Below are 57671 nucleotides of genomic sequence, written 5' to 3' on the forward strand. Positions count from 1 at the left end.
AAAAAGAACGTGAGGATTGGCGCTCATTATTGGATAGTTTGCCCTCATGTCAAGAAGCAATAATCGCGTAGGAAGGTAAAATCAAAAATGATTATACTTTTTTTACGGAGATACCTAAGTATTTTGATACTGCTTTGTTTTTCTGTTTTTTCTCACACAGTCATCGCTGAACCTACAACGCACTTTTCTGAAAATGCAAAAATTGTTTCTATTGGTGGTTCTCTTACAGAAATCGTTTACGCGTTGGGAGCTCAAAATCAACTTGTGGCTCGTGATAGTACAAGCGTTTATCCGCAAGAAGCACTTAAACTTCCTGTCCTTGGATATATGCGTGCTTTATCACCTGAAGGCGTTCTCTCTCTTGCTCCAGAAGGCATATTGCTTATTGAAGGAAGCGGTCCTGCTTCAACAATTGATATTCTTAAAAAAACTTCTATCCCTATAGTGATTGTACCAGAAAACTATTCTCGTGAAAGTGTGATAGAAAAGGTTCGCATCGTTGGCAAAGCCATTCATCGTGAAAAACAAGCTGCTGCATTAATTGAAAAAATAAGCCGTGATTTTGTAGATAACGATACACTTTTAGCAAAAGTAACAAAACCAAAGCGTGTCCTTTTTGTTCTATCTGTACAAAATGACCGCGTGATGGCATCTGGGATAGATACAGCTGCCGATGGTATGATAAAGCTTTCAGGTGGTATCAATGCTATTACCGATTATAAAGGATATAAGCTGCTCAATGGTGAAGCATTATTAAAAGCAAACCCTGATGTTATCATACTTGTAAAGCATGGTGGAAAATCGACTAACATTGAAAAGATTTTAGCTATACCAGCAGTTCAAGCAACGACTGCCGCGAAAAATCATGCAATCGCACAGATGGATCTTATGTATCTTTTAGGATTTGGTCCGCGGACTGCAGAGGCATCAAGAGAACTTATTAATATACTCTATGATGTAAAACAAAATGGTAAGAGCTGATGGAAACGTTAGAGAATACATCCATAATGTATGCACCTGAGACAAAAGAAAGCAAAAAAATCAACCATACAAATTTGAGAAAGATTGTTTTACTAGGTCTTATTATATTCCTTCTCTTAAGTATTTTGGGTGGACTTTTGAATGGAGCTTCAAAGGTTTCTCTTTTTAATTTCCTTGATATTATGCTTACACAAGACTTTTCAGTAAGCAGTAAAACGCGTGATTATCTCATATTTGTTGATATTAGACTTCCCCGTGTTATCTTAGGGTTATTGATTGGAGCATCTTTAGCTGTTTCTGGTGTTCTCATGCAGGGACTCTTCCGTAACCCTCTTGCAGATCCTGGAATTGTAGGTGTATCAGCAGGTGCGGGTCTTGGTGCTGTTTTGGCAATTGTTATCGGTCTTGCCTTCCCTGTTTCATTGGCACCTTTTTTAGAGCCTTATAAAGTTATCATAGGTGCCTTTTGTGGCGGACTTCTCTCAACAATTGTTCTTTATACAATAGCAACGCATCATAGTTGTACCTCTATTGCAACCATGCTTCTTGCCGGTATCGCTCTTGGTGCTTTAAGCGGTGCTGTTGTTGGGACATTGCTCTTTATCGCAAATGACCAACAATTACGTGATATTACCTTTTGGAATCTTGGTTCTCTTGCGGGTGCAACATGGCTAAAAGTTTGGCTTGTTCTTCCTTTTATCTGTGTTGGTCTGCTGTTTGCTCCCCTTTTATCACGCGCACTTAATGCTCTTGCACTTGGAGAAGCCGTTGCTGGTCATATTGGTTTCCATATCCAGCGCGTTAAAAATATTGCTATTTTCCTTGTTGCTCTCATGTGTGGCAGTGCTGTTGCTGTCAGTGGTGGTATTGGTTTTATTGGTATTGTTGTTCCACATATTTTACGTCAACTCATTGGTCCAGATCACCGCTACCTCATTCCTTGTTCTGCCCTTTTGGGGGCAGCATTGCTTATTTTTGCTGATACCTTTGCGCGTTTAATTGTTGCTCCAGCAGAATTGCCCATTGGAATCGTGACAGCACTTGTTGGTGCTCCTTTTTTCCTGTGGATCCTTATACGCAAACGAGGAGCAAATTTTTCATGATTGAAGCAACACATATTTGCGTTCAACGCGGAAAAAAACAGATTCTCAACCACATCAATTTGCAAGCCCAAAATGGTGCTCTCACTGTTATTATCGGTCCCAATGGATCTGGGAAGAGTACTTTTATTAAGGCATTGAGTGGAGAAATTCCCTACAGTGGAAAAATGACTTTAAATGGTCATGATGTTCGCCAAACAAAAACGTCTGAAATGGCAAGAATGCGTGCAGTGTTACCACAATCAACAGTGCTCGTCTTTCCATTCTTAGTTCATGAAGTGGTTGCACTTGGTCTCTCTGTAAACCAATGTACTCTTTCCAAAACCGAATTGCAAAGTCTTACCCAAAAAGCTTTAGACCGTGTTGGTCTTGCTGACTATAGTACACGATATTATCATCAATTATCGGGAGGGGAGCAGGCTAGAGTGCAACTGGCGCGTGTCCTTTGTCAAGTATGGGAACCCGTTTCTTGTGGGATTCCTCGTTGGATGATCTTAGATGAACCTATTGCAAGCCTCGATATTCAACATCAAATTGTCGTTATGGATATTGCCAAGAATTTTGCCCGTTGTGGTGGTGGCGTTCTTGCTGTCCTGCACGATCTCAATCTTGCCGCGCATTATGCAGATAAAATGGTATTGCTAAAGCAAGGAGAAATTCATTGCGAAGGAAGTGTCTCTACTGTTTTGACAACACAACATCTGCGTGATGTTTATCACTGTGCTTTAAACGTTTCTGAATTGCCTAAAGCAGATGTGCCGTTCATACTCCCTCAAACTGCATCCTGTCTATAAAGGGATTTCATAAAAAATCTTTTTAAATCAAAAAATAATTTGCACAGCAAAGCGAAATGGAGAGAAACATTCAAGAATTGTAGTGAACTCTTTTCTCTATGGATCGCTATATTGTTTTTGAAAGAGAACTGCACCTTTAAAGACTTCTCGAAAAAGAAATCTGCATACTGAAAAAATTTTCAAAATCTTATTCGATAAAATATTTCAGAGTTTGCTATACTTTCTTTTCATAAAGATGTCAGAATTATCTCTCTATTCTTACAATACTGGTCTTTATAAAACAATATAAGAGATATACGAAAATGTCTCTTGAATCATAAAAAGGTACAAAGAAAGATTTGTTATTACTATTCTTCTTCTCAAGATTTGATAGAAATTTCGTCTCTCTCTTTTTAGTCCATAGCCAATTTATGTGTAACTTTATGGCGTTATTTTTTTCCATAAAACAGCGTAATTTACCTATTATTTTCAATATCTTATAACTTATCAGCTTCTCTATGGAATGAGAATAATAAGTATAATCTGATATTTTCTTTTTTTCATGATGAAAAAAATGCTTATCGATACATCACAGAAAGAATTAAAGTGAGATTAAACCCATTTGAAAATGGATTTAATAATTATCTCTTGTAAGCGACCATAATACAAGAACAGTTATAGAATAGGGCTAAGAAAGTAGATAATACCACTGCTCTGTTATTTCATAAGCACAAGAGTTCTCCTCAATCGATTTTACGCTATATGCTTGATAAATTAAGAGAGAAATTGAAAGCATAGTCAGAAATTTCTTTATAACCGAGAATTCGCTGCACAGTATCGTATTGTTTTCAACAATATATTACAAATAGGCTACTCTTTTACCTCACACTCATTTGCGCCATACGTTCATACATTCTTCAAAGTATATTGTAAAAAGATCTGTCTCCAGACCGCTTAATGATCAAATTTAAAATTGATCTTTATGTATTTCTTCTAACAAATTAAACAGTTATAAAGAAAAATCATTAAAAATATATCTTTGCGATTGACAACACAAACAATTAAGCCAACCATATTCTTGCGAATAGGAATTTTTTAAATTGTGGGGGTAAAAATGTTCTCATTGTAATCCATTTCTTCAATCAAGTTTCCTCATTTTTATTTAAAGCATCTCGGTATAAAGCAGTATTATATATCCCCTTCATTCCAATGTGCGTGATTGATGATTTCAAGAGATCTCCCCTAACATCGCAACTTATTTTTGAACTCTGTCCTTATAAGGAAAAAATTTATGCAGAAAAAGATTCCATCAATCAGTTGCAGCCCCTTTCCTGCCTCACGTAAAATTTATCAACAAAGCTCTCTTTTTTCTGATGTGCGTGTTCCATTACGACAGATTTCCCTGACCGATGACAGCGGTGAGAAACCTTTCAATATCTACGATACTTCCGGGCCATACACCGATCAAAATATGATCATTGATATTACAAAAGGCTTGCCCGCAATTGGCTCATCTTGGCTTGCTAAACGCGCTGATACTGAATCTTATCCTGCACGATCCATTAAACCTGAAGATAATGGATTCATCTATGATACGCCTTCCATACCAAGCTTTGAAAAAAAACGTCCTATTTTGCGAGCCCAAAATGGCAAAGCAATTACACAAATGGCATATGCACGTGCTGGTATTATTACCGAAGAAATGGAATATGTCACTATACGAGAAAATGAAGGAAGCATAATAAAAGATCAGAAAAACATGCTCTCAAATGAAAAATTTAATGGATCAATACCCCAATTTTATACTGCCGAATTTATTCGCAATGAAATTGCCCATGGACGTGCTATTATACCTAAAAACATTAATCATCCAGAGTGCGAACCAATGATTATTGGACGCAATTTCCGTGTTAAAATTAATGCCAATATTGGTAATTCAGCTGTAACATCCTCTATGGCAGAAGAAGTTGATAAAATGGTTTGGGCCACTCGTTGGGGAGCTGATACAGTTATGGATCTCTCAACAGGGCGAAATATTCACAATATTCGTGAGTGGATTATTAGAAACTCACCGGTTCCAATTGGGACGGTTCCTCTTTATCAAGCACTCGAAAAAATACAAGGTATTGCTGAAAATTTAACATGGGATATTTTCCGTGATACCCTTATCGAGCAAGCAGAACAGGGTGTTGATTATTTTACTATTCATGCAGGCTTAAGGTTAGCATTTATTCCCCTCACCATTGACCGCGTAACAGGTATCGTTTCACGGGGTGGTTCTATTATGGCAAAATGGTGTCTCCATCATCACAAAGAAAATTTTCTCTATGAACATTTTGATGAGATTTGTGATATTGCACGCACCTATGATATCTCTCTTTCCTTAGGAGACGGATTGCGCCCTGGCTCTATAGCCGATGCCAATGATGAAGCTCAATTTGCTGAACTGAAGACTTTGGGAGAATTGACAAAAATTGCTTGGGCAAAAGACGTGCAGGTTATGATTGAAGGACCTGGACATGTTCCCATGCATAAAATTAAAGAAAATATGGAACAACAATTAGAGCTCTGTCATGAAGCACCTTTTTATACTTTAGGCCCCCTTACCACTGATATTGCTCCTGGTTATGATCATATTACATCAGCAATTGGAGCTGCTATGATTGGATGGTTTGGAACAGCTATGCTCTGTTATGTAACGCCTAAAGAACATCTCGGACTGCCCGATAAAAATGACGTTAAAACTGGCGTGATCACTTATAAAATTGCTGCACATGCCGCAGATCTTGCCAAAGGTCTGCCCAAAGCACAATTGCGCGATAATGCTCTTTCACGAGCACGATTTGACTTTAGATGGCATGATCAATTTAACCTTTCTCTTGATCCAGATACAGCCTGTGCCTTTCATGATGAAACCATGCCTAAAGAAGCGCATAAATTGGTGCATTTTTGTTCCATGTGTGGGCCAAAGTTCTGTTCTATGCGTATTTCCCATGATATTCGTGATACAGTCGTGCAAAAAACAAAAGATGAAGGTATGGTTGCTATGGCAGAGAAATATCAAAAGGATGGTGATCTTTATATGGAAGTCATGCCTCTGCAAAAAAGAGAGTAAACAGTTGAAAAACATTCTTATCAAAGGTGCAGGTGTAGGGGGATTAACAGCTGCCTGTATGTTACAACAAAGAGGGGTTGCTGTTACTCTAGCAGCTCCCGCTGATTCTCCTATAGGGACTGCCAGTTGGTATGCGGGAGGAATGCTCGCACCTTACTGTGAAAGAGAAAATGCTGCACAAATTGTTGAAGATCTTGGCATACAAGCCATAGAATGGTGGCATAAAACGCTTCCTCATCTTGTTATACAAAAGGGTACTTTAGTGGTTGCACCAGCACGAGATAAGGGAGAACTTGAACGATTTTCAGCGCGTACACATTGCCATAAAATTCTAAATGGTGAAGAAATAGCACATCTTGAGCCAGATCTTGCAGAACGTTTTAATAACGCACTTTTTTATGAAAATGAAGCACATCTTGATCCCCGTAAAGCACTTATCACGTTAAAAGAAGATCTTGTAAAAAATGGCACATGTTTTGTTGATGTAAAAACATCTGAAACAGATTTTGATCTTATCATTGATGCAACTGGAATAGCACGTTTAGGAAAAGACAAAAAGTTACGCGGCGTACGTGGTGAAATGCTTCTCGTACGTAGCAGAGATATTAAAATTTCTCGTCCAATTCGTCTCCTTCATCCACGGTTTCCTCTCTATATTGTGCCGCGGCAAGATAATATTTTTATGATTGGTGCAACAATGATTGAGAGTGACTTTGATGGTGCCATTTCGGTAAGATCAATGATGGAATTGCTCAATGCAGCTTATACCTTGCATCCTGCTTTTGCTGAAGCCGAAATTATTGAAACTGGTGTTGGTGTACGACCATGTTATCCTGATAACTTCCCTTCTGTATGCAAACATGGTAATCGTATTTTTATTAATGGATTTTATAGACACGGTTTTCTTTTGTCTCCAGAAATGGCAAAACGCACGGTGAAATTGGCATTGGAATAAAACATGCAAATATTTGTCAATGGTGAAACAGTTCAAACAGAAGTTACCACTCTCAATCTTTTACTTGAAGAATTGGGTTATGAAGGGAATTGGCTTGCTACGGCTGTTAATGCAGAAGTTGTTCCCGTGAGTGAGCGAAGCAAATTTCTCTTGCATGAAGGTGATAAAATTGAAATTTTAAGCCCAATGCAAGGAGGCTAAAACGATGCTGAATCTTTATGGACGTCAATTCTCTTCTCGTCTTATGTTAGGTACAGCACAATATCCCTCACCCGCAATCCTTCGTGATGCTATTTGTAAATCGGGTACAGAAATTGTAACAGTTTCATTGCGCCGAGAAACAGCCGGTGGCAAACAAGGGGGACAATTTTGGCAATTTCTGATAGAACTGGATATAACAGTGCTTCCTAATACTGCTGGTTGTTACACTGTTAAAGAAGCTGTTACAACGGCAAAACTTGCACGAGATCTCTTTAAAACCTCTTGGATTAAACTCGAAATTATCGGCAATCCCGATACTTTACAGCCAAATGTCTTTTCCCTCATCGAAGCAGCGCAAATTTTAAACAGTGAAGGTTTTAAAGTTTTTGCCTATACAACCGATGATCTTATTGTTGCTGAAAAACTTCTCGACATTGGATGCCAAGTTATTATGCCTTGGTGTGCTCCTATTGGATCTGCCAAAGGTCCTCAAAATACTGATGGACTACGTTCTATTCGTGCCTACCTTCCTGATGTTACACTTGTTATTGATGCCGGCATTGGGCGCCCATCACATGCTAGTGTTGCTATGGAACTTGGATATGATGCAGTGCTTCTTAACACCGCGGTTGCTAAAGCAGGTGATCCTGTCTTAATGGCTGAAGCATTTTCTAAAGCAGTTCAGGCAGGACGTCAGGGATATAAAGCCGGACTTCTCGAAGCACGCAATGTCGCAGTTCCTTCAACACCCGTTATTGGAAAAGCCGTCTTTTCATGAAACTGGATCCATTTTATCTCATTGTTGACAATGCGAATTGGGTTGAGCGTTTGGTTCCCCTTGGCATCAAACTCATACAGTTGCGTATGAAAAATGAAAATCTTGAGACAATCATTCAACATATTAGGCGTGCAAAAAACATATGTGATAAATGGGGAGCACAACTCATTATTAATGATTATTGGACAATAGCTATTGATGAAAAATGCCATTTTATTCATCTTGGGCAAGAAGACTTAAGCAATGCTGACCTTGCCGCAATTCGTAAAAATGGTATAAAGTTTGGTCTTAGTACCCATGATAACCGAGAATTGGACATCGCACTTTCTGTTCATCCTGATTATATCGCTCTTGGTCCTATTTACCCAACAATTTTAAAAGAAATGAAATGGAAGCCTCAAGGATTAGAAAAAATCAAACAATGGAAACAGCGGATTGGTACTTTACCTTTAGTGGGCATTGGCGGATTAACACCAGAACGCGCGGTTGGTGTTTTGAAAGCAGGGGCCAATAGTGCTGCTGTTGTCACCGATATTATCCTCCATAAAAAACCTGAACAGCGTGTAAAGCAATGGATAAAGGTGACACAAGCATGGCGTTAAAGCCTTCTATTCTTATTGTGGCAGGCACCGATCCAACGGGAGGGGCTGGCATTGTCCGTGATATAGAAACAGCAACACATTTTCACGTAAAAGCCAATTTAGCCATTACCTGTGTTAACGTCCAAGATGATAATCACGTTGCTGAAATTGTTCCAATGAGTGAAAGACTTATTGCCGCACAAATGCGCCGTGCTCTAGAAGCCCATCCAATCCGTGCAATAAAAATCGGCATGACAGGAACAAAAGCAATTATAGCGGCAATCTGTAACGTCCTCGAAGACTATCCCCATATTCCTGTTATTTTTGATCCTGTACTTGTTGCCTCATCAGGAGGACAATTAACAACGGAAAAAATTATAGACGTTATGATCAATAGACTTCTCCCTCACGTTGATCTTTTAACACCTAATAGAGAAGAACTTGCTCTTCTTAGCCAAAGCCCATTGGCATCTCATGATCAGCAAGCAATACACCAAGCAAAAAAAATTCTGTCGTTTGGACCATGCTCTCTTTTGATAAAAGGTGGACATGCCAATGGTCCCCTTGCAACGGATAGCTTCATTGATAAAAATGCTATCATCAATATTTCTACCCCGCGCCTAACAGGCACAATGCGTGGAACAGGTTGTATCCTTTCAAGTGCTATTGCGGCACAATTGGCATTAAATGAATCTATGACTCAAGCCATAAAAAATGCAAAAGCATATATTCACACATTACTGTTAAATCATCATCAGAAATATTCTTAAAATTTAGTATGTTGTCATAATCTATTGCTCACTTTTACATTTTATATAGATTGTTTTTTATAAATATATCCGTAGAGATACTGAATTATTTCTGTTAAGAAAAAAGCATAATTTATTTTTGATTAAAGTCTAAGAATAACAATGTAAGAATTCTTTTATGAGCTTACAAAGCTATATTGCTACGGTCTGAATTTATACCCCTTGCATTCAGTAAAGAAATAGTACAAAGTATTCTAGTTGTCTTAACTGATAAGATAACCCATTAAAAATGCACAAAACTGCGAGCTTCCCTATTTTAGAGTTTTTCTTTTTTGTCAAAAAAAGGCTAGCATTGTTTCAGATGTAAATTTACGAAAGAGCACATCAAAAGCTTGAAGAATAAGGTCGTCTGGTCTCTTGTTGATGGATCATTAGAAGTGGTAAAATGCTAAATCAAACATCGTATTCAATCTCATATGAAGAGCTTTTAAGCTTTTATAAAGAAAGTGGCGCGGATGCTGTTTTAACAGATTCACCTATTGATCGCTTTCATCAATCTGCCTGCTTAGAAAAAAAAGCGACACAAGCAGTAAATGTTTCTCATAATCAACAAACATCACCAACGATTACGTTAGAAAAACAGCCACTGCTTCACCCCAGTATTCTGCAAGGTAAACTTTCCGCTATAGAAAGTGCAAAAAGTGCAAACACACTTGACGAACTAAAATCCGCTCTCCTCGCATTTAATGGCTGCTCATTAAAATTAACAGCAAAAAATACCTGTTTTTCAGATGGAACAGCAGGGAGCCCGCTTATGCTCATAGGAGAAGCACCAGGACGAGAGGAAGATATACAAGGACTTCCTTTTGTCGGAAAAGCCGGAATGTTACTCAATAAAATCCTCGCATCAATTGGCTTAACAAGAAATGATGTTTACATAGCCAACACTCTTCCCTGGCGTCCACCAGGAAATCGCACACCAACACCAAGAGAAGTCACGTTATGCCGCCCTTTTATTGAACGACAAATTCATTTAGCTAAACCTCGTATTCTTGTCGCACTTGGAGGCGTTGCCACACAATTTTTAACAGGCGCGCAAAATGGAATTGTTCGTACTCGAGGCAAATGGCACAGCTATGAGAGCGAAGACAACATAAAAATCCCTGTTATGCCAACCTTTCATCCTGCTTATCTTCTCCGAACCCCTAGTCAAAAAAAACTTACATGGATAGACTTTTTAGAAGTAAAAAATCGCTTAGATAGCCTTTTGTAACCCCTTAAGCTTTACCTTGTCTTAAAACATCAACATTTTTTCAGTTCTTTCACTTTAAAAATACAGTCAGGAAAAATTATGCCAAAATCAGCCGTCCCCATTTATCGTTTAGAAGATTATCAACCAACCCCTTATGCTATTCCCAAAACACAATTGCATTTCCGTTTGGCACCAACAAAAACTTCTGTTACAGCAACATTATTTATTGAACCTCGTCAATATACAAAAGAATTCACACCTCTTATCCTTTCTGGTGATGATCTTACCTTAATTTCTGTCGCTCTTAATGGGGAGGAATTATCTGAAAGTGCTTATAAAGCTACTCCTTCACGTTTGGAAATTACCACCCCACCAGCTGCTCCTTTTACATTGCAATTGGTCACCGAACTGAATCCTGAAAGCAATCGCCAACTGATGGGGCTTTATCTTTCAAATGGTGTTTATTGTACACAATGTGAAGCCGAAGGTTTTCGTCGCATTACCTACTTTTATGATCGCCCAGATATTCTTTCTACCTACAGGGTAAAAATTGAAGCGGATTCTCAGACCATCCCTATTTTACTTTCTAATGGAAATCTCGTCGAAACAGGTACTCTTGAAGATAATTATCATTTTGCCATTTGGGAAGATCCTTATCCAAAACCATCTTATCTCTTTGCTCTTGTTGGTGGTAATCTTGATAAGTTAGAAGACCATTTTATCACTGTATCTGGTCGACGTATCGAACTTGGTATCTATGTTGAAAAAGGAAAAACCAAACGTGCAGCCTATGCAATGGATGCTCTTAAACGTTCCATGCGTTGGGATGAACAACGTTTCGGGCGCGAATATGACCTCGATGTTTTCAATATTGTTGCTGTTTCCGACTTTAACATGGGTGCAATGGAAAACAAAGGGCTTAACATCTTTAATGACAAATATGTTCTGGCTGATCCTGAAACAGCAACCGATCAGGATTATAGAAATGTTGAACGCGTTATTGCACATGAATATTTCCATAATTGGACTGGTAATCGTATTACGTGCCGTGATTGGTTTCAGCTCTGTTTAAAAGAAGGCTTAACAGTCTATCGTGATCAAGAATTTTCTTCAGACCAAAATGTTCGTAGCTTACAGCGCATTGAAAATATAAAAACATTGAAAGCTATGCAGTTTACTGAAGATTCTGGTCCTCTTGCCCATCCTGTACGTCCTCGTCAATACAGCCAAATCAATAATTTTTATACCACAACCGTTTATGAAAAAGGTGCAGAAGTTGTTCGCATGGTGCATACTCTTTTAGGCCCTACTCTCTTTCGTAAAGGAATGGATCTCTATTTTCAACGTCATGATGGGCACGCTTGTACAATTGAAGATTTTATTGCCTGTTTTGCTGAAGTCTCTCAACAAGACTTCTCACAATTTATGTTGTGGTATGAACAGGCGGGAACACCCCATGTAGAAATTGATCACCATTATGATGATGGCATTTTAACAATTCATGCAAAACAGCATATTCCAGCCACACCACAACAAAACACAAAAAAGCCAATGCTTATCCCTATTGCATTTGGTTTGTTAGGGCATCATGGACAATCTCTCAGCTATGAAGCTGATGCGGATATTCAATCAGGTGTTATGCTTCTCTCCCAAGAAAAGCAAACCTTTACATTCAAGGGACTGCGCGAAAAACCCATTTTATCACTGCTGAGAGATTTTTCTGCACCTATCAATTTACTAACTCCATTCAATGAAAACGAACTTATTTTTCTTGCACAAAAAGATGATAATCAGCTGAATCGTTGGCAATCGCTAAACCATTTGATGACGAAAGCCCTGACTCAAGCTCTTCAAGATAAAACACAAGCAATAGTAGACATGCCCTCTGCTTTGCTAAAATTGATGGGAAACATCCTTACAGATGAAAGTCTTGAACCAGAGTTTCGTGCATTTTGCTTAAGTTTACCAAGTGAAGTTGAGCTTGCCCATATAATTGGTAAAAATGTTGATCCAGAGCGTATTCACCACGTGCGCAATCAGTTTTTAGCTTCCCTTGCACATACACATCAAGAACTCTTCACAAAAGTTTATACACAAATGGAGAGCAATGAGCCCTATTCACCCAATAGTGTACAAGTTGGAAAACGGGCATTACGGAATATAATACTCGACTATCTTTCCATAGCAGAAGCCAAGCCACACCGTGCTGCCACACAATATGCAACAGCTGATAATATGACTGACCGCATGGCTAGTATAACCATTTTAGTGCGGCGTTTTAATGAAAGTGAGCATGCGCAAAGTGCCTTAAATGATTTTGAAATCCGCTATCAGCATGACCCTTTGGTTATGGATAAATGGTTTTCTATTCAAGCAATGGTTGCAGGAGCATCAACACTTGACCATGTTCAAAAACTCATGCAGCATCCGCTTTTTTCACAAGATAATCCCAATCGGGTACGCGCCTTGATTGGTGTCTTTGCTTCTTACAATCTCACAGGTTTTCATAGAGTTGATGGTGCCTCCTATCGTTTTCTTTGCCAAATCATTTTGGAAATTGACAGAAAAAATCCACAGCTTGCTTCGCGATTACTCACCATGATGCGTTCTTGGCGACAATTAGAACCCATTCGGCAACAAAAATTTGAGGCCGCATTAAAAACAATTGCAGAAGCCCCCCAATTGTCAAGCGATGTGGCTGAAATCATCTCTCGCCTGCTCGCTTAAAGTATACAAAATTTTATAATCAGTATGTTATAATATCATTGATAAAATAATATCAACGCGTTATGCGAAAATAATTAACCTATAAACAAGCTACTCTCACCTGTTTATAGGTTATTTTAAAGTTCTTTTTTTCATAATCCACACTCCATCAAAGTAAAATAGCTTTTTTTAAAAAAAAGACTGGACAGAGGACTCCTGTTTTGATTCATTGCACCCTATGGGGTTTTACTATGAATATTGAAACAGTTTTTAAAACATATTATTCCATAATTAAAGGAACGAGCAATGGCTGAACTGGATGCATATAATGCACCAACGCAGGTGTGTGCTGATTCAAAGTCAGGTGCTCAAAATCATAAAACACGGGCAAAGCGTATCCCTCTACTTTTGAGTTTAGCCTATCAAAAACTGCTCTTGATTGAACCGTGGCTGCGACGTTCAGTTTTCTTTGTTATTATGGCATTTCTTGTCGTGCTGGCAACAATTCGTTTTGTATCAATCTATGATTGGCGTCATACTCTTGAGAAAAACACACGCTCTACCCTGACTCTGTTAGCTTCTCATATCAGCAATACAATTGATCGTGACTTGCTTGCAATTCTTGAGAAAGGAAAAAACGCTTCTCTTTCTCACAATCATTTGCAAAATATCCTTACCCATTTTCACAATCAAGGTCTTATTAGTCCCAATATTATTACTGCTATAATTGATCAGAAAGGCACTGTTTTAGCTTCGTCCAGTTCAGAGATCATTGTAGGAAAACCCTTACAGGATTTTACCTCTGAAAGTATTGCTTTACAATCTCTTGGACAACATACTGGAATTATGGAAATTACTATAGGAAAAGATGTTCCTGCCCTTGCTTCATTTCATCAAACAAAAAATGGACAATATGGTGTCTTCATCAGCGAAAAAACGCAACATATCTACTTGGAATGGCGCAAAGTTTTCTCTTTAAATCTAACTCTGCTCATAGGAACTAGCAGTGTTATTCTAGCGCTCCTCTATGCTTATTACAATCAAACTGTGCGAGCACGCAATATGGATTTCATTTCAGAAAAAGCTCAAAACCGCATTGATATGGCAATGATGCGTGGACGCTGTGGACTGTGGGATTGGAATATGGCAAATGGTCGTGTTTACTGGTCACGGGCAATGTATGAAATGCTGGGCTATGTGCCTCAAGATGCATTACTGTCAATTTCGCAAATTACCGCCATTATCAACCCAAATGATGCTAATTTTTTTGATCTTGCGCAAGAATTAATGAGTGGTCAAAAAAAGCATATCGATATTCATGTCCCCATGCGACATGCTGATGGTCATTATGTCTGGATGCGTATTCGTGCTGAAGTAACAGATGAAGAAGAACCCCATTTGGTTGGTATTGCTTTTGATATTAGTGAACAGCGTCAACTGGCAGAAGAAACAGCGCAAGCTGATCTCCGTATCCGTGATGCTATTGAAAATATTTCAGAATCCTTTGTATTATGGGATGCAGAAGGACGTTTGGTTATGTCCAATAGCAAATTTTGCGAATATGCTGCTATCCCGAAACAGGTACTACAATCAGGAATCCAACGTGCAACCGTTGAAGCCATGGCGCGCCCAGCAATCAATGAATATCCTCTCAAAGATGATGGTACTGGGAATCTAACCAGTATTCGCCAAACCGCAGATGGTTGTTGGCTTAAAATTAATGAACGGCGAACCCAAGATGGAGGACTGGTTTGCATTGGTACAGATATTTCTGAACTTAAACAACAACAGGAAAAATTTGAAGACAGTGAAAGACGGCTTTTTTCTTTCATTCAAGAACTCAAACGTGCTCGAGGAAGTGCACAACAACGTGCAACAGAAGTGGAAAAACTGAATAAAAGTCTGAAAGCAGAAAAAGAGCGCGCTGAAAGTGCTAATAAAGCTAAATCAGAATTTTTAGCAAATATGTCCCATGAATTGCGCACTCCACTTAATGCCATTCTCGGCTTTTCAGATATTATGTTGCAATCCACCTTTGGTCCTCTTGGCTCACAACGCTATAAAGAATATATGCATGATATTTACAATTCAGGAGCCCATCTTCTAACCCTTATCAATGATATCCTGGATATGTCCAAAATTGAAGCTGGAAGATTTACCCTTGATTGTAAAAATAGTGATCTAGAGCCAATTATTAGCGAAGCGACACGAACACTTGCACCACAAGCTCAAGAAAAAAATATTTCTATCACAACCAATATTGCCCCAGCACTCCATGCAGAAGTTGATGGCCGTGCCATGAAACAGATCTTCCTCAACCTTATCTCTAATGCGGTTAAATTCACACCTGCTGGTGGACGTATTGATGTATGTGCTTTCAAGAAAAAAAATAATCTTATCTTTAAGATTAAAGATACAGGTGTTGGCATTCCTCAATCAGCAATTAAAAAACTTGGGCAACCTTTTGAACAAGTTGAAAATCAACTCACAAAAACCCATACTGGATCAGGTCTTGGGTTAGCCATTTCACGCTCCTTGCTAGAGCTACATAAAGGGAGACTTGAAATTATCTCTAAAGAAATGAAAGGTACAACTGTCATCATTACAATGCCAATTCAACAAAGTTAAATGTGTTTTAAAGACCTTCACCTTTTTCTCGTTGTAGCAAAATCTTCTTCCGCCCAATACCCCAGCGGTATCCAGAAATAAACCCATTCTTACACACCACACGATGGCAAGGAATGATTAATGCTAATTCGTTAGCGGCACATGCATTCGCGACTGCACGAAAAGCATTTGGCATACCAATGCGTTGCGCTAATGCTTTATATGAAATTGTTTCACCACAAGATACTTCACATATGAGCTTCCATACTTTCTTTTGAAAAACTGTCCCTTTTATATCTAAAGAAAAAACTGGCTTCTTTGCTAACTTCGGTGTTTCTATCATTGCGACAATATGTGCAACTTCCCTCTCAAATGTACTATCATCGTCCATTTGTTGGACTTCAGAAAAACGTGCCGTAAATTCTCGTAATAATTGTTCTCTATTCTCTCCTAATGCTATATTACAAATTCCTTTATGAGACTTTGCTACCAAAAGCTCTCCTATTGATGTGCTTTTCAGACAAAATATTCTCTGTTTTAGAATTTCTAGCATTTCACCTTTTTGATCTTTTTCAAAATATTTGAATAGCATCAATGAAATAAAAAGACAATTTTCTTATCACACTCTTTACACGATAAAAGAGAAGACACCTGAAATTCATCTCCTCAATTATTCACTTCCACTTATACTTTAAGAATTTGAAAAATGGAGTCAATAAAATAAAACAATGAAAAACTGGACCTCTTTATGGCTTTGTCCTTATAACTGTAAGAAATCAAATAATTATTATCTTAAAGCGTGCAATTTTAGCATCTGAGAAGCAATTCCGTAGATCTTTTTATTTAAAGCGAAAAAATTGTTTATCTTTGGGCAAAACATTATTCCACTGACATGAGAGTATAAAAAAATCTCTTAAAAAAAGAATAGATGAAACTTTCATGAGACGGTTATTTATTATACACTGCCTACGCGCTTTAAAAGAATTTGAAAATATTAAAAAGGCGATCTTAATAACTCTATCGAAAACGAAAGAAAACTATCATATAAACGTCATTGCTGCGTTTATGATAATATCCGTGTGTTTTTAAATGCACACGTGCATGGAAAAATAAAAAGCTTTTTTGTTGATATCTATGATAATGTACATGTTAGCAATGCTGTGGTTATTGGAAATTATGCACAAATTTGTGATTAACACCTATCGAATGGGTGTGCTTATATCACTCATAATGCCGTTATTTGTGATGATGTTCCTATCAATGACAGTGCAAACATAAGTGGTGCACTTCGCATCCGTAATGAATCTTTTGTGTATTTCACGATGCCGCTATTTATTGCTACCTTATCCTAGCTATTCTTATGCTTATAGTGCTCTTTCTTTAGCAGCTGATAATAATATTTGAGATAAAACCTTTTCCAAATTTTGTAGTGAAGCTCTTTTCTGTTCTACATCTTCAAACATTCAAACATCAGATATTCTATAACATTTTAAAATACATGATATAATTTTTTTTCTACTTATCTTTACAAACTCTATTTAACTTCCTGTTTATTGGGCTTGCTCTTGCAAAATGCTCTCTATTTGTGTCCTATTTTGTTATCTCAATAAAATATTTATCACTACAAAAGAGAAAAGACTATTATTCAAGATACTCCAAATAAGATGACATGTTTCTTTTTAGAAATATTCTCCAGCACATATCTGAAAAATAAAAGCCCCATTCGAAAATGGGACTTTAAAATCATTTCATTGTAAAACAGTTTAAAATTTATATGCTACGCCAACACGGAAATCATTCGTTTTATAGCGCATTTCAACTCTATCATGTACAAACTTCTTTTTGCCGAAATCTGAATAGCGGTATTCCGCACGCATAACAATATTATCGGTCATTGCAAAATCAACACCGCCTCCAAGAGTATAACCAATCATGGTCTTTTTTTCATCTTCCAACCAGTCAGAAAGGTCCACTGCTTTCTTTTCTATATCAGAATCCTTGGAAAAAATACTACGAAGCTGCGTATAAGCAATACCTCCGGCCACATAAGGCATAAAACGATCAATAGAAAAACCAACTCTCGCCCGTGTAGCACCAGCCCATTTTTGTTTTAGAGTATGATAAATAATTTCAGAAGATGTCTCTGGAGAAGGAGGATCATCTCGAGAAGCTTTCGCTCTCATTGATTTTCCTGAAGATTGTGCTGCTTCCTCAGTTTGACTCCCTTTTGGTACACCGACCTCCTTTGTATCCTTTTTATTCACCCACATGATATCCGTATCAATACCTACAATAAAACCATTGTTGATATCAATATTGGAACCTGCATAAATACCACCTATAAAACCAGAAAGTTTAGGTAAATATTCCTTGTTAACCGGAAACCATTGCCCTGTCTCCTCATCTCTTAAATAATTTGCACGGGGTTTACTTGAAAAATTACCTATTTGACCTCCAAGGTAAAATCCTGTCCAAGAAAAAGATGGAGCTGCAATAATAGGTACAACAGGTGCCGGCTGTTCTGGTATCCTAACATCCGCTGCCTGTACTGCAGAAATTAAAGTTAAAGAAAAAAGAGAAGTTGTGATTAAATATTTTGTAGTCATAATTGCTCCCCTAAAAGCTAATGTGACATGTAATAATGAAATAGTTTCATATTTTTTTCAAAAAATCTGTAGTAAAAATGATACAGTCATAGAAAAATTAGATCTCTTTTGAAAACGACAAGCATTTTTTAGAAAACTATGTTGTAATAGTTTTTTTAAACTACATATTCTTCCTGAATATAACTCAGACTTTCGTTTGTCTATATTTTACTACATTATATAAGAGGTTGTATATAAGAGGTTGTCGTTTCAATTTTTGAAATTTGAAAAGAAGTTGGCGAGATAATTCATCAAGCTTTATGCTTTACTTTTTCGCATTAGAGTTTCGTTATCAGTGAGATAGAAAACAATCGTTATAACCTCGTGATATTTTATCTCAATTTATGCCGTAAAGACACTTACTCAATCTCTTTTGAAAAAGCTTCGTAGTCTTCTTTAAATTCATGAAATGTATTTGATTTGATATGCGCTCTAGGTGAATAGGCACGATCGTGCCATAATACGCATTCAATGGAAAAGCTAATAAATAATATCATTCACCCTAAATTTTAAAGAGTGCATTTCACCTTTCTCAATAAATAATAAAACATAGAATGAATTTACCATAGAAACTTTTCAGTATTGTCATGGTACCGTTTAACATTCGAATACCCATCAAAAAACGTTGCTCATCAGCAAAAACTCTTAAGTGGTCGAGAATTTCTTCATACGAAAAAATACCTTCAAGAAAACATTCACGTTTTTTCTAAGTACATTTTTATTGGCAATTCTGAAAAAATAATTGGATCTAACATTCCATCAAAAACATGGGGTGTACATATAATAATTTCCGCAGGGCGTAGAAAATCTCCCATGATAACGACCAACATATCTAAAAGAGAGGGATTAGACTACAAAAGACTCAAAAGCTAAATTTTGAAGACAATTCTTGTAAAAAATTGTCGAACCATAACATCACTCATTGTTTCGTCTTGTCACTCCAAAAGCTTTTCAAAATGGAGATGTGAATTCTGTTAATCTCTCACGCGTTTGCGCCAATTGCATTGCCATATAACACCTCAAACGGCGTTTACCCATAATACGACAAATATCACTCGCTCTTCCAAAACTTAAACGGCTTATGGTGATTAATCTCTTTGGATCATCTTCTTCACCGATAAAAACTACATTGCTCATTTTAAAACCAAGTTCTTGCTCGTTCTCAAACAACGCTGCGTCATGTTTTTCAACAACCTAAAGCATTTTAAATAAATCGCCAATAAAACTATTTCTCTCTTGTTTCCCTCTTCAATAGGCAACATTGGTAAATTGAGAAATATCCTTGGAGAGAAGAGGCTTTTGTTGATCCGTAAGTCTCTCAATACGGTGTTCCACATTTCATGAAAAACTATAATTTTTATAAGGCTACCTCTCGTTTTATCCCTGTTCCAATCAAACATGCAAACTTCTGTTAACATTGAAACTGTTTGACGTTCACCTCATTGAGGAAAATGCTTACTTGCTATGAAAAAAACTTTTTGATAAATTAAAGTTTGCCTTTTTATCACACGCAACCAAACGTGGCTCATGGTAGCTGTACGCTACCAACTTTGTCCAACATTCCTCGTAATAACGCAATGCAGGCCTTACTAATAGCTAAAGGCGTTGAATTTAGATCTGATCGAAGGTAGAAAATCAAGACGAACAACATATCTCTCCGCAGAACGTTCTTGAATGATACGGATTAATAGACGTACCATTTTAGAGAAAAATCTATGCTCTCAGAAAAATTATCAATATGTCGTGACATTTTCTCAATGAAAACAATACGACCAATATCAAAAGAATTTTTCAATTTTTCTGCCTCGAATTTTCTCTTCCTAAAACGATGAAGCCACAATCTTTTTTTAATCTTTACGCCACGCTACATTTATCTTAACATGATCATGTACTTCTCTTAAGAGAAAAGGTAGAATCACACTTCATGTAGCTTCTTTCAACCTCTCAACCAAACGCACAAAACTTCTTAAAGTAAAAACACCATTCAAATCCGCTAAGCAATGAGAACATTGTGCTGCCTATTTTTTGCGCCTTCAAGCAGCCATTCGTAACGCTTCGTATGTAGTTTCACTCTTATCAATAAACACAATGTCATCTATAATTTCGTTTAGTCTGTTTCTCTATCAATAAGAACCTCAGATCGAGTGGATTAGCTATTAAAACCTCACGTAACAAAGATGATAAGGTCACCACAGCCCTTATAAATTTAATCTGATTTTCCTTATCTGCAATCAAGGAAACAAGTGACTCTCAATTTTATTTTCTTGCTTGTTCTTCAATTTCTTTCAGCCATCGCGAACCCCTTTTATCAAGAGTCTATAAGGGGAGACGCTGTGTTTTTAAAAAAGCATTTTCGCTTCTTTCTTTTGCTTTATACTCTAAGGGAAAAAATAGTCATCGATATATCAAACTATGAAACAGAAATATTTTTTAAGGAAATAATAAAACAGCCCTCAACCCTGGATTTGCATTTTCAAGTAACAATTCACCTCCGTGAAGTTTCATAACAGCTTTTGCGATACTTAAACCAATACCAAAACCAGGCTGTGTACGACTTTCTTCAAGGCGAACAAAGCGTTCTGTTACTTTTTCACGTTTATCCGCTGCAATTCCTGGACCATTATCGCTCACAACAACCAACAAATGCTCCCCACGATATTCCATCGATAAGCAAACTTTTGCTTCCCTTCCATCTTTAGGAGCATATTTAATCGCATTATCAATGAGATTAAAAATCGATTGTGCAATAAGCTCACGATTTAATTTCAGCTCTTTATCAAATGTATCCCCTAACCGAAGTAAAACACCTGATTCTTCAGCAAAAGGTTCATAAAGTTCAACGGCATCTTCAAGGATCAGCTTCATATTCATAACCTCAAGATGCTCAATTGCACTGCTGGCTTCAATACGCGAAATCATCAAAATCGCATTAAAAGTACGAATAAGTTGATCTGATTCAGCAATAACAATATCCAGTGCTTGACGATATTCAAGCTTTGTCTTTTGCCCAGAAAGCGCTTCTTCCGCGCGATTTCTAAGGCGTGTTAGCGGTGTTTTTAAATCATGAGCAATATTATCAGATACTTGACGCAAACCAATATTTAATTCTTCAATACGGTCTAACATAATATTAAGGTTAGCAGATAATCGATCAAACTCATCCCCTACCCCAGAAACCGGTAAACGCCCACTGAAATCTCCCTCCATTAAACGCTGTGAGGCCGCTGTGACATGATCTATCCTTTGTAATGCTCGTCTCCCAACAAAAAACCATATGAGTAAAGCCCCTCCAACCATTGCGATAAGAGCAATCATAACTGCTTTACGAATAACCGCCGCAAAACGTTCTGGCTCGTCTAAATCTCGTCCTATCAGAACCTTCATACCATTGGGTAAATCAAAAACAATTGCCAAAGCGCGATGTTCACTTGTTTTGCCATGTTCTCCAAAACGTGAATATAAAAAGGAATTGGCAATCAAGCCATTATGACTCAAAAGGCCTAATTCAATACGTGCAACATTGCCTGCTAAAATACGCCCCATAGGATCAGCAACAAGATAAAGAAAAGCTCCTGGTCGACGTGAACGATAATCAATCGTGCGAATTAATAAAGGAAGTCCACCATAATTATAAGAATCTTCAATATATCTTAATTCTTCATGTAAAGCTTGCTCCGTTTGCTCTGTTAGCAATGAAGCGGAAAAATCTGTCATATAAAGAGAAAGCCCTGTTGCAACCAACCCGAACAATAAAATATAAAGTGCTGAAAGCCTTAGCGCTGTTGTGCGCATAATATTGAGCAAACGATTCATATTTTTTTATCTGGTGCTTTCAACATATAACCAGCTCCCCGCACAGTATGGAGAAGGGGGACATCAAATTCTTTTTCAATTTTTGCTCTCAAACGAGAGATATGAACATCAATGACATTTGTCTGGGGATCAAAATGATAATCCCAGACATTTTCCAAAAGCATAGTACGTGTCACAACTTGACCAGCATATCGCATCAAATATTCAAGGAGACGAAACTCTCGTGGTTGCAAGAGGATATTTCTGTCACCCCGTTTTACTGTATGTGTTAACCGATCAAGCTCAAGATTGCCTACACAATAAACTGTTTCTGCTTCTTTAGGATTTTTCCGACGCTGCAACACTTCAACACGAGCAAGAAGTTCAGAAAAAGCATAAGGCTTTGTCAAATAATCATCCCCTCCTGCACGCAAACCCGCCACACGATCATCCACTTGCCCTAAGGCCGAAAGGATGAGCACTGGTGTTTCATTGCCTTTCGCACGCAATTCAGAAATAATAGAAAGACCATCACGATGTAAAAGCATTCGATCAACAACCATGACATCGTAGTTTTCCGTTTCAGCTAAGGCGTATCCAGTATCCCCATCATAGGCAACATCAACCGAATGCCCCGCTTCCAAAAAAGCTTTTTCGAGATAACGCCCCGTCTCACGATCATCTTCGATAACGAGTATCTTCATAAAACGTATCTCCGTTATTTTTATAAAATCGCCTGATAGGACAGAAGTCTACAAAACCTCTGCCCTATTAATAACAAAGGGTTATTTTTTGAAAATTGGAAGAGCAACAAAACGATTTTGTTCATTTGTTCGTACTTGTAGCAGTATAGCTTTTCGTCCTAACTTTTGAGCATTCTTAATTGCATCAGTAATATCAGAAACCTTTTTAATAGATTTATTATTAACTGTTACAATCACATCACCAGGACGTATTCCCTTATCTGCCGCATCTGAATCCGAATCCACATCTGTTACAACCAACCCTAAACCATCATCAGAAGGAGCAACAATCAAACCATAATCTTCCAACGTCTCATCTGGATCACTATCACCGCGCTCATTTGAATATTTTGCACTCTCTTTTTTGTCTTCATCTTCAGGCATCGAAGCGAGTTTAACCTTGATATTGTCTTCTTTACCAGATCTCCAGACTCCCAAAGTTATGGTTTCTCCAGGTTTAATATTTGCAATACGCTTCGCTAGATCACGAGAATCATTAATTTTTTCACCATTCACGGAAAGAATGACATCACCTGCCTTGATGCCAGCCTTTGCTGCTGGTCCTTTTAAAGGATCAGTAACCAAAGCACCCTTCGCTTCCTTCAAACCTATCGAATCGGAAATTTCCTTCGTCACAGGCTGAATCTGAACCCCAAGCCAACCACGCTGAACGGAACCTTTTTCGATCAGTTGTTGTACAACTTGTTTTGCTGTTGTTGCCGGAATAGCAAAAGCAATCCCAACATTTCCTCCAGAAGGAGAGAAAATCGCGGTATTAACTCCCACAACCTTACCATTAAGATCAAAAGTTGGACCGCCAGAATTTCCTCTATTAACAGCAGCATCAATCTGAAGAAAATCATCATAAGCACTCGTGCCAATATCACGTCCACGTGAGGAAACAATACCTGCTGTCACAGTTCCACCAAGACCAAATGGATTACCAATGGCAATAACCCAGTCACCAACGCGAAGTTTTGAATCATCACCAAAATCAACATAGGCAAATTTTCTTGTATCATTTACTTTCAAAACTGCAAGATCAGTTCGCGGATCTTTCCCAACGAGTTTTGCAGTTAATTCTGTACCATCATCAAGAATAACAGAATAACTTGTACCTTCAGAAATCACATGATCATTGGTTACAATATAACCATCAGAAGAGATAAAAAAACCCGATCCAAAAGCTATAGGACGCAGTCTATTTGAACGTTGTGAAAACTTATTTTTAGGTTTATCGTTATCAAAAAATTCTTTAAAAAACCTCTTCAAAGGATGTTGATCTGGTAATTGGTTAAAACCTGGACCACTAAAAAAATTATTAAAGAACCATTCTTCTTTCTTTTTATTGCTCTTTACTTGCACTGCTACAACCGCAGGTTTTACTTGAGCAACAATATCGGCAAACCCCTGCTGTTGTATTAATGAACTAAAGACAGAATTTGCATGAGCCGTCGTCGTCCACAAACTTGATCCACAACCACTAAAAAACAGTGCACTTTCCAACGCAACAGAAAAACTTACTGCGGCTAATGTTTTGAAGAAAGTTTTTTTAACCATTTGGTATATGCTCCTATTCAATCATATTTTCATCCCAATGCCGCTCTCTTATAAAACAGAAGACCTTACCGTTTTCTGTCTAAATTGTTAAAGTTTTGTAAGGTTTCAGTATATAATGACATATTCTTATCAATAAGGATAAAAAAACAATTGAAACGACTTAAATTTCTCTGCATCAGTCCTTAAGATCATTATTTTTTGCTTTATATCGTCTTGTCCGAAAAAAGAGAGCACTTGCAATGGTGATGATCATGATCAAAGGAAACAGCCATAAAAACCAAGTTGTTTTATTAAATGGTGGTTTCAAGAGAATAAATGCACCATATCGCTCAACAAGAAAATCAATCACTTGTTGATTCGTATCCCCCATTTTTAATCTTTCTCGAATCAAAAGTCGTAAATCACGTGCTAGGGGAGCATCTGAATCATCAATTGATTGATTTTGACAAACCGGACAGCGCAAATGTGATGAAATATCTCGTGCACGTGCTTCAAGTACTGTATCCTGCAAAATTTCATCAGGTTCCACTGCTACGACTAACCGTAAAGAGAAAATCACGATTAAAAAAACGAAAATCCATAGTAATCTATTGTTCATCTTAATGTCTTTTCAGAACATTGACCGTAAGTTTCCTATTATGCACCCTCATGCGGAACCAATAACCCAAAAAAGAAAGGCTTCCACCTATAGCCATCATCAATCCCCCTAACCAAACACATATTATGTAAGACTTCCACCATATATGCACAACGACTTCCCGCCCCTCTATACGTCCTGGCACAATATAGAGCTGAGATAAGCCATAACTTTGAATACCAACTTCGGTGGTCGATGTATTTTGACTTGAATAAAACCGCTTTGAAGCTGTTAGATTACGCACAGCATTGTTCTTTTCATATATTGTAAAATAAAATTCCATTGCTGAGTAATTCGGACCAACGCCATCGCGCACTTCATCTAAATGAAGCGTTTTACCCGCTATCGTTACCATATCTCCTATCTGCATGGTTAGAATACGCTCTTGCCCAAAAGTTGATACACAGACAATACCAAACAATGTAACACCTAACCCCATATGCGCCATTGCTGCACCAAATACCGACCATGGTAATCCAATAAATCTCTTAACCCGCACCTTCAAAGCAATCTTGTGATGTCCACTCTTTTCCCAAAGATCTGCTAAACTGCCTAAGAAAACAAAAGCTGAAAGCCCAATTCCTAAAATGACAAAAATATCGCGCAAAGAAACTGCGTAAAATGCGATAAAACAAGCTATACACACTAATGCAAAAACAAACCAAAGCCGCTCAAGAACTGCGAAAAAATCACCCCGTTTCCACGACATCATGGATCCAAATGGAACCAATAATAACAATAACATCATTAAAGGCCCACAGGTAAGATTGAAAAAAGCAGCTCCTACAGAAATTCTTTGTCCCGTTAATGCTTCAATCAAATAAGGGTAAAGTGTACCAATCAATATTGTCGCTGTTATCGTTGTGAGCAACAAATTATTTAAAACAATAAAACCTTCACGTGAAATTGGTTGGAAGAATCTTCCTGCTGTCAAAACAGGTACGCGCAAAGCAAAAAGAAATAAAGCACCTCCCGTGAAGAAGAATAAAAGTGCAAGAATTGCTCGTCCTCGTGCTGGATCGACAGCAAAACTATGAATAGAGGTTAAAAGACCAGAGCGAACAAGAAAAATTCCTATAAGAGAAAGGGAAAAAGTAATAATAGCCAAAAATAAAGTCCAACTTTTCAATGTTTCCCGTTTTTCAAGAACAAGAGCAGAATGTAAAAGGGCTGTTCCTGCAAGCCAAGGCATAAATGAAACATTTTCAACGGGATCCCAAAACCAATAACCACCCCATCCTAACTCATAATATGCCCAATAGGACCCAACCATAATACCCAATGTCAAAAAACACCAAGAAAGTAAAAGCCAAGGACGAAGCCAACGCGCCCAAAGCCTATCGACATATCCTATCATCAATGCAGCGACTGCAAAAGAAAAACAAAGTGAAAAACCAACATACCCTAAATAAAGAAGTGGTGGATGAATTGCTAAGGCAATATCTTGTAAAAGAGGATTGAGATCCTTTCCCTGTAATGCCGGTGGATCAACACGTAAAAAGGGGTTGGACATAAAAAGAATAAATAAAAGAAAAGCGCTTGTAATCCAACTTTGACATATGAGAATAAGCGCCTTAAAATGCTCAGGTAAATGTTGGCTAAACAATGCCACCAATGTACTGAAAAAAGAGAGACTTAAAACCCATAGCAACATGGATCCTTCATGGTTTCCCCAAACACCAGCAATTTTATAAAGTATTGTTTTTTCTGAATGAGAATTCTCCACCACATTCAAAACAGAAAAATCAGAAACAATGTAGGCATGAACAATAATCAAAAAAGATAAGAATAATAATGTAAAAGTGATATATGTTAGAGGAAAAGCGGCTTGTATGAGTGAACGCTCCCTCCACAAAAAACCTAAAGCAGGTAAAAAAGCCCCTAATAAACTTACGGCAAAGGCAGCAGATAAAAAAAGATGACCTAGTTCAACAAGCACAATCGAATTACTTCTCCACACTGTGATGCTTGTTCAAGCGATCAGCTGTTTCTTTTGACATATAAGTCTCATCATGTTTTGCTAAAACACGCCTACCTATAAAAACACCCTGTTTATCAAAATATCCTTCTACAATAATTCCCTGCCCCTCACGAAAAAGATCTGGCAAGATACCATTAAAAATCACTTTTTCATGTTTTGTGTTATCCGTTACAAAAAAAACAACGCCCAGCTCTCCAACATATTGAACAGTTCCCTTTTCAACAAAACCGCCTAAACGCAAAGGGTGTCCCGATAGAATATCTTCTCTTGTAATTTCAGAGGGTGTTCTAAAAAAGCTTACCGTATGACGCATTGCATAAATAATAAGACTTATTGCAATTGTTATCACCAAACAACATGATAAAATGATTAGCAATCGATTTTTTTTACGCTGCTTTAAAATAGCTCTCAATGAAGGAGAAGTATGAAACGAGGGATTGTTCATAAACTGTCTACGGAAATTCTTTTATAAATACGGTGTATAAACATTGATTATTAAGAGGTCTTATCTTTCAAGATAAGCTTGGCATATCTTGTAGAGAGGCGCAACTTTTTATCCAATATCTTTACTACTTTCAAATATCCCCTCTGATTGAATCCTCTAAACTATCTCAAATTACTTTTCTTAAGATTCTAATTGGGTGCATTCCCTAATTGCATCATCATGGCTTCAATACGTGATCGTCCTGTAAAATCTTTAGGCATTGTATCAAGAAAATTTTGTAAAGATTGCACTGCCTGTACAGACTTACCTGCCTGATAAAGCGCTTCCGCGATTAATAAACGAGGATAAAAATCTTTTGGCGCTAAATCTGCTGCTTTTTGAAAAGCATTTTGTGCTTCTTGGGTAATCATTCCCCCCTCATAACCAATCAAAGCCAAACCATACCCAACTAGTCTTGGAGCTGTTTCTCCATTCAAGTGCAGCGCATCTAAATAAGCATTCACAGCATCCTGAAATTGACCTTCCTCAAGATACCCTACTGCTAATGCATCTGCTAACTTACCATCATGAGGTGTACGAAAAAAAAGGGTTTGTAGGCGAATAAGTTGTTCACGCTTGCTAAGTGTTTTGGGATCCTTATCCATGAGTTCGCTAAAAAAATAACTCTTAACTTCTGGATTACCTGTAAGACCATAAATGCTCCAAGTGATAAGAAGGACAAATAAAATACTCAAGGCCTTAATATGTTTACTCTTATAATAAGCGAAAGCTTTATCAGACTTAACCGAATACATACGGTTTCTTTCACTCTCAATGCCTTGAACGCTTAACCCTTTTTTTGCACCAGAGGAAGGAAGCGAAAGAACAAGAATACTCGTTAAAAAAATGAAAAAAAATGCTATCAAAATGAAGAAGAGCATATCATTGTGCACCCAAGACAAAAATTAAAAAAACGAGCCAATTTACTTTCCCCTTTTATTCACAGAGACATAGATATAAAATAATAAAAGCTCATTTTCCTATGAACTGTATTGTCAAGTTTATCATTCATTTTTCTCATAGAGATCAATAACATAAAAAAATTTATTTTTGCTTTTCTATTATAAACAGGTATACCCTTTAAAACTCTGAAAAGACTGTTTGTTTTTATATAAAAACACTGCTGTGCACTTATAAACTTCAATATACATGCCTCTTAAGCAAAAAATATTTATCTCCGTCTTGGTAATACAACTTTCGCACACAATCCTCCCAAGGTAGAACGCAATAAAAAAAGCTTTCCACCATATTCATTGACCATATCTGAAACAATTGCTAACCCTAACCCTGTTCCTGGCTTACTTTCATCAAACCGGTGCCCTCTTTTTAAAGCATCACCAATTTTATCTTCTGTTAAACCAGAGCCATCATCTTCTATGAGGATATTAAAATATTCTGTTTTTTCAAGATCTTCTTCTAAACCACAAGAAACCAGAACTTTTGTACGAGACCACTGCGCAGCATTTTCAATCAAGTTCCCTACAATTTCCTCTAAATCTTCCCTTTCACCAGAAAAAATAATATCAGCAACATCCATGATAAATTGAAACTGTTTTTCAGGGTTAAGCTTTTCCATCACCCGTACCAAACGATCAACCACTCTACGAACAGAGGTATGATAAATGATACTATCGCGTTGTGCTGCAATCCGCGCACGCTGAAGATAATGACTTATTTGGGCCTGCATAATTTGCGTTTGTTCCCTCAATAAAAGAGCCTGTTCTCCACACATCTTATCAACTTCATTCATCATCACTGAGAGAGGTGTTTTTAATGAATGTGCAAGATTTCCAACCTGTGTGCGAAACCGTTCAATAATACGTTGATTATTATTGATGAGGGCATTCATCTCTTGTGCTAGCGGCATCACTTCACTGACTAAATCTGTATTTACATAATGAACCCTACCTTGGCGAATATCATTCAATGCGCGTCGAATAAGCTTCAAAGGTTGAAAACTAAAGAAAATAAGAGCAATATTGATAAGAACACTTCCTATACCAAAGCTCCAAAGAAAAATTTGTAAAGTCCGTTTAAATTCTCGTACTTGTGCATGTGCTTCATCGATATTCCCTACAAGACGAAAACGCGCAATATGATTTTGATTATCAAGAACAACATCACTTTCAATGACTTGTAGATTCTGACCATTCTCTCCCTTTATCCGATAAGAGCGAAAGAATTTATTGTCAAAAGGTATTTCAATATCGCTTGGTGAAAATATACTCCCTGTTCCTAAGGATGGTGATGTCAATCTTCCTTTTAGATTATGGGATATCGCCACAACTTCCCAATACCATCCTGTTGTTGGATCGAAATAACGAATATCATCAATTCCAACACTGCCTCTCAAATTTCCCTCGGGTGAAACCGTTACCGTTGCAATGAGGCTATAAAGCTGAGTAGAAAGAATACGCTCTAGATTTTGTTCACTTGAACGCTGATAAAATAAAATACTCACTGCAGAAATGGATGAAAGTGAAATAACAACCCATAATGTTGATAAAACCATAACGCGTAAACTGAGAGATCTACTAATGAAAAAAAAGAGCCTTTTCAACCGGTTGTTCTTTTTAAAAAACATTCATTGATCACCTTGCGTTCTCACGCGATAGCCCATTCCTCGAATAGTCTCAATCAAATCTACTCCAAGCTTCTTACGTAAGCGACCTACAAAAACTTCAATCGTATTTGAATCCTTATCAAAATCCTGATCATAAAGATGTTCGATAAGCTCGGTTCTTGAAACCACCCTATCACCATGATGCATGAGATATGAAAGAAGTCTGAATTCATAGGATGTTAATTTCATCAACTGACCATCAACAAAAACACGAGAAGTCTTGGTATCTAACAAAACACTCCCACAGCATAACGTGCTTGTTGCATGTCCTGTTGCACGACGAATTAACGCCCGTAGCCGCGCCATAACTTCTTCCAAATGAAATGGCTTCACAACATAATCATCAGCGCCTGCATCAATGCCACGTACCTTATCAGACCAACGATCTCGCGCTGTTAGTATTAAGATAGGCATGGTGTATCCCTCGTGACGCCACTTTTCAACAACACGAATTCCATCTATATGGGGCAATCCTATATCAAGTATCACAGCATCATAAGACTCTGTGCTTCCTAAAAAATAAGCCTCTTCACCATCAAAAGCACTATCTGAAACATATCCCGCATTTTTCACCGCTTCTGCTAATTGATGGTTGAGATTTTTATCATCTTCGGCAATTAAAATACGCATGTAATATCTACAAAAAACTATTCGGCAGGAACAGAAACTTCAACACGGCGCAACTTTTCACCATTACGAGCAGGTACAACAACCACAATGTCACACATATCTTTTCCATCCTGAACAACCGGTTTTGAACGGACTAATACCCCTTTTTCTTGGGCGGACACCTTTTTGCCTACCTCAGCACAATTAGACGCCAAAACAGAATATGCCCCCCCAAAAATTGCTATGATCATGAATAAGAAAAGTTTTTTCATCATACGCATTTCATAATCTATTTTAGATGAATATAGGGTGAATAACCGCTTTTGTGTATTCAAAAAATTACACTGGAGTCATGATTGATCCTCTGTATAACAGAATAATAGCATAATGCTATCTAAAATTAAAAAGATTTCAAACTAAAATCTTTTTAATAATGGTAAAATAGTGAACAGAAAAAAGTTTTAAACAAATCATCAAATCTAATACATTCTCTACAAGAGAATAAATAATCACCATTCTAAAATAAATACTTTCCTAATTAGCGCTATAGCAAAAAATGAATTTTGCTCCATATAATTATTATTCAATTTATTTTGTTGCATTGCTTTGCCATAGGCTCTTTTTCAATGTTTTATTTTTTTAAAAAAAAGAAAAAAAAACATCATAAACCATTTCATAGTCCTGCGCTCATTGAATTAGATGCACTCTTTGATACAACACTTTATCGACTCTGCTCTGCCAATCGTTTTTTCTGGAATAGGGCAAAAATCATCTCACAATCTCTGCATATGCGTGGATGGAAACGCTTTATAGTCGAAATTCTTAATGAAGCACTCACATTGGGATTGATCGGTTTTACTCTTTTTACTGCTGTTGGTCTTTCCGTTTTTGAACTAACAAAAAAAGATTGGTCTTTGCCAAAAAATTTTTCCATTCTTTTTCTAGATCGCTATGGAAATCCCATTGGTCACCGTGGTGCCTTACCAACTGTATCTGTCCCCGTTGAAGAAATGCCTGATTATGTTCTTAAAGCTGTTCTCGCGACTGAAGACCGTCATTTTTTTGATCACTGGGGTATTGACTTGCAAGGATTGACGCGAGCAATTTCCCAAAACTTGCAAGCTAAAAGCGTGGTTCAGGGGGGGTCAACCCTTACACAACAACTGGCTAAAAATCTGTTCTTAACAAATGAGCGAACCATAACACGCAAAATCAGAGAAGCCTATCTTGCTCTTTGGCTAGAAGCAAACTTGAGCAAAAAACAGATTTTGCAACTTTATCTTGATCGCGCCTATATGGGAGGAAATAATTTTGGTATTGCAGCAGCTGCAAAATTTTATTTTGGAAAAAACATCAGCAATATATCTCTTAGCGAATCCGCTATGTTAGCAGGGCTCTTTAAAGCCCCAACAAAATATGCTCCTCATCGTCACCTTTTTGCTGCCCAAACACGTGCTAATGTGGTACTTGCTAATCTTGTCAATAGCGGTTTTATGACTGAGAGCCAAATTATCAACGCCCATCGTTATCCTGCTAGGGCACTTCCAAAAGTAAAAAATACTCAACCTGATTATTTTCTTGATTGGGTCTTTGGTGAAATCCAAAAAATGCGTGATCAACTGCCAAGTCACAATTTAATTATTCAAACCACCCTTGATCCGACTATTCAAAAAGCAGCAGAGGAATCAATTGCGTATCATTTACAGCAATATGGTCAACAATATCGTGTCACACAAGCCGCCACCGTCATACTCGACAATAATGGCGCTGTACGTGCAATGGTTGGAGGAGTAGATTATAATAAAAGCCAATTTAACAGAGCAACACAAGGCGGCAGACAACCTGGCTCTTCATTCAAACCTTATATTTATGCACTCGCAATGGAACATGGCCTGTCTCCCTCAACAATTGTCTTAGATGCTCCTATCAATTGGGGGGGCTGGTCACCTAAAAATAACTCTGGTCGTTATCTTGGTAAAATTGATTTGGCAACGGCTTTAGCCTTTTCCATCAATACAGTTCCTGTCTATCTTACCTATCAATATCTTAACCGCGATACAAAACCCATCATAGATCTTATCAAAAATATGGGAATTGAGGCACATATTTTATCCCATAAAACGATGATTTTGGGGACATCCAATATGACGCCCATGGATCAAGCCACCGGTTTTAATGTCTTTGCTAATGGGGGAATGGCTGGAAATCGCCATGGTTTCACAGAAATTAAAACAATAGATGGACATGTGGTATGGGACTTTGAGCATAACGGCAATAAACTACATCGAGTTCTCACTAGCCAATCAGCAGCTTATATGAACCAAATGATGGTTGGTGTGACCACACGAGGATCAGGTAAACGCGCTGCCCTTCCCATGACGCTTGTAGCTGGAAAAACTGGGACATCACAATCCTATCGCGATGCGTGGTTTGTTGGCTTTACCGGTAATTATACTGGAGCTGTATGGATGGGCAATGATGACTTTTCACCAATGAATCGCGCTTTTGGTGGCGGTGTTCCTGCCATGATATGGCACCGTATTATGCTTTCTGCACACCAAAATATCATGCTCAAACAGCTCTATGGTGTTGAACATTCTCTCCTGCCTTATCAACCACCAATACATCCTTCTAATAATGATCCTGAACTTGTCCCCCCAACACCCTATACACTCTCCTCTGAAACATTGGATATTTTGCGTCTGATTAACGATGCTCTGAAAAAGCCACCTACCATCTCTTTGAAAAGGGAAATGATCGGAGCAGCAAAACTTTGAATTCGAGATATCCTATTATGTTTGTTAAGATTATCATTCCCTGTTTCATCTTTGCTTTTGCCCTTTTATGTGGAACACTGAGTGTCGATTATATACTCAATTCCTTTCCTTATTTCGGACGCTTCACAATTGGAGAATGGAGCGCTTACCCTGACATGGGAACCTCCAACACTGATCCCTATGCGCGCGCGCGCGCTGCCAAACGAGGTGATATTTCAATGGGACACACAGAAGGACTTGTGTTTCAAATTTGGAAAGACAACTCTGGGCGCCCATTACACCCTTACTGCCATTACTTACTTAAAGGCGATATCCCTGACGCTCGCCTCTTTACACTTTATACTGCTGACAAATCACTCAAACCATATACTTCATCCAAGAATATCCCTTTCAAACTTTATACTAACAATATTATCTATGAAAGTGATGGCTCATTCAGCATCTATATCTCACCAACACCCCAAACCGGCAATTGGCTTGCAACGGTTGGTCAAAAAGAATTTGGGCTTATTCTCACCTTATACGATACCCCAATCATCTCCGCAACACCCTTGCAAAAGCTCACAATGCCCTCTGTAGAACAAATTCCATCAGGACAAATGAACTGTGATTAGATTCCTTCACACCGCATTTCTTGTAATTATTGGTGCTCTTATCGTCCATATTTGCATTCTCTTTCTGATCCCTTATTGGGCAGAAAATAATATATGGACAGAACTTCAAAAATCAGGCGATCCTTATCAATTTGTTGACCTAGATTCGCATAATCCTCTGCAAAAGACTGTTGATCCATTCTTTCTTCTTAAAGTCTGCAGATTTGATCTCGAAAATGGCCCTGTTCATTTAAAGGCTTTGAAGACAACACAATTTTGGTCACTCGCGGCTTATACACAAGATGGAACTATTTTTTACAGCCTAAATGACCGAACAGCCCCTGATGCTACACTTGATCTTATCATTGGAAAACTAATACACATTATAGAGCTTAAAAAGTCAAAGCCTAAAAATAATATAAATTCAGTTCTGGTTGCTAAAAAATTGAATAAAGGTTTTGCACTCTTACGCATCTTTGTACCTTCCCTACTTACAAAGAAAGAAAGTGAAGCTTTCTTCTCATCGGCGACTTGTCACAGGTTGAATGAATAAAAGCACAACAATCTCTGACTGTTTCTTTCTATAAAAGTAAATAAAAATATCTATAGCATTATTCAATTATAAAGATTAGTGATTGCCTCATGCCTTTATGTTTCACGTTCTTTAATATAGAGGCACAGCTCCTACAAAAAATGGAACGCTATTGTGTTGCATATTTACGGGCTTGTTTTATAAAAACATCTCTCAATGCACCCAAAGCGATTTCACAACAACGTCCATAAATGGGATATTAAAATCTATTGTGCACCATCATCTTTACGCTTATGAGCTTCATCATATTCTTTACTAGTCCCTATGTTATGATAGCCTTTGTATTTGAGAGTGTTCATCAGAGACATTTTCTTGCTTTCTTCAAATTTTTTTATCCACGCGCCAATTCCATTTGTAATATGCAAAGGAATGATTTTGATTGTTCCAACATAAGAGAATTTAAAATGAAAGAACTTACGATATTGAACTCTCTCATTTAATATGAAAAACGATAACTTATATTTATAAATCAATATATTATAAAATTATATCAAAATGGTTGTTTCCAACCTTCATTAATCTCATATAAGAATGAGAAGGCTATTCTCATTCCAACTTTTTAAAAACTAAACTTTTTATTGAAATAAAAAATCATCATAATGATTGCCATAACAATCTTCTCTTAAAACATAAATCTGCTATATTACAGTGCATAGAAAACAGCACATTGTTTCAATATAATATAACCTCTGTTGCAGAGAAGCACCCTATTTGATAGGAAAGTATTTTTTTGAACTAAAAGTCATCAAAATAGCTAAAAATTCTAGACAAACAGACTTGTCGCAACAATATAACTTGTTCTCTGAATTTATGTCTATGTGATAATAAACTATTCTTATAAAACTGGACCGGTACCATAATAAACTCTAGAAATAATAATTGCTTTCAATGAATACTTCAGAAGCATTACTGGAAATTGATGGGCATCACACATCCTTGATCTTAAAAGTAAGTGCTTTACTTTTGTTGTATGGTCAGAAGCTTTTTGTGAGATATAAAATCTGAAAAAATTTTGCTTCTAATCCATGGTCGAGGGGAAGAAAGCTTCATGCAAAAAACATATGTTCAGTTAATCTCAAGAGCAGCAGTATGGTCACCCCGTTTTGGAGGGCTCGCGTTTTTTATTTTATTATTTTCAATAATTTTACAGCGTTTTTCTGTGATTGATGTCGTTGTTTTTATCATTTTGATCATCATCTCTTCTTGCTGTGTTGTTGTTTCTCTTTTCCTTGCATTCAAAGCCCTATACAGTTTGTGGGTGTATGGTGCTCTAGGGGGAATGAAAGCTTTAAAAGGAATTATTTATTCACTAATTACTAGCATACCATTAATGCTGTTTTGGGAACTTTGGTTTACTTTACCAGCTCTTCATGATATTTCTACGGATACACAAAGACCGCCAGTTTTTTTTCGCACAGCACGCCCCAGTAATGCTTTGCCGCTTAAGAGTGTTTTGATCAAACAAACGGCATTACAAATGTCACAATGGCCGGAAATATCAGGGCGTCGCTATGACGGACCTCCTGATCGTATTAGCGATTGCGTTCTTAATGTATTAGCTGCTTACGATTGGCCTATTATCGCTCAACGAGAACTTAAAAGTGAAGAACATGAGATTTATATCGAAACGATGGCAAAAACTTTTTACCTTGGTTTTGTTTCAGATATCGTCATACGTTTAACCGATGAAGGCGATACAACTTTTGTTGATATGCGTTCTGCTTCTCGTTATTTGCCAAGAGATTTAGGATCCAATGCTGCTTTTATTATCGATTTCATGAATGCACTGGATACAGAAATCGCTTCACTCCCTCTCTCACAAAATGGTGGATAACAACCAAAAGATAATAATCTAAATACGACATACTCTTAAAGTATAAAAAAAGCTTTTAAAAAAGCACTCCTAACGATAATTGCTAATATTTAAAGACACTATCCAAATGCCATCAGTAAACATTTTTTTTAAGATCAGTCATATATAAAAAATAATAATTAGTTTTTATAATAACATGTAAAAATAACAAATAATTTTTTATTATTTATTTAAGTTATTAAATAAATTAATTTTATAATATATATTGATAGAATGTATGTAATTCCATATAGAAACAATTTTATAAATAAATAATCATTGTTCATATAAATAACGTATACAAATAAAAAATGTTATAGACAATAATATAACGAATATAATGAACCAAAATATGCTTAACAAAATTTTTTCCAAATTTCTTTTTTACTATAACCTTTAGATTTATACTGTAAAAACGCTGCATAGAAAAATATAAATAAAGCAGATGTAGAAGATAATAATTCTACAATAATACGAATAAGATCACTCATAAAAAAATCCAAATTAAATATATAATTTTGTAAAATTATGCACCTAAACCTTCCTGTCAAGTTTGTAGACACATAATTATGCCTACAAGCTTGTTCATTTTAGAAATATCTGCTGATTTTTATATTAGCGATAACATGCATAGTCTTTATATCCCAGACCTGTAGCAAATCCTACTCCAGAGCCGCTCTTCCTCCTAATAATAGGACCTTCTCCACACCGCCTAGTGGTCCTCCAACTGCCCCCTATAAGTCCACCATTACCACTCCCATATTATGTCCCGTATATCCCATAGAAAATCCTGCAGAGAGATAATCTCCAACAGTAGACCTAGGTTGTGATTCACTACTTGAAAAATTCATTGATGAAATATTTGACCAAAAATAGCAAATGACGGTTAAGGGTGTTAATCTACTCTCAAGCTAAACTTTGATTCATTGATTTCATTAAAGTATGGCTGGGGTACCTGGATTCGAACCATAAAATTATATGCTATAATACATTGATTTTATTTATATTTTTTAATGGTTAGGGAATGTATAATTAGGTTAGGGAATAGGATTTTCAAACCTATCCCTAAAAAGCACTTTCTTTTTTGTCGACTTTTTCCAATAATTTTTTAAATTCTGTCAAATCCTGTTGTGAAAAATTTTCTAAAGTTCTAACAAACATGCCAACAACTTCACGCCCAAATGAATCAGAAGGTTTTATTGTAAAACTCTTACGGCAAGAGTCAGCCTCTTTTCTTAAAAGAAAAGCTATATCTTGATTTAAAGCGTAGAGCTTGATGATCTTTTCTTCCATACCAACCGGTACAGATTTTTTGCCAATTTCAACTGAAGATAAAAATGCTACAGATATATCTAATTTTTCAGCCATATCTAAAAGGCGTTCAGAGTGATCAATACGAAGTTTGCGTAAAATTTTGCCAAATGATGTAACCAATATAAAAAGTCCTATTCGAGAAGAAATATTTCTTCTGATTCTAACAAACTTTTTCCAGACTTGCTTTAATTATTGCGAATAAGACTTCTTTTCGAGGTGTTTTTGGTGACTGTTTTTAAGGAGAAATTTGATGCATCTAATTCTTTGACAACCACTGTTTTAAATGTGCAATGACATTATCTATCGCATCCATAAGACGGGCAAAATCAAGGATAAGCAAAAAAAGAAAAAAGACTATCCATTTCATGAGACGCGACATCACTTTCACACTTTGGTAGGTAATAATCATTTCTTGAAGCATTTCTTTTTCCGCTTCTGTAAGCTCTGTGTGTTTTTCACCCTTTTTTCTTACCATGTTCCCACCCACACAAGCGTTCGCCTTGCTTATTATGTTTTAAGATCTCTCTTGCTAAGTTTGAACTGATGACCTCAACATCTCTCTTGTCTAAATAAATGGGCAACCAACCAAGACAAGAAGAAGCATATTTATGGGTCACGCAACCAGTCAGAGAGAGCAGCACGCACATCAGCATCAGTTTTTTTGTTAACTTCATCTTCCACCTCAAGCCGTGTTGTTGCTGCCTTTAAAGAATTTTCTGTTTGCTTTTGCACTTCAGCCTTTTTGCCAAGAGTGAAAGCTTTTACTAAAGCTATAAAAAAAGCGGCGAAAGCCGCACCTGTGAGCATGAGATTTTTTTTCATCCATAAGATCATAAACTCTGCTCCTGAAAACGTTTAGCAACAAAGAAAAAACCAGCAGCTGCAGCTAAAACCATAACAGCAGCGAATGCCCATTGCACTGGACCATTGCCCGCTAAAAAACCTCCAAGACCTGAGAAAGACCCAATAATGGGTGCCAATGCTTCTGCTTTGAAAAGCCCTGTTGGTGCTTGCGTTTCTACGGTTTGATAGTTTGAGGAAACAAAAGCGCCTTTTGCCCATAATCCTGCTTCTGCTGCACGCCGGTGGACAAGACCTTGTAAACGTTTTCCTCCCGCTTTGGTCCACTTTTGTAATTCAGCAGGTATTGCTTCATAATCGCCTTTGTTTAGTTTTTTCAGTAACGTAGAATTTTGGAAAGCTGGAATGCCTACATTATAGCAAAAGGAAACAAGAGCACCAAACTGCTCGTCACTTAAATTCACACCAACTGCTTTTTCTACCGCTTGTTCATATTGGCGCAAATCTGCGAGAAGCATGGTTTCAGCTTTTTTTTCTGTAATCACCATCCCCTCAATAACTGTTGGTTTGCCAGCTTTTCCCGTATGTCCGTAGCCAATCGTCCAAACACCCGAGACATCTTGATAAGCCTGCAAGCGCAAACCTTCCCACTTTTTCAAACAATATAAACAATCCTCGCTTATTTTCCGTGCCATCGTTCCAATTCCATTCTATAGATATACCTTTATAAGTACTGCTCCGTCACCACCATCGCCACTTGATGAGTCTGTTGCATCTTTTCCGGGGAAATAACCACCACCACCACCACCATAAAGTTCCTTACTCCCTTTAGGACTTAAAGCGCCTTTACCACCATGACCGCCCCACATGCTATGTCCACCATGACCGACTTGACCATTAGAATAACTACCGCCACCGCCACCACCACCACCATAAACACTACTTCCACCATCACCACCTTTACCGCTCATGCCGTCAGGTCTGCCAGTATCACCTTCCCCACCTTTACCGCCAGTGCTACCACCGCCACCACCGCCATAAACACTACTTCCACCATCACCACCATTACCGCCTCTACCGCCTCTATCGCCCATGGTGCTAGTACCACCATCACCACCTCTACCGCCTTTACCGCCTAAACCATAAACACTACTCCCACCATTACCACCTCTACCGCCTTCACCGCCCTGAAAAACACCACCATTACCACCCCAACCGCCCCAACCACCATCAGATAAAAAATTATCGCCACCACGACCGCCACTGCCACCATTGCCAAGACCTTTGTCATAACCACCATAACCGCCTTGACCACCATGACCGCCAAGAAAACCATCTCCACCATCACCGCTATCTTTGTCTTTAGCATCCTCACCTTTAAACACGCCTTTTTGATAAGGTTTAATGGAGCCTTCTCCACCAAAAGCTGTAATAAATTGACCAACTACTGTGGGACAGCCTGCAGGATTCTCAGGAGATTTTCCGCCTTTTCCAATACACACCGAATTATTCCCAAGAAATTTCTTCTTTGTTCTTACATACGTACAACAACCACCAAAACCACCTTCGCCGCCTTGTATATAATGAAGACTATCTTTCCCAGCATCGCCGCCACCCCAAGCCCATATTTCAAGTTCCGTTTCATCAGTCGTTCCTTCTGGCCAAAGAATATCGCCACTTTCTGTCATGAGAATTTCAACAGGTTTTTTATAGCCATTCTTATCGCTGTTGTTGCAATTTGCTTTCATTGAAGCCATGAGGTCGGCTGGTGAGATAAGGGCGTCTATTGTTTTTGTACCATCAATCCAGTCTTGTTGTGCAAGAGGTTGAATGAGATCAACTTTTTTCTGTACACTGCGGGCTGTATCTTGGGCTTTATCGGCTGTCGTTTTTGCTTCACTTGCAACATGAAGCCCTTGTTGTACAGCGTCTTCAACTTTATCAATTTTTGTAATCTGTGTACGTTCTTGGGGCGTTAAGATAAGATGCTCATTTCCCTCTTTCATATTCTCCATATCAAACGCATCTTTTTCTATTTTATCTGGATCATAAACTGATTTTGACATACCAAAAGACTTTGATGCTACGAAATAGCTAATGGTATTTTTGAGATCTGCTGGAGATATGGGATAATAAACGCCTTCAATTCCCTTCTGCCATTTTTCTATTGTTGGTTGGCTAGGGCTTAACCACTGTAGCTTTGATCTTTCCTCTGTTGTTAAAATCTTTTTGGTAGGACCCTCACTCATATTTTCCATAGAAAATGCATTTGCCCTCACATTATTGGGGTCATATGTCGCCATACTCATATCGCCAATTCCTAACGGCGATATTTTTATCCAACCATCCCCTGATAAAATCGTATTTTCACTAGCCTCCCCTCTTGCCCTAATATCGTTAACAGTAATCTTATCTTTATAAGCAAGGGCTCCACTATCTCTCTTTGCAAGCGCTTCATCAGCTTTCTTTCCTTGAGCTGCACTCGCAAAATATCCAACATCATAAGCTGCTGCACTGCCCACAGAACTTGGAGCAAGAGCCTTACTCTCTAAAACTCCCTCTTTGACTTCTTCCTTCGTTGCTGGTTCAAGCTTAAAGATATGCGTATGATAGGGTAATGGCATGGTCTTTCATTCCTTAGTAAATCTGTTTTTGGGGTTTTGGGAGATGTGAGACTGTAATTCATTAATAAGTTTTTGCATGGTCTCTATACGTTTATCCGTCACTTCTTTATATTCTGCAAAAGCGCTTAAAAGATCATGCTGTATGTCGCTTTTGACAAGATCAAGCACCTTATTTAAGGGCGCATGGACTATGCGATTGCTTGCATAAAAAAGGACGCGGATTTGCTCCGCGTCCGCAATATCATCAATAGCAGACGGATTATTAATCATCTGAAAAACTCACGACTTTATGGCATAAACAACCGTCGTATTCACAGGACGCGTTTCTGTCTCACCTGTGGAAGATATGGTTACCTTATGCGTGTGTGCCCCAGCAGGCTCTGTTACTCCTGTGGTGGATACAGGATCATAAAATGGATTCCTTCGACCAACTCTATTGGCTGGCCATCCAAATGTTTGATAGCGAAAACTGTGGGTATGCTCCCCTGCCTTTTCAATGGTGGCGGCGTGTGTATGTGCTTTAAGAGTATCATACTGTGTCTTGGCAAATTGTCTACTTCTGTCTAAGCCGCGACCATTATCAAAGCCCCGTAAAAACATTCCTCTAAAATCTGGAACTTTAAAAGTTGTATCGCTGTCTTTTCCCCATTTATCACCTATTGCCTTGAATAATTGCGGATACTCTTTGCGTTGATACGTTGCTCCATCACATAAAAGCCAACCACTTGGCAGTTCTTGCATAGCAAAGGTGGCAATAAACCCGCAAGGGAAGGTTTCAACCTTTGGAGGTGGAATGGGGGTAGGATTTAAAAGATACCAGCCATCAAGATCTTTTGTTGATGAGCCATCATTATAGACGATTTCATAAATACCACCCGTTTGTAACTCACCACCCTCTAATGGCACTATCCCCCTATTGCTCATTTTATAGAGTGGCTTTGCCCCTATATTATTCACATTTATTGTTGCAGGTCCCACATTTGTACCACGTGCTTTAAAGCGTAGAATGATATCATTTTTATATTTTTCTATAGGCGAAACCGTTGTTAATGTTATGGACGTTGTTTTCTCTTGTTCACTCACCATAAATTTTGCATCAAGAGAACCACCATTATCGGCAAGATATTCACGCACACGCTGCATCATGACACGCGCACTATCATTGACAGAACTCGGGGGTTGTCCCTCTGACCAATTAATCATGCTATCGGAATGCGCATTTTTATCAGCTGTTAGTGACCAATCATAAATATCAGACATAATAAGCCCCCGTTCTTCTTAATAATTCTTCGCGCAATTGCTCTTCTTTTTGCCGCCCATAAGAACCAACAGATTGCCGCCTTGAGGGATCAATCAGAGCTGTTAAATCTGTCGGGTGCCCAGTCGATTGTGAGAAACCCGCTATGACTGGTTGCTGTAACATTTGTTGCTGTACCATCTCTGCCTGCTGTTTTTGTCTTTCTCCATTCTCTCTCATTAAATGAAGCAAGCCGGAAAAGCCCTTTTTAAGAGCACCTGCATCAATACCTTGCCCTTGCAATGGTGTGGTTTCCATAATCCGTCCTGTTAAATTGTCTCCGCTTTCAGGTGCCATCATTCTGTTTGGGAATGGCGTATCATATGCCATTAATTGGTTTCCCCCTTGATCACCTTGACCCACTTGATTCCCTTGAAGTGTCTTTTGAAGCCTCTCAAACCCACGCAAAGGACCCACCTCGTTTGGTGCTGCTTGTCCATTGCTTTGGTTTTGCTGTATCATTCTCTTCAAAGCATCTCCCGTTTTATTGTAAAGCCCATAAACATGATTCATAAAATCCCCTGCTGTAGCTTCCATATCGCCACCATTGAGTGTGACTGCCTGTCGACCTAAAAGCTGGCTTGCTGGAATATGTGGATTTTTTATAAGCTTCACAGCCCCTGCTGGTCCTTGTTGATGTGCAAGATAAAGCTCTGCCTCTGATGGCTCTCTGCCTAATGCTGTGGCTAAATAACGTGTATTATCCTTCGTTAACCGTGCCATAGCATCGGTTGCTTGAAAGGGATCAAACTTGTTATTGAGTTGATAGTGTTTTGCTGTTGAATCGAGAAATTGATACAGCCCTCCCGCACTGCTGTTCTTATTTCTTGCATTTGGATTACCATTACTTTCTATCATAGCGACACGTTCAAGAAAGCTTTCTGGCAAACCATATTTTTGTGCTGCCTGTGAGATAGCACGCTTTACATTGGGATGAAAATTGATCATTAGTTTATAACCGTTCTATCAGCACTGCTATTCAAAAGAATACCAAGAAAATTGAAGAATTTTGTGTGATCTTCTTTTGTTATTAAGCGTTTCTTTTCTGCTTCATGAAACTTCTTAATTAATTCAACGGCTTTTTCTCTTGCTAACCCAAAATCTCCTTTTTCCCGTGCTGTTATGAGAGCCGCAATATCTCTCTCAGTCTCTCTATGAACGCTTGAGAATTTGCGTCCAAATTTCCCTAAGAAATTTTTTACAACTGCCTTGATGAAAGCAATCTTTCCTATACCCATAGTCTGTTGTGCCCCCCTCTCTTCCACTTCACCTATATGGTTTGGCAATCGTGCAAAAAGCTGTGTTCTTTCCACTTCTGGTCGCAACACTTTCATAAGTTGCTTGGCTTTATCCTCACCAAAAATATGCTGTAATTTTTCTTGACCATTTTGTGTATCAAACAAACTCAAAAGACTGTGTTCAAAATTCTGTGCATTGCCTGCCGCAGTTTCTATTTGTGACCGCATCCCTTTTTGAAAAGCCTCTTTTTCCATCAACCCCAAATCTGAAAGTTGTCTGTTGATTGTATCAAGATCAACACTCTTATTCAGTGCTTTTTTTCCTTGCTCCAAAGCATCACCGATAGTACGCTCGTCATAATAAATTTTCCGTGCCTTAATATATTCTGGAGATGATGTATCCAAAACGTCCAGAATGCGTTGTTTGAAATCAGTCAAATCTCGAGCATATCCCCATTTTCCTTTGATACGTGTAGAATTAATTTGATCATCCAAAACCTCTTTCATCTTATGTAAAATTCGCATATTCAGCTTTGGATATCCATTGATCCCACTAACGTTTGCATCCACTTCATTTGGCTTTGTGCAATTGCTTTTTTATAGGCTTTTTGGAAGGCAGGAGTTTCTTGCAACCGCGATAAATCTTTACTGACAGCATTAGAAATAGGAGAAGCTTTCGCCCTCTCATAAAATGGTTCAGCCTTTTTCTGTGCTTGTTTGATAATCTCTTGCTTTAAATTAAGCGTATCTACTTTTGGACCCATCACATCTGTCAACGCATCCTTTACCCGCAGTGCACTTGCACCTTGCCTTTCATTCAAACGATTACTTACGAGCGAATATGTATCATGGTCTTTTTTTGCTGCCTTAAAAGCTCTTGTAGCAAGCCCATCGTGAAGATCAATAATCATTGAATCAGGACCTCGCTGTTTTAATGCCCTTTCAAGCTTATCAACACCTTCATCCCCTAAAGTTTGGCTTACATCCCTAAGCGCTCTATCGCTTATGTGAAATGCCTCTTTTTCTACTGGTTCAGTTTTACCAAACAATTTCTCAGCTGTTTTTTTGAGAGCCTCAGGCGTTTTTTTAAGTGATCTTGTCGCAAAAGATGTTGCTTTTGATACACCACTGGCAACAAATGGTGTTGCAACGCCTAGCCCCGCACCTAATCCTGCAGACACTAGAGTATCTGCAAGCCCTTCCCCCTCACCACTGCCTGCTATCCCACCATAAATGGCTCCAGTTTTTGCTGCACGCCCCAAGCTAAATTTTGCCGCCTCTTTACTTGCTGCGGCTTTCATTGCGGCTTCACCTGCCGCTTTTGCCGCTGCCCGTTCTGCACCCTCTGCTAAAGCAGATTGCACCGCCCTTTCTCCTGCTGCTAAAGCTTTACTGGTTATTTGTGCTCCTGCAACACCAGCTCTACCTCCCAGCACAACATCAGCCCCAATTGCCGCACGAGTAGCAGCAGGAGCGCCAAGACCTGGTATTAGAAAAGGAATTGCAGCGCCCGCTAAATTCCCCGCAAGAGATAGATAAAAATGATCTCGGTTCGCCGCTCTTTGATAATCACGCCATCGCTTTGTTACTTCATTATATTTTTTGACTGCCTCATCTGTTCCATTCCACAACCCCTCCCAAAGTGCTGATGCCAACCCTGCTGCTTCATCATCATAGCCTAGCGTTAACCCATGAAGAGCACCCCATCCAAAAGCACCCGCTGCACTTGGATGTGGATCATCTTCTGCTGTGATCGCATTATTTTCTGCAAAAGAACCCCTTAGCCTTTCCTGATTCTTCGCGAAAAGCTCTTGAAGTTGTTCTGGTGTATAGTCACTTACATGCCCAATGACTCTCGTGTTTTTACGATTAATAAGAGGAAGAATTACTTCAGCCATTGGTTTGTTTCTCCTTAATGCGTCCATCACTATCAATAAACAATACACCTTCCGGTAATGCTTCTATCTGTTTTTCTATTGGATCATTTGACTGTGCATGATTTCCCTTATAAGCATCTTTCCCATAGGCTGCTTGAACGAGCTCGCTTGTTGCTTCTGCACCACCAAAAAGAATTGCGCGCGTTGCTGCATTGGATTTATTGAAAGTGTCAATAACTGTTTTTAAAGATTTCTTCATTTGCTCTGCGGAAAGGTTTTGATACAGTGCCGCTACAGAGTTTTGCAAGGTTTGCAATTCCATATTAGACAAGTTCCCAAAGCCAGATGCGCCATTTGGTGAAAATGCTTTTGCTTTTCTCAAGGCATCAATCCCAATATTCGCCTTTAATGAATCAAGCATATGCCCAAAATCTTTTGCCTTAAAACCAGGTATGAATGACTCTATAGAACCCGTGAAACCAACAACATGCGGGTGTTCCTCAATAATTTTTAGTAATTCTTTAGATGCCGAGAGTATACGATTTGATCTGTCCGTTGTATCCAGAATTTGCATTTGTGTTTGTTGGTTTTTACGCTCCTCCTCCTTCTGTTCTTGAATTAATTTATGTTCTGCACCACTGCCTGCAATTGGCACCGCACGTATGCCACCAAGTGCATTTTCATCCTTAACATACATATAACCTGATTCAGGCTTTGACAGCATGCCATCGGTATTCCCCCCTAATCCAGAAGCAGTGGAACGTTGTCCTCCTTGGACAGGTATAATTTTCCCTGTGCTTGTTGAGACTTGGAAAACCATATCCTCAGGCAATCCTTGCTCTGCCTTTTCTGCTGCTGTCAATGTTCTATAGCCTTCTTGAGGGCTTAACGTGTTGCCTATAACTTTCATGGCAAGATCAGGATATTGCACAAGGGCTTGTGCGTCTTTATCACTATATCCTTTTGAGCGTAAAAACTCAAAAATTGGTCTATTTTGAGCACGTATATTATTGCCCTGCCGCATAACAAGCGCCGCATTTGAAAAACTTTCCTGTGGTGTCTTCCCTGATGCAAGCCCCGCAAAAAAATCCATGAGATGCTCGGAAAATTCTGATTTTCTAAAACGCTCCCATAAGCTACTTGGGTCTGCATCTTTATGGATAAAATTTCCAACTGCGTTTACATAATCGGTTGCCTGTTCGGCCTTAGCATTTGCTTTTAAATGTTCTTCTTCTGGAATAGGCGTATGAGAAAGTTTTTCTTCATTGACAGGGCTGCTCTCCTGCGGATTTTCTGCCATAGATCTGTTGTTGATCTCTGTAATATAATCCATCACATCTTTTTGCTGTCGCCCAGCTTTATCTCCACTAGACTGATCAATGTTCCCAACAAGTGGAGTTTGAGGGATCATTGATGCAACGCCTCCCTGCTCTGAGAAGTCATGTTTTTGTTGCTCTGGCACCTCTTGTATCTTAACAGTATCCTTTGAAACATCCGGCAAGGGGGGCATTTGGCGCTTTAAATCATCTGTAGACATAATCAATTCTGCTAGCGTTTTTTTCCCAACTTCTCCTCCTCCTGTTTGAGCACCGCGAATAAGCTCTGTAGGACTCAATTTTTGTGGAGTATTATCCCCATTGCTCGCATCAAAAGGGTTTGTGCTAAAAGCAGCACGTTCTAAAAAACTTGGCTTGTATCGCCCTTCCAACGGCGTGCTTGGAGGGGTAGAAAGCTGTTCGAACAAATGCTTTGGCAATTGAGGCATGACCTGATACATCAAGGGACGCAAAAATTTTGGATCAAACAACTTTAAAAGAGAATTTGTGTTTTCTTGTTCCATCACTGCACCCTTTCCATCTCAAAGCCAAGCTTGCCATAATTCACATGCAAAAATCCTGTCGCCTTATGTAAGAAAACAGCTTCAGGCTTTAACTTTAAAACATCTTGTGCCATCACCCCGCGATAGCGCTCTGGATAACCCTTGTAATTATACTCATAGAGTTTGTGTCCATCTCGCTGCCCCACTTGTACGATATTTTCTTTCGCTCTGATGTCGCTAAGCCCAGCAAAAGTACCAAGTATAGTTCCAACATTTCCAACAATCTCCCACGGATTAGGTTTTGGCTGTGGAGTCAATGTCGTCATTTGTCCTGTTCGCGTTCCATAATTTCCAGCAACAGCCCCACCAGCTGCGAGCAACTTACTTAACTGGTCCCAATCAAGATTGTTCTGCTGTTCCCATTTTTGCCGCTCTTCATCCAATTGCCGTTGATGATTGGCATCAAGCAAACCGCCCCCTGCCAATGCGTTGATATTTGCCTGACCTTGACCTTGAAAAAAGTTATTAGCTCCCGCCAACTGATTTTGATTTGCTTGGTCAATGAGACCATTGGCATTCATCATGTTGTTGACATCTTGGTTATATTGCTGCGACAAAGCTTGTGTTGCTATACCCCCCAATTCATCTGCCAAAACACCGGTATGTGCACCCGAACCATAACGCCCCGCACCTGCCATTGAACTATTAATAGAGTTTGTTGCTTTGTTTAATGCGTTTTGAAGTGCTTCATTAAAGTAAGGATTGTTGCCTATTTGCTGCCCTGAAGCCATGTTTTTTAAGTTTTGGCTTGTTGAACTTTGCCCTGTAGCTAATCCATTTAAGTAATTGTTATCATAGTTATGCGTATTATTGGTAAGCCCATTAATCGCATTTTTTGTTTGATCACTTAAATCTGCAACACGCTGCCCATCATAAACAGCTTTTCCGCTGTCTTGGTTATAAAAAGTCATGGCATCTTGAGCAGCACGTTCAAAGATGCCCTTTGCCCATGCAGGAGGGGCATTTGTTTGCGTCGTGTTTTGGGTATTCTGGATTGGTTTTGAACTTTTTCCCATGTTAAAGTTGCTTTCTATATTCTAAAAGATTAACGAGATATCCATGCGATTTAAGAGATTTTTCCCACCCACGCCTGCCTATGATAACAAGCTCTTTTGCCCCTTTTTCCTTGTAATAAGCTTCAATCTGAGTGATAAGCTTCGTGAGGTGTGCTCCTCCCTTTCCACCAAGTGTGACAATAACCGCCCGCAAAGCGCCTGTGACAAGTTTTTGTAACTGTGTTGTGACATGCGCCATAAAGTTTTCATGTGCATCAACGATAATCCAAAGAACTTTTTCTCCCTTCAAAATATCGTTTAAAATAGTCTCTGTATTATAATCATCAGGGAATTTTTGATTAAAATAAGCTATTGATTTTATCACATTGTCAAAATAGGGCGCCATTTGTTCAGCGCTCCATTTTTCCGTGTTATAAATTTTAAAACTCATCTTATGCCCGCCGGTTTGAGCGTCACATCAAAGCCTGTTATATGTGTCCATGGCGTGCCTTCTGGTATTCTCAGACGCAAAGCGTGATAACGCGCTCGTGAGCGGATATTGTACATCCCACTGCTATAGCCAGCGTAACGTTCTTTTGCCCAATTTAATTGATTTCTATCATCAATGATAAAAGCAGCTCCAACGCTTAAAAGGCCATTTGTCGTATCAGCTTGAACAAAAGCCTCACTCATCAAGTTGATCTGCCTGCCTGTATCGCCTACAGTTTGTGACGCAATCACTGCTTCCATCGGAGAACCTGCAAAAAAACCAAATCTATTGTCTTCTGTAAACGCTCCCAACATTGGCGCGCCATTTTGCCACATTTTACTATCAAGAGAGGCGCGTAAATCTTTCAAACACTTTTCTACTTCGTCTAAACCTTCTAAGGTATAACCTGCCGCAAAAAGAGGAAATAAGAGAAGTCTTTGACCTTTGATGACACTCCATATTTGCAAGAGCCAATCATAAACATAGATATTCATCCCCATCATCTCGTCATTGATAGAAAAATAAACGCGTGAATAGACCGGATCAATACAGGCTCTCATCTCATCAATGGCAAAGTTATTATAAAGCGTAAAGATTGTTTTATCGACTTTGCCAAAACCAATAGGCAATATTTCTCCGATATTGTTGATTTGATAAAAACCATCATCAGAGATAAAGAAAGTATAGTCTCCACGGCTTGCAATTGCCTTACTGCTTTTTGCCCCTATTTTGTCTTTTATTTTTACAAAACTAAAGATTATTTTAGACCCTGGAACAAAGGTTGCATGATAAATGGCAGAACGCATAAAAATCAGTGGGTTGGTTGCTTGTGTTGCTCCTTGTATATATTCCCCATCTGGAAAATCCTGATAATCGCAACTTTTCTCACCAACCTTCCAGTGTGTCGCATCATTGAGACCTGACCAGTAAACACGATTTGGCTTGTCTGTTAATTTCATCAAACAGACAAAATCTCCCCAAATACGAACAAGTCCAGCACGCGGAGGATTGCCTCCCAAATCCTCAAATCTCTCTGCTGTCTTCAAGGCAAATATTTGTGGTGTATCATTGTTGTTAACAGCAATGATGTAATCACCAAAGACAGCAAAAGACCAAGGGGCCATTTCATTGGCATGATAGGGTTCGCCAAGCTTGCTCACATCTTTCCACCCGCGCGTGCTGTTATCATATTCGTAGAGTTTTGTTGAGGTCCCTACAATGATGCGCACACCACTTAATGAGCGTACAGCATAGACCCCCAAAATGATATCGGGAAAAGGTTCTGAAACCGGTGCAACTTTGGGAATTGGAATATAGGAATTTGGGGCTGGTAAAACATTTACGATCTCACGAGAATAACCACTATTGGTAAATGCAACATCGGGTCTAAACTCGGCAATAGAAATAAAAGTCATCAGAAATCCGTATGTTGAATTTTGAGCAAATTCTTGCGCCGTGAGGTCTCAATTTGCAGCGCATCAAGTTGCTCTTGAAACATAGCAAAAGCCGCCGCTGCCATCTGTGGTTCTTTCATAATATTGGTGTAAATTTCATATTTTGCCCGCGTTTTGATCAGCTCATAGGCTTCCAAAAACCATATGGACGCTTCTTTTACACTCTCAATATCTTTTATTCTGATCGGATCAAGAAGGAGCCTGATAGAATAGACACGGTCTGGGATGGGATACAAAATAAGCTTTTGGGCAAAATAACTGTAGTGGGTGGGCTTCCCATGGTGGGGCTCATTCTCAAAGTTCTCAAGAACAAGCGGATCTGTATACAAAAGCTTTGATTTGCTGTGATGATCCTCATAAATATAAGCATCAACAATGCGAACAGCCGTTGGAATAACTGGATTTTCCTCAGCTCCATAGCGGCTTTTCCCCTTGAGAGTGGTCAAAACAACTTTGCGACTTTCATTGAAATAAAAAGGCAATCGTTCACAAAAGCGAATGGCTGAAAATATCGCCTTTTGAACTTGATCCACATATTCATCTGTTTGATCGTCTATTTCATCTTGAATATCATTCACCATCTGAATGAAATTTTTATTATGAGGAACAAGAGTCTGTTTGTCGCCAATCGGACCACCTGTCTGTACTACTATTGTCATAATAACTCTCTTCCAAATGTCTTAAAAACTCTCGAGAAATGGGGAGGTAAACAATAGACGCCCCCCCCCTTATGCCTTTCAATTTGCGCCTTTAACGATTGGTATAAAACTCAACAATCACCTCAGCCTCCCCTTTGCTGCTTTTTGTCTCTTGTGTCATATAAATGAGCTGTTCAGTGTCTTGTGGAACATCGCGGATCTCTATGGGGAGCAAAAGATGATCTACATTGGGTGAAAAAAGCGTTGCCTTACCGTATTCATCTCCATGAATGGTTTTTCCAAAGACAACATTTGTCAGATCAAAATCCTTCAGGGTATAAATTGTAATGTCTTTGAGAAACGCCCCACGGGGGAGAACGCCAATTTTCGTGACCAACCCTTGGTCTGTATGTTTAATACGCGCGCGTAAAAAACTCACCTGCTGCGTCGTGTTGTTGCGTCCCTGCAAAACAGATGGCAACCCCTCATCGCTCATGCCAACAGTTTCACCAGCTTCTGGTTTCATTGGAGATATTTCTTCCATCATTGTTCTCCTTTCATGACGTTAAAATGGTTAGCTGATTTCAGCAAAAGAAGGGATCACAATCGTGCCAAAGTCTTGTCCCCCTTGATCAGAATGCGGCAAGGTATAGCGTGACTTTTTCATACCGATAATGGTCTTTGCTGCCACCCCAAATTCCCGTTGATAATCAAACAGTTCTTCAACAAGTTTATAGCGTGTTCCCCCTTTCCCATCACCTCCTGTTGCTCCATTGCCAACGCGCCCATAAGCCATAATAACGCTTTGCGCCCCAAGCAAAATAGCACGACGAACAGAGGAAACTGGCTCCCCTGTCTTTGAATTTACACCGTTTGGCACATGTTCAGCTTCACGTAAAATGACACCGTTATACATACCCAAAGAGCCATCAAAAATAGGATTTTTAGACCGTGAACCATCGTAAGCTGCTTTGGTAATGTCTAACCATTGCCCGCTCTTTGTATTGGTACGCAATTGAGTTACCTGTGTTGGATGGAGATACATCACATAAGCAGATTTTCCATCAACACGAACAGGGCGCAAGCGTGGATTAGCAAGTTTCGCCCGTTCAACAGCTTTATCTATAAGATCTAAGGTAAAAACATCCTCTTTTGTCAGTTCTTCATCCGTCTTTTTTTTAGCGGGGCGAATAACTCGCAATTTGCTTGGCTCTAAGGGCGCATTAAAACCATAATGTACGGGTTTGAGGGTTATGGTGCGTCCTTCAAAATGAATCCATGGTGCGCTATAGCCTGCTGCCTGAATGAAAAACATCAGGCTTAAACGGTCGGCATACCAATCAACAAGCCCATCTTTTGCTTCCTCGCGTAAGTTAAATAACACCCGTTGTTGATCAATGGTGCCTTCATATTTCACGCGCACTGCATGAGAAAGCTCGTTGATGTGCACCGTTTCATTCATAAATTGGAGGGCTTCTTCATTGCCTTCCAGCGTTTGCCCCTCGCTCACACCATCGCCCATCAGTTGGACTCGTAATCCGCTCGTCACAGTGTCACCAGCGGATTTTCCGAGCATATCCAATACTTGGATAATGCTGTTTTTGCCTTTCCCCATTAGCGGTGCAATAGGCAACGCCTTTGAAGTTTCTGTGTTTAGCATCTTAGCCCAAACGCCAACGGCTAATGGGTCATTAAGATTTACCTGTGTTACTGCCATTTCAAACAATGCCTTTCTTGGTTTTTAAAACTCGCCTTGCGGCACCCCCAAACGATAACAATCACTTGGTTCTCTGTGTTGCGCTACCGCGCACATCTTCACGCTCTGCTCATAATTTGTTCAAATTTTTCGGGATTTTTTTCAACCCATACAGCAAATTCGGCTTCTGGCATGGAAAAAAGCGTTCTCACATCCATACCACCTGTTGGGGTTTGCCCGCCACGCGCTGTCAGTGTTCGCGCTGCTTGAGAGCGCTCTTGAAGGACTCCCACTTCGTCGTGAACTGGCGCTCCACTATAACCAAAAGCTTTCGCTTTTTGCACAAGCACCTCGATTGGGTTTATGCCGGCTTTTTGGCATTGCTGGCATATTTGACGCAATTCAGCACCAATTTGCTGTTGGCGTGCCACAGGGTCTTTCCATTGCGGATAAAGGCTTGCTTGCGCTTGTAGAACATTGTCTGCTCTTTCATAGAGATAGTCCGTGATACTGTCTAAGTCTGGATATTTATCTTGTACCTGCGCTTTGGCTTCCTCGAAATAATCCCCTAACTTTTGGCGTTCATATTCCTCTTGACTCATGCGCTCTTGGCTCTCTCTTATATGAGAAAATTCATCAAGCAATTTCTGTTGTTCCTGTACCTTATGACTAAGCCATGCAACATGTGCTTTTGGGTCGTCTTCTAGGGATGGAACATTTTCATCACGGCGACGCGTGATTTCTTCTTGCATTGCGGCATATTTTTGCGCAAACTCAATGGCAAGTTCGCGCGCTTCAGCAGCACTTTGTTCTGCCTTTTGGCGTGCTTGCCGTTCTTGCTCTAATTTATCAGATTCTATTGCATCAGAACTTGGCTGCTCCTGAAGAGCTTCTACAGGTGGCTGTTCAGAACTTTCCTCTGCTTCAAACACCTCTTCAACTTGCTCTGGCTCGACCAACTCAACAGCATTATCACTGGCAAAATGTTCGTCATAAATTGCTTGTTCTTCAGGTGTAAACTCTTCTTCCATATTCTCTTTTGCTCCTTTAGTAGATTTGCGCTCTTGCTGTTGTTGCTCGATACTGTTCCAATTGTGCTCGATACGCTTTTCTCTCTAGGTCACGCTGCGCTATCTCATTTTTTGCCCGTTGTAGTTCGAGCTGCATGCGCGCTTGTTCTTGTTTCAAGAAAAGCTCAATATTTTTCTGCTGCAACGCTACCTGCTTTTGTTGTGCATCAAGTTGATAAAGTGCGCCCTTTGCTTGGCACTCCTGTTGTAAAGCTGCAATCTTTGCTTGTTGCTCTGGCGTTAATTGTGTTCCTTGGCTTTGTTGCATCATCTGCTGTTGCTGTTGTTCTTGTTGTGCCTGCTGTGCCTTTGCGGTTAAACTTGCCACCAATGTTGCCGGTAATGGTGAAAGCTTTAAAAGATCTGGAATCATCTCTGGTGTTAAGAAACCACCAAGCAACGGCAACATCTGCGTCATTGCTGCAAAAGTTCTCTCTTTTTCATTGGGGCTTGTTGGTGAATCATCAACAATAATGTCGTATTCAAGCGTTGTGACAGCTTCACGTGTTAAGGGTACATACTGCGCATTTTCTGGTCCAGAAATCCGTACCAAACGCCCATCGGAAAGATAGTTTTGAATAAGATAAAGGATAATCTTTCCCTGTCGGCACCGATAAAGCTTGAGATTATCAAACAGCCCTGCAAGCAAATTAAGCGTTGATTGCCGGCGTGTATTTTCCAAGACATTGGCTTGATTAACCTCTCTTGTGCCGATAAACTCTGCCGATAATCCTGTTACATGCGTTATCGCTTCACGCGATTCATTAAACAACTGAAAGAAGCCTTGAGGAAATTGTGCACTTGGCTTCGGTTGAATTTTTCCTCCTGTAAGCGCCCCGTTTTTAACCCAAGTAATGGTATCGGTTCGTGCCCAATTTTCTAGGGCTTGGCGCTCATCATCAAACGCGCCTCGTTCTGCCATCAAGCCACCTTTGGCTTGACTATTCAAAATATACATGACCTGACTAAAATATTTATTCGACCATTTTTGTGGATCTTTTGCGGGGCGAACAATCCCGTAAAACTGGTTCTTAAGTTTATCCAGTGTGCCTGTGATGCATTCCCAGCCAAGCTGCCCGTCGGGGGCTAATGGCTTATCGGGCTTTGCTAAAAGACGGCGTCCCAAAAAAGCGCGTCTTACCACTTTTTTATGAAAACACACCCCTTGGAGTTGTGGTACGACCCTTTGCAGCTGTTCGAACTCTTGTTTGCTATAACTACGCATCTGTCCCGTTTGAAGATCAGGCGCCTTGAAATAAGCTTCGTATTCAAACCAACGGCATTCAACAAGTGTAACATACCGTTTTCCAGAAAGTGAGTCTGATGATGAAACAGTATTGGAATCCTCATGATAGGCATCAAGCGATACATGATACTCCTCACAAGTCGTTGTCTCATCAATTGCCCAATCGGCATGAAGATCTTCAACTGCCACATCAGGAAAAATACTTTTAGCATCCTCAATGGTTTTACGGTCAACATACCACATACGCTGCGCATCAATGAGATTGGGTCGCACAGCATTGGCATCCCATACCATTTTTAAGGGATCTAAACGCTGGACAGCGGGGGTTCCTTCAGGATCTGTTTCATAATCAAGTCTGGTATCTGTCCAGCCCATGCCACAAATGACCATATCCTGAAAAGCATCGGAATCGGCATATTCCGCCTCTGCCTCATCACGAAACCATTCTGCTGCTCCGGTGAGCAATTCATTGGATATTGCGGCTCCTACTTGCCGCGGTTGAAACTGCACTTCACGCTTGTTATTACGCTCTGCCCCAACAATTGCATTGACAAGGGGGGCAATGCGATTAAAGGTCATGACGGGGCGGCGTTGCGCCTTTAAAACTGCAAGATCTTCCTCTGCCCATTGACGACCATTATAAAAATCAAAATCTTCACGTGCCTGTTCACGCCATTCATTGACGTGTTCGACATCTTCCTTATACCAAGATTTTAAGCGCCTATAGAGTTCATATTCATCCAAATCTGTCGTTTTTCTAGAGTTATGACTTAAAATGCCATCCATGATGCCGCTTCTCTTTCCATCGTGCGATAACGTTCTTGTTGTTGTTTTATGCGTGGTGCTTCATAAACAATGCACATCAGTCCAAAGGCATCGGCTGCATGACTCGACCAATCATGCTCGGCGCCTAACCCTATATTCCGCTTCTCATCCCATTTCTCGTGATACCAGTTCAGTGCCTTGCGTCCTGCTACGGTCGTTTCTTCATTGAACCAAACTGAAGGTAAAATACGCCGCACCGCCTCTATCCGCATCTTGACAGCGCCAGCCCCTTGATTAGGAATGACCTGCGTTTCAAAACCCGCATCATTCAAGGCACTCTCAAAACTCACATTATGCACACGGTCTCTGGTTGCACCATCATGGGGGAAAACCATTAATGCCTTCTCATAACCATTTTGACGCAACCAACCGATATGCTCTGATAACGGCTGCCCTTGTGCCTCGTAATAATCAAGTACTCTGATTTCTCTACCAACAAATTGTGCTATCCAAATCGCTGTTGCATCTGCTTTGGCTCCCGTGCCCCCAATATCCCAAAAGGCGCGTATCTGCATCAAAGGATCACGTGCAACACGCCCTATCCGCCCCTCCTCCTCGGCTGCCAACATCTCTTTTTGAAAGTAAGCACCCTGAACAGCGGTAAGATAAGCACCCTCCCATATATGCTTATAGGTCTCTGGACGGTTTCTCAGATCATCAAGTCGGGCTTCATTCAAGATCTTGGGAAACTTCGGATTGTCTGACCAATTGATCTCTACACGCTTAATGGCTTCATTATCTGAAAAACGAAAGCGCTTCTCAACGGGGGCATTATCTCGTAATGGGTTCCATGTTACCCATAATTCTGCTCTCCAACCCTCGCCCTCTTCACGCAATGTCGGTATCAGCGTTTGCCAAGCTGTCTCTGTAACCGGTTCTGCCTCATCAACCCAACAAAGCAAAATACGCCCCATGGATTTGATGCTGGCAATATTCCTATCCAGACCACAAAACTGAAAGCCTATACGACCATCATTTGACTTAATCGAAGACTCCCCAACCTTATAATAGTCCTTTAAAAAGTCATGCGCTTCAATAGCGCGCTTAATCTCCTCTAATGAACTTTCTGCGAGCGAATTTTGAAACTGACGCGCACAAAGGATAGTCCCCGATATCCCTCCCATACCAAATTGATACCCCTTTAAAGCAGCCATCAAAGCAAAGGACCTTGTCTTTCCAGACCCTCGTCCACCCCAAGCCGCTCTGACCAAAGCATCCCCTGCAAAAAGTGGAATAAGCTTTGGTACAATCTTAATCTGTCTTGTCATCATTCATTGTTAAAGGCGCTATTTCCACACGCCCTATGATCTTAATCGCCCCTCCATCTTCCCCCGTCACTTGCAAAGGCAAAACCTTACCAAGCAACGCTAAATAAGCAGCAGGGCATTTAATCGCTTGTTTTTCCAAATAAGAGCAAGGTATTGATTTATAATGATAATTTAGCGTTATTCATATTGAATTAGAACACCGAATAACCTAAGATTCTCTCATTTCAAATCTCTTTATCTTGCATCAATTAAAATCACTCATTTGCACATCAC

49 protein-coding genes and 2 pseudogenes (1 of these 51 cut by a window edge) are annotated in these 57671 nt (G+C 39.2%); 17 read left to right on the forward strand and 34 right to left on the reverse strand.

The window, feature by feature from the left end; genetic code table 11:
• The 13 genes from PVV64_RS02550 to PVV64_RS02610 all read left to right on the forward strand — a co-directional run.
• Positions 1–71, forward strand: the end of a protein-coding gene (locus tag PVV64_RS02550; protein WP_273759588.1) for a hemin-degrading factor. The gene continues 973 nt to the left of window position 1, outside the view; 71 of the gene's 1044 nt are visible here — the last part of the coding sequence; its start codon lies off the left edge, out of view; the stop codon is at positions 69–71.
• A 16-nt stretch (positions 72–87) separates the two neighbouring features.
• Positions 88–981, forward strand: coding sequence for a hemin ABC transporter substrate-binding protein (locus tag PVV64_RS02555; protein ID WP_273759589.1), 894 nt, complete (start codon positions 88–90; stop codon positions 979–981).
• Between the two features lie 26 nt (positions 982–1007).
• Positions 1008–2084, forward strand: a complete 1077-nt coding sequence (locus tag PVV64_RS02560) for an iron ABC transporter permease (RefSeq protein WP_273759682.1) — start codon at positions 1008–1010, stop codon at positions 2082–2084.
• A complete protein-coding gene (locus PVV64_RS02565; protein ID WP_273759590.1) occupies positions 2081–2875 on the forward strand; it encodes a heme ABC transporter ATP-binding protein in 795 nt (264 codons plus the stop codon). The genes PVV64_RS02560 and PVV64_RS02565 overlap by 4 nt, the downstream gene beginning before the upstream one ends.
• A gap of 1270 nt (positions 2876–4145) precedes the next feature.
• Positions 4146–5969: a phosphomethylpyrimidine synthase ThiC gene (thiC, locus tag PVV64_RS02570; protein WP_273759591.1), complete on the forward strand. Its 1824-nt coding sequence runs from the start codon at positions 4146–4148 to the stop codon at positions 5967–5969.
• A 4-nt stretch (positions 5970–5973) separates the two neighbouring features.
• The gene (locus PVV64_RS02575; RefSeq protein ID WP_273759592.1) at positions 5974–6924 is read left to right on the forward strand and encodes an FAD-dependent oxidoreductase; all 951 of its coding nucleotides are present in this window, start codon (positions 5974–5976) and stop codon (positions 6922–6924) included.
• 3 nt (positions 6925–6927) lie between these two features.
• Positions 6928–7125, forward strand: a complete 198-nt coding sequence (gene thiS, locus PVV64_RS02580) for a sulfur carrier protein ThiS (protein WP_273759594.1) — start codon at positions 6928–6930, stop codon at positions 7123–7125.
• A 4-nt stretch (positions 7126–7129) separates the two neighbouring features.
• On the forward strand, positions 7130–7903 hold the full coding sequence (locus tag PVV64_RS02585; protein WP_273759595.1) for a thiazole synthase: 774 nt from the start codon (positions 7130–7132) through the stop codon (positions 7901–7903).
• Entirely contained in the window at positions 7900–8505 is a 606-nt protein-coding gene (locus PVV64_RS02590) for a thiamine phosphate synthase (RefSeq protein ID WP_273759596.1), read from the forward strand. Before PVV64_RS02585 ends, PVV64_RS02590 begins: the two co-directional genes overlap by 4 nt.
• The gene (locus tag PVV64_RS02595) at positions 8496–9254 is read left to right on the forward strand and encodes a hydroxymethylpyrimidine/phosphomethylpyrimidine kinase (RefSeq protein ID WP_273759597.1); all 759 of its coding nucleotides are present in this window, start codon (positions 8496–8498) and stop codon (positions 9252–9254) included. The genes PVV64_RS02590 and PVV64_RS02595 overlap by 10 nt, the downstream gene beginning before the upstream one ends.
• A 424-nt stretch (positions 9255–9678) precedes the next feature.
• The gene (locus PVV64_RS02600) at positions 9679–10506 is read left to right on the forward strand and encodes a uracil-DNA glycosylase family protein (RefSeq protein ID WP_273759598.1); all 828 of its coding nucleotides are present in this window, start codon (positions 9679–9681) and stop codon (positions 10504–10506) included.
• A gap of 78 nt (positions 10507–10584) precedes the next feature.
• Positions 10585–13212, forward strand: coding sequence for an aminopeptidase N (gene pepN, locus PVV64_RS02605; RefSeq protein WP_273759599.1), 2628 nt, complete (start codon positions 10585–10587; stop codon positions 13210–13212).
• 285 nt (positions 13213–13497) lie between these two features.
• Complete coding sequence (locus PVV64_RS02610; RefSeq protein WP_273759600.1) at positions 13498–15819, forward strand: ATP-binding protein; 2322 nt, start codon at positions 13498–13500, stop codon at positions 15817–15819.
• 7 nt (positions 15820–15826) lie between these two features.
• On the opposite strand, the gene PVV64_RS02615 is transcribed toward PVV64_RS02610, so the two are convergent.
• The 13 genes and pseudogenes from PVV64_RS02615 to PVV64_RS02675 form a co-directional block, all read right to left on the reverse strand.
• Positions 15827–16351 (reverse strand): methylated-DNA--[protein]-cysteine S-methyltransferase, encoded by a 525-nt coding sequence (locus tag PVV64_RS02615; RefSeq protein WP_273759601.1) that lies wholly within the window; start codon positions 16349–16351, stop codon positions 15827–15829.
• A 1210-nt stretch (positions 16352–17561) separates the two neighbouring features.
• Positions 17562–18404, reverse strand: coding sequence for an outer membrane protein (locus PVV64_RS02620; protein WP_273759602.1), 843 nt, complete (start codon positions 18402–18404; stop codon positions 17562–17564).
• 622 nt (positions 18405–19026) lie between these two features.
• Positions 19027–20798, reverse strand: a pseudogene (locus PVV64_RS02625) (bifunctional [glutamine synthetase] adenylyltransferase/[glutamine synthetase]-adenylyl-L-tyrosine phosphorylase); the annotation flags it as partial.
• Positions 20799–20873: 75 nt separating this feature from the next.
• Positions 20874–22256, reverse strand: a complete 1383-nt coding sequence (locus PVV64_RS02630; RefSeq protein ID WP_273759604.1) for a HAMP domain-containing sensor histidine kinase — start codon at positions 22254–22256, stop codon at positions 20874–20876.
• Positions 22253–22939, reverse strand: a complete 687-nt coding sequence (locus PVV64_RS02635) for a response regulator transcription factor (RefSeq protein WP_273759606.1) — start codon at positions 22937–22939, stop codon at positions 22253–22255. The genes PVV64_RS02630 and PVV64_RS02635 overlap by 4 nt, the downstream gene beginning before the upstream one ends.
• An 81-nt stretch (positions 22940–23020) precedes the next feature.
• A complete protein-coding gene (locus PVV64_RS02640; RefSeq protein WP_273759608.1) occupies positions 23021–24538 on the reverse strand; it encodes a Do family serine endopeptidase in 1518 nt (505 codons plus the stop codon).
• A gap of 175 nt (positions 24539–24713) precedes the next feature.
• Complete coding sequence (locus tag PVV64_RS02645) at positions 24714–25136, reverse strand: cytochrome c-type biogenesis protein (RefSeq protein ID WP_273759610.1); 423 nt, start codon at positions 25134–25136, stop codon at positions 24714–24716.
• A gap of 1 nt (position 25137) precedes the next feature.
• Positions 25138–27114 (reverse strand): heme lyase CcmF/NrfE family subunit, encoded by a 1977-nt coding sequence (locus PVV64_RS02650; RefSeq protein ID WP_273759612.1) that lies wholly within the window; start codon positions 27112–27114, stop codon positions 25138–25140.
• A gap of 7 nt (positions 27115–27121) precedes the next feature.
• Positions 27122–27601 carry a cytochrome c maturation protein CcmE gene (gene ccmE / locus PVV64_RS02655; protein WP_273759614.1) on the reverse strand — a complete coding sequence of 160 codons (480 nt, stop codon included), beginning with the start codon at positions 27599–27601 and terminating at the stop codon, positions 27122–27124.
• 188 nt (positions 27602–27789) lie between these two features.
• Positions 27790–28521, reverse strand: a complete 732-nt coding sequence (locus tag PVV64_RS02660) for a cytochrome C biogenesis protein CycH (RefSeq protein WP_273759616.1) — start codon at positions 28519–28521, stop codon at positions 27790–27792.
• 290 nt (positions 28522–28811) lie between these two features.
• Entirely contained in the window at positions 28812–30224 is a 1413-nt protein-coding gene (locus tag PVV64_RS02665; protein WP_273759618.1) for an ATP-binding protein, read from the reverse strand.
• Complete coding sequence (locus PVV64_RS02670; RefSeq protein ID WP_273759619.1) at positions 30225–30893, reverse strand: response regulator transcription factor; 669 nt, start codon at positions 30891–30893, stop codon at positions 30225–30227.
• Positions 30894–30910: 17 nt separating this feature from the next.
• The gene (locus PVV64_RS02675; RefSeq protein WP_273759620.1) at positions 30911–31147 is read right to left on the reverse strand and encodes a hypothetical protein; all 237 of its coding nucleotides are present in this window, start codon (positions 31145–31147) and stop codon (positions 30911–30913) included.
• 351 nt (positions 31148–31498) lie between these two features.
• Between PVV64_RS02675 and PVV64_RS02680 the strand changes: the two genes are divergently transcribed.
• The 4 genes from PVV64_RS02680 (at position 31499) to PVV64_RS02695 (ending at position 36668) form a co-directional block, all read left to right on the forward strand.
• Positions 31499–33649, forward strand: a complete 2151-nt coding sequence (locus tag PVV64_RS02680) for a transglycosylase domain-containing protein (RefSeq protein WP_273759621.1) — start codon at positions 31499–31501, stop codon at positions 33647–33649.
• Positions 33650–33666: 17 nt separating this feature from the next.
• A complete protein-coding gene (locus PVV64_RS02685; RefSeq protein WP_273759622.1) occupies positions 33667–34263 on the forward strand; it encodes a DUF1214 domain-containing protein in 597 nt (198 codons plus the stop codon).
• A complete protein-coding gene (locus tag PVV64_RS02690; RefSeq protein WP_273759624.1) occupies positions 34256–34795 on the forward strand; it encodes a hypothetical protein in 540 nt (179 codons plus the stop codon). Before PVV64_RS02685 ends, PVV64_RS02690 begins: the two co-directional genes overlap by 8 nt.
• Before the next feature lie 1087 nt (positions 34796–35882).
• A complete protein-coding gene (locus PVV64_RS02695) occupies positions 35883–36668 on the forward strand; it encodes a DUF1499 domain-containing protein (protein ID WP_273759626.1) in 786 nt (261 codons plus the stop codon).
• A 1083-nt stretch (positions 36669–37751) separates the two neighbouring features.
• On the opposite strand, the gene PVV64_RS02700 is transcribed toward PVV64_RS02695, so the two are convergent.
• From PVV64_RS02700 to PVV64_RS02805, 21 genes and pseudogenes are all read right to left on the reverse strand, one after another.
• Positions 37752–38120 (reverse strand): helix-turn-helix domain-containing protein, encoded by a 369-nt coding sequence (locus PVV64_RS02700; protein WP_273759628.1) that lies wholly within the window; start codon positions 38118–38120, stop codon positions 37752–37754.
• 136 nt (positions 38121–38256) lie between these two features.
• Positions 38257–38475 (reverse strand): hypothetical protein, encoded by a 219-nt coding sequence (locus PVV64_RS02705; protein ID WP_273759630.1) that lies wholly within the window; start codon positions 38473–38475, stop codon positions 38257–38259.
• Positions 38456–38674: a hypothetical protein gene (locus PVV64_RS02710; RefSeq protein ID WP_273759684.1), complete on the reverse strand. Its 219-nt coding sequence runs from the start codon at positions 38672–38674 to the stop codon at positions 38456–38458. Before PVV64_RS02710 ends, PVV64_RS02705 begins: the two co-directional genes overlap by 20 nt.
• Entirely contained in the window at positions 38607–38834 is a 228-nt protein-coding gene (locus tag PVV64_RS02715; protein WP_273759632.1) for a hypothetical protein, read from the reverse strand. The genes PVV64_RS02710 and PVV64_RS02715 overlap by 68 nt, the downstream gene beginning before the upstream one ends.
• Positions 38831–39496 carry a lysozyme gene (locus PVV64_RS02720; protein ID WP_273759634.1) on the reverse strand — a complete coding sequence of 222 codons (666 nt, stop codon included), beginning with the start codon at positions 39494–39496 and terminating at the stop codon, positions 38831–38833. Before PVV64_RS02720 ends, PVV64_RS02715 begins: the two co-directional genes overlap by 4 nt.
• 15 nt (positions 39497–39511) lie before the next feature.
• The gene (locus PVV64_RS02725) at positions 39512–41425 is read right to left on the reverse strand and encodes a hypothetical protein (protein WP_273759636.1); all 1914 of its coding nucleotides are present in this window, start codon (positions 41423–41425) and stop codon (positions 39512–39514) included.
• Positions 41426–41431: 6 nt separating this feature from the next.
• Entirely contained in the window at positions 41432–41695 is a 264-nt protein-coding gene (locus PVV64_RS02730) for a hypothetical protein (RefSeq protein ID WP_273759637.1), read from the reverse strand.
• A 9-nt stretch (positions 41696–41704) separates the two neighbouring features.
• Complete coding sequence (locus tag PVV64_RS02735; protein ID WP_273759639.1) at positions 41705–42685, reverse strand: phage tail protein; 981 nt, start codon at positions 42683–42685, stop codon at positions 41705–41707.
• Positions 42678–43670, reverse strand: a complete 993-nt coding sequence (locus PVV64_RS02740; protein WP_273759641.1) for a transglycosylase SLT domain-containing protein — start codon at positions 43668–43670, stop codon at positions 42678–42680. Before PVV64_RS02740 ends, PVV64_RS02735 begins: the two co-directional genes overlap by 8 nt.
• A pseudogene (locus PVV64_RS10435) lies at positions 43670–45858 on the reverse strand (hypothetical protein). Before PVV64_RS10435 ends, PVV64_RS02740 begins: the two are co-directional and overlap by 1 nt.
• Positions 45851–47677: a hypothetical protein gene (locus PVV64_RS02755; protein WP_273759644.1), complete on the reverse strand. Its 1827-nt coding sequence runs from the start codon at positions 47675–47677 to the stop codon at positions 45851–45853. The pseudogene PVV64_RS10435 and the gene PVV64_RS02755 overlap by 8 nt, the downstream one beginning before the upstream one ends.
• Complete coding sequence (locus tag PVV64_RS02760) at positions 47677–48732, reverse strand: tail fiber domain-containing protein (RefSeq protein WP_273759645.1); 1056 nt, start codon at positions 48730–48732, stop codon at positions 47677–47679. The genes PVV64_RS02755 and PVV64_RS02760 overlap by 1 nt, the downstream gene beginning before the upstream one ends.
• Before the next feature lies 1 nt (position 48733).
• Positions 48734–49117 (reverse strand): hypothetical protein, encoded by a 384-nt coding sequence (locus tag PVV64_RS02765; RefSeq protein ID WP_273759646.1) that lies wholly within the window; start codon positions 49115–49117, stop codon positions 48734–48736.
• Between the two features lie 41 nt (positions 49118–49158).
• Positions 49159–50616, reverse strand: coding sequence for a hypothetical protein (locus tag PVV64_RS02770; protein ID WP_273759647.1), 1458 nt, complete (start codon positions 50614–50616; stop codon positions 49159–49161).
• The gene (locus tag PVV64_RS02775) at positions 50616–51314 is read right to left on the reverse strand and encodes a hypothetical protein (RefSeq protein ID WP_273759649.1); all 699 of its coding nucleotides are present in this window, start codon (positions 51312–51314) and stop codon (positions 50616–50618) included. The genes PVV64_RS02770 and PVV64_RS02775 overlap by 1 nt, the downstream gene beginning before the upstream one ends.
• Positions 51315–51405: 91 nt before the next feature.
• A complete protein-coding gene (locus PVV64_RS02780) occupies positions 51406–51837 on the reverse strand; it encodes a hypothetical protein (RefSeq protein WP_273759651.1) in 432 nt (143 codons plus the stop codon).
• A gap of 30 nt (positions 51838–51867) precedes the next feature.
• Complete coding sequence (locus tag PVV64_RS02785) at positions 51868–53010, reverse strand: N4-gp56 family major capsid protein (protein ID WP_273759652.1); 1143 nt, start codon at positions 53008–53010, stop codon at positions 51868–51870.
• 98 nt (positions 53011–53108) lie between these two features.
• The gene (locus tag PVV64_RS02790) at positions 53109–54020 is read right to left on the reverse strand and encodes a hypothetical protein (RefSeq protein ID WP_273759654.1); all 912 of its coding nucleotides are present in this window, start codon (positions 54018–54020) and stop codon (positions 53109–53111) included.
• 16 nt (positions 54021–54036) lie between these two features.
• On the reverse strand, positions 54037–56091 hold the full coding sequence (locus tag PVV64_RS02795; RefSeq protein WP_273759656.1) for a portal protein: 2055 nt from the start codon (positions 56089–56091) through the stop codon (positions 54037–54039).
• Positions 56076–57401 carry a PBSX family phage terminase large subunit gene (locus tag PVV64_RS02800; RefSeq protein WP_273759658.1) on the reverse strand — a complete coding sequence of 442 codons (1326 nt, stop codon included), beginning with the start codon at positions 57399–57401 and terminating at the stop codon, positions 56076–56078. The genes PVV64_RS02795 and PVV64_RS02800 overlap by 16 nt, the downstream gene beginning before the upstream one ends.
• Positions 57382–57537 (reverse strand): hypothetical protein, encoded by a 156-nt coding sequence (locus PVV64_RS02805; RefSeq protein WP_273759660.1) that lies wholly within the window; start codon positions 57535–57537, stop codon positions 57382–57384. Before PVV64_RS02805 ends, PVV64_RS02800 begins: the two co-directional genes overlap by 20 nt.
• Positions 57538–57671 lie beyond the last annotated feature (134 nt).

The organism is Bartonella sp. ML70XJBT.G, from assembly GCF_028618575.1.
GTDB lineage: Bacteria > Pseudomonadota > Alphaproteobacteria > Rhizobiales > Rhizobiaceae > Bartonella.

Excerpts from the sequence above, each read along its gene's own strand:
- PVV64_RS02555 (WP_273759589.1), top strand. The coding sequence starts at position 88 with ATGATTATACTTTTTTTACGGAGATACCTAAGTATTTTGATACTGCTT.
- PVV64_RS02560 (WP_273759682.1), top strand. The coding sequence starts at position 1,008 with ATGTATGCACCTGAGACAAAAGAAAGCAAAAAAATCAACCATACAAAT.
- PVV64_RS02565 (WP_273759590.1), top strand. The coding sequence starts at position 2,081 with ATGATTGAAGCAACACATATTTGCGTTCAACGCGGAAAAAAACAGATT.
- thiC (WP_273759591.1), top strand. The coding sequence starts at position 4,146 with ATGCAGAAAAAGATTCCATCAATCAGTTGCAGCCCCTTTCCTGCCTCA.
- thiS (WP_273759594.1), top strand. The coding sequence starts at position 6,928 with ATGCAAATATTTGTCAATGGTGAAACAGTTCAAACAGAAGTTACCACT.
- PVV64_RS02585 (WP_273759595.1), top strand. The coding sequence starts at position 7,130 with ATGCTGAATCTTTATGGACGTCAATTCTCTTCTCGTCTTATGTTAGGT.
- PVV64_RS02590 (WP_273759596.1), top strand. The coding sequence starts at position 7,900 with ATGAAACTGGATCCATTTTATCTCATTGTTGACAATGCGAATTGGGTT.
- PVV64_RS02595 (WP_273759597.1), top strand. The coding sequence starts at position 8,496 with ATGGCGTTAAAGCCTTCTATTCTTATTGTGGCAGGCACCGATCCAACG.
- PVV64_RS02600 (WP_273759598.1), top strand. The coding sequence starts at position 9,679 with ATGCTAAATCAAACATCGTATTCAATCTCATATGAAGAGCTTTTAAGC.
- pepN (WP_273759599.1), top strand. The coding sequence starts at position 10,585 with ATGCCAAAATCAGCCGTCCCCATTTATCGTTTAGAAGATTATCAACCA.
- PVV64_RS02610 (WP_273759600.1), top strand. The coding sequence starts at position 13,498 with ATGGCTGAACTGGATGCATATAATGCACCAACGCAGGTGTGTGCTGAT.
- PVV64_RS02615 (WP_273759601.1), bottom strand. The coding sequence starts at position 16,351 with ATGCTAGAAATTCTAAAACAGAGAATATTTTGTCTGAAAAGCACATCA.
- PVV64_RS02620 (WP_273759602.1), bottom strand. The coding sequence starts at position 18,404 with ATGACTACAAAATATTTAATCACAACTTCTCTTTTTTCTTTAACTTTA.
- PVV64_RS02630 (WP_273759604.1), bottom strand. The coding sequence starts at position 22,256 with ATGAATCGTTTGCTCAATATTATGCGCACAACAGCGCTAAGGCTTTCA.
- PVV64_RS02635 (WP_273759606.1), bottom strand. The coding sequence starts at position 22,939 with ATGAAGATACTCGTTATCGAAGATGATCGTGAGACGGGGCGTTATCTC.
- PVV64_RS02640 (WP_273759608.1), bottom strand. The coding sequence starts at position 24,538 with ATGGTTAAAAAAACTTTCTTCAAAACATTAGCCGCAGTAAGTTTTTCT.
- PVV64_RS02645 (WP_273759610.1), bottom strand. The coding sequence starts at position 25,136 with ATGAACAATAGATTACTATGGATTTTCGTTTTTTTAATCGTGATTTTC.
- ccmE (WP_273759614.1), bottom strand. The coding sequence starts at position 27,601 with ATGAACAATCCCTCGTTTCATACTTCTCCTTCATTGAGAGCTATTTTA.
- PVV64_RS02660 (WP_273759616.1), bottom strand. The coding sequence starts at position 28,521 with ATGCTCTTCTTCATTTTGATAGCATTTTTTTTCATTTTTTTAACGAGT.
- PVV64_RS02665 (WP_273759618.1), bottom strand. The coding sequence starts at position 30,224 with ATGTTTTTTAAAAAGAACAACCGGTTGAAAAGGCTCTTTTTTTTCATT.
- PVV64_RS02670 (WP_273759619.1), bottom strand. The coding sequence starts at position 30,893 with ATGCGTATTTTAATTGCCGAAGATGATAAAAATCTCAACCATCAATTA.
- PVV64_RS02675 (WP_273759620.1), bottom strand. The coding sequence starts at position 31,147 with ATGATGAAAAAACTTTTCTTATTCATGATCATAGCAATTTTTGGGGGG.
- PVV64_RS02680 (WP_273759621.1), top strand. The coding sequence starts at position 31,499 with ATGTTTTATTTTTTTAAAAAAAAGAAAAAAAAACATCATAAACCATTT.
- PVV64_RS02685 (WP_273759622.1), top strand. The coding sequence starts at position 33,667 with ATGTTTGTTAAGATTATCATTCCCTGTTTCATCTTTGCTTTTGCCCTT.
- PVV64_RS02695 (WP_273759626.1), top strand. The coding sequence starts at position 35,883 with ATGCAAAAAACATATGTTCAGTTAATCTCAAGAGCAGCAGTATGGTCA.
- PVV64_RS02705 (WP_273759630.1), bottom strand. The coding sequence starts at position 38,475 with ATGGTAAGAAAAAAGGGTGAAAAACACACAGAGCTTACAGAAGCGGAA.
- PVV64_RS02710 (WP_273759684.1), bottom strand. The coding sequence starts at position 38,674 with ATGAAGTTAACAAAAAAACTGATGCTGATGTGCGTGCTGCTCTCTCTG.
- PVV64_RS02715 (WP_273759632.1), bottom strand. The coding sequence starts at position 38,834 with ATGATCTTATGGATGAAAAAAAATCTCATGCTCACAGGTGCGGCTTTC.
- PVV64_RS02720 (WP_273759634.1), bottom strand. The coding sequence starts at position 39,496 with ATGGCACGGAAAATAAGCGAGGATTGTTTATATTGTTTGAAAAAGTGG.
- PVV64_RS02725 (WP_273759636.1), bottom strand. The coding sequence starts at position 41,425 with ATGCCATTACCCTATCATACGCATATCTTTAAGCTTGAACCAGCAACG.
- PVV64_RS02730 (WP_273759637.1), bottom strand. The coding sequence starts at position 41,695 with ATGATTAATAATCCGTCTGCTATTGATGATATTGCGGACGCGGAGCAA.
- PVV64_RS02735 (WP_273759639.1), bottom strand. The coding sequence starts at position 42,685 with ATGTCTGATATTTATGATTGGTCACTAACAGCTGATAAAAATGCGCAT.
- PVV64_RS02740 (WP_273759641.1), bottom strand. The coding sequence starts at position 43,670 with ATGATCAATTTTCATCCCAATGTAAAGCGTGCTATCTCACAGGCAGCA.
- PVV64_RS02755 (WP_273759644.1), bottom strand. The coding sequence starts at position 47,677 with ATGGAACAAGAAAACACAAATTCTCTTTTAAAGTTGTTTGATCCAAAA.
- PVV64_RS02760 (WP_273759645.1), bottom strand. The coding sequence starts at position 48,732 with ATGGGAAAAAGTTCAAAACCAATCCAGAATACCCAAAACACGACGCAA.
- PVV64_RS02765 (WP_273759646.1), bottom strand. The coding sequence starts at position 49,117 with ATGGCGCCCTATTTTGACAATGTGATAAAATCAATAGCTTATTTTAAT.
- PVV64_RS02770 (WP_273759647.1), bottom strand. The coding sequence starts at position 50,616 with ATGACTTTTATTTCTATTGCCGAGTTTAGACCCGATGTTGCATTTACC.
- PVV64_RS02775 (WP_273759649.1), bottom strand. The coding sequence starts at position 51,314 with ATGACAATAGTAGTACAGACAGGTGGTCCGATTGGCGACAAACAGACT.
- PVV64_RS02780 (WP_273759651.1), bottom strand. The coding sequence starts at position 51,837 with ATGGAAGAAATATCTCCAATGAAACCAGAAGCTGGTGAAACTGTTGGC.
- PVV64_RS02785 (WP_273759652.1), bottom strand. The coding sequence starts at position 53,010 with ATGGCAGTAACACAGGTAAATCTTAATGACCCATTAGCCGTTGGCGTT.
- PVV64_RS02790 (WP_273759654.1), bottom strand. The coding sequence starts at position 54,020 with ATGGAAGAAGAGTTTACACCTGAAGAACAAGCAATTTATGACGAACAT.
- PVV64_RS02795 (WP_273759656.1), bottom strand. The coding sequence starts at position 56,091 with ATGGATGGCATTTTAAGTCATAACTCTAGAAAAACGACAGATTTGGAT.
- PVV64_RS02800 (WP_273759658.1), bottom strand. The coding sequence starts at position 57,401 with ATGATGACAAGACAGATTAAGATTGTACCAAAGCTTATTCCACTTTTT.